Below are 57,671 nucleotides of genomic sequence, written 5' to 3'. Positions count from 1 at the left end.
TCCGGATATGAAAAGCGTATTGAGAAAAAGACAGTGCAATTGAACAGACCTGAATAATATATCCTTGAAATATGTTTACCAGTAAACAACAGCTTATCGGGGGAATGGGAGTTGATCCTGAAATCGCAGCGTTTTTTGTTGATCGTAATGTGCCAAAAGATAACCGTTACTGGAAAGGAAGATATCTCTACGTAGCAAGGGGAACCGGCTACCTCTTCATACCTCTTTTTTTCGATCTTCAGTTAAGAGCTGGAATTGCTAAAGATGATATCCTGGACTCCTCCTATGTCATTATTATGGAAAGAATACTGGATTATGCTGCCAAGTTTGAATTCGGTGAAATAAATTTTACGGACCAGATTGCTGCAATTCACTCTATGATTGAGCCTCTGGCTAAGCATAAGTGGCTACTGGATGACCTCAGGGAATATTTTAAAGGGGAACCTCTGAAAGCTACCGCTAATCTTGGTTTGGAAAACAGTTCATTGAACAGGGGAGATGCTTTACTTTATTTGCTCTGTGTTAATCCAGCTCCGGCAGAACTGATAAAAAAAGTTATAGAGTATTGGTACTTGTTAGTGCCATCTTTTCTGCTCCTGGATGATATTATGGATTTTAACGAGGACAGGCAGCACCAGGAGGAAAACGCATTATCTTATTATGGTTATGATGCTGCTGGTGTGTCCAAAGCTGTAGAAGCAGTGGAGAAAAATTTTAAAGCTCTTGAAGATATCAATCCATTATTAGGGGAATTCTTTCGGTCAACCCTCGAACAGAAAAAGAAGACTCCATATTTTCAGCATATACTAAACAACTAAATTATGGCCTTGGATAAATTCGGAATAGCCCGGCGGATTGCGCAAGAATTGAGGGATGGGATGTATGTAAATCTTGGGATCGGTATTCCAACCCTGGTAGCAAATTATATACCCGAAGGAATGCATATTATGTTGCAAAGCGAGAATGGTATGCTGGGTATGGGGCCATATCCAAAAGAGGAAGAAATAGATGCTGATCTTATTAATGCTGGAAAGGAAACGGTTACTATTTTACCGGGTGGAGCCTTTTTTGATAGCGCAGAAAGCTTTGGAATGATTCGGGCCGGCAAGGTTGATTTGACGGTATTGGGTGCAATGGAAGTGAGTGATTCAGGTGATATTGCCAATTGGAAGATCCCGGGAAAGATGGTGAAAGGTATGGGAGGCGCGATGGATCTCGTGGCCAGCGCAAGGAATATTATTGTTGCTATGATGCATACAAATCCGAAAGGAGAATCAAAGCTGCTTCCATCATGTTCTCTTCCTTTAACAGGAGTTGGTTGTGTTAAAAAAGTAGTAACTGAGCTTGCAGTGCTTGATATTACTCCAGATGGCTTTAAATTAATAGAAAGGGCTCCCGGCGTATCTGTTGAAGAGATAAAAGCTAAGACTGCAGGAAGGCTCATCATAGACGAGAACGTGCTGGAAATGGCACTCTAATCGATCAGGTTGTTCTTTACCGCGTAGAAGACTAGTCCTGCAGTATTTTTTGTCCCGAATTTTTCCATTAAACGGTCCTTGATTGCTTCTACTGTACGAGGACTAACTTCCATTTTCTGAGCAATTTCCTGCGCGGTAAACTCCATGCAGATATATTTGATTACATCTCTCTCTCTTTCTGTAAGGGTAATCTCACTACTAAGCGATGGAACTACCTTTTGTTTGGAATGCGATTTTTTAAGAAGTATGCGGTTTACGAAGTTGTTTAAATAATACCCTTTTTCAGCAACTTCCATGATAGCTCTCCTGATTTCTGACGGATCAGCACTTTTGAGCAAGTAACCATTTGCTCCAATTTCCATAAGGTGGCTTACGAAACGTTCATCTTCGAACATGGTTAGAACAACAATATGGATGTGGGGGAATTGTTTAGCAATATATTTTGTACTTTCAATACCATCTTTTTGAGGCATACGCAGATCCATTAAGATCACATCGGGTTCTGATTTTGCAAGTCCTTCAATAAGTTCCTGGCCATTTTCTGCTTCCTGAACGAATTTAATATTGGTAAAAGTGCGGAGTGAGAGTATTACACCTTTCCGGAAAATTTTGTGGTCATCAGCAATGGCTACTTTGATTACTCTCATAGGTATCGTGCAGTTCGGCTCCTAAAAGTACAGATTCCCGGTTAAGGCTGCAAGGAATTATCCTCCTTGTTGAGTTCAATAGTTACTTTGTAATAGGTTTGGGATGGATCCTTTTCAAAGAATATCCGACCCTGTAATACTTTTAACCTGCTTTGAATATTTTTAAGTCCAAGTCCGGCAGAACTATAATTCATACGTTCGAAATCAGCCTGGGTTATTCCTTTTCCATCATGATGCATGCGGATATAGAACTTGTTTCCATTCATATTCTGTGTCAAATGAATGAAGCTGGCGTTACTATGCTTGAGAATGTTATTAATTAGCTCCTGTATAACTCTGAATACAATCAGCTCGTTATCTGTTGCGAGGCGTTCCCGGTAATCATGGAAACGACAACTGGCATTGATAGATCCGGATCCGCTTATTTTTTGAAAGAGATCATTTACAGCCGATTCAAGTCCAAAGTTTTTAAGGGTAGGTGGCATCAGGCTATGAGAAATGTTCCTGATCAGTTGAATAGTGTCATCAATGATCTGTTTGGCATTATAAATACTTTGTAATTGGGTTGTTTTATCGAGATTGACGAGATTTTCATTGAGGTACAGCCTGGCAGTTGCCAGGAGTGGACCGGCATCGTCATGTAAATCGGCGGCAATTCTTTGTCTTTCTTCTTCCTGAAGCCTTATAGATGCATTTAAGAGCATTTTCTGCTGTTCATGCTCCATTTTTTGCAGGGTCATCTGGTACCTGATCACCTTCCTTTGGTGGAAAATGATAAAGACGATCAATCCGATCGTCAGTGCCAGCATCCCAATTGTGCCAAAAAACAGCACTATCGAAACATTGGCATTTTGGTTGCTTACCTGTAAAAAAAACATTTTATGGGCTAGGGTTTGGGTTATTTAGTCGAGTTCTCGTAATAATGAAATATCTAAATCTTGTTTTGAAATGGAACTTTGGGATTTATCGCTAGGTAAATAAAATGCTATTGCAAAAAGAATATTTTTGAGCAAAATGCAAAACCAATTAATAATCCAGAAACTTTCTTGTTCTTTATCAGTTAATTCAGAATACTGTAGAAATAGAAAGAATGTTCCGGAGAAGTAAATCATTATTCCAATGATAATCCAGAAGTTTGATCCAGCATATATGAATTCAATTTCGGGAGATTGAATTTTCTCAAAAAGATAAACGATACAGAAAATAATTAAAGTCAGCGCGCTTACTGTTACTGGTATTGTGTCAAATACTTCTATATTTTTTGCTCCTTTAATATTTGCAAATAGATTTAAAAATGCGGTTACACCAAATATTGACGATCCAATTAGAAGGGCTCGTTTGTTGGATTTTTTGGTTAATGTTATATACAAGAAAAAAGCAAGGAATAGGAATTCAAAAACAGTGAAAGACCAAACAAAAGCTGCTTCAATTGTTTCACTTCCTGGTGTCCTATTATCTCTAAGTAAATAAAGGACCACCTCGTTGAGAATTGAATATAGTACGTAAGCAAAAATTACCCTTGCGGATATATCTTTATTCTTTTTAAAATTGAATAAGAATACCAACAAGGGTATAAAAAAGGTAGCATATGTGAGATAGAAAAAATAATTCACAATTTTGGCATTACTAGATCAAATATAGTAATACCCAATTGTAAATTATAATCTCATGAAAAATAATCAATTAGGTCCACCAGTCTAAAATTGTATCACCAGTTTTTGTTCCGGGTCTTCCAACTCTATCTGCAACAATGCCAACATGTTTACCAATTACACCATCACTGTTAATTGTAGAATACTCACAAATGATGTTTTCATCTTCGTCTAATCCAACAATTACAAGTGTTTTCTGTCCAGTTTCGTCCAATGCGTTATAAAAACGGATACCGGCGCAGTTTGGTTGACTTAGTATATTATTAATAATATTCTTTCCAACATTGAACCATTGTGTTTCAGTTGGATATGCATCCTGGAAGTCCTTAACCATTTTGGCGCCCAGCTCTTGGCCAATATCTTCACCCACAGCTGCCAGGTTGGCGGTCAAAATTTCGTTTTGAGTCATAATAGTAAGTTTTAGTAAGAAGGGTTTGGTTTTCAGAATGTGAATAACCCGCAAAAAAAAACCAGTATCAATAGGGGTTATCATCGAGAAATTGTTATAAATTGACTAAAATTCAATACCGTAGTGCATTTACGAAGATTTATCTCGTAAACATACGAACTAAAATTTAGTAAAACTGCTATATAAATATAGTAAAAATACGGTCGATGAAATTGAATTTCAAGTTAGATTATTTTTTTTATTGTGGTTTCTGGGTATAAATGATGAGTTTTTGTAGCTCTAACTTCTTCTTTATTACGATTTTAGCAAGTTAGTTTTACGATAGTAATTTTCCCAGTCCACTCTTTTTGATTCTGTTTATTTGTTTTCCAGAAAAGTGAAATTTTCGCGTGGAAATACGAGATTGTCCCTATTTAGCGTTAAATGAACCAAAACAAGATCCTAAAAACTGCCTATACCTATGAGTACTGAGTTGAGTATCAAGATTAGTATTGCAGATGACCATAAAATTTTTAGGGACGGTATTCGTATGGCCCTTAAAGACAAAGATTATCTCAAAATATTATGGGAAGCAGAAGATGGGAAGGATCTGATGCACAAGATGCAGTTAAAAAAGCCTGATGTCTTATTAATGGATATTAGGATGCCAGAAATGGATGGTGTAAATGCGATTGGTTTATTACGTAAAGAGTATGATGATGTGAGAATTATTGTTCTTACGATGTATGATGACCAGGAAATGATCAGTAAGATGATGGAACTTGGCGCAAATGCATATTTGACAAAAACCACCGACCCCGAAGAGATATATCAAGCAATTTTAGCTTGTATGAATGAAGATTTCTATTTTAATGACTTAGTAAATAAAGCAGTATTATCAAAGCTTCAAACTAAAAAAGCAGTCAGACAATTTTATCCAAATCCCATAAAATTTACAGAGAAAGAGGTTCGGATTTTAAAACTTTTGGCGGAAGACAAAACGACTGAAGAGATATCAAAGGAAGTATTTTTAAGCCCTAGGACCATTGAAACAATTCGTCAGAATATGAAGTCCAAGGTAGGGGCCAAAACTATTGCAGGATTAATTATGTATGGAATGAGAAATAAGATTATTGATTAGTATTGGATAATGGAATTGTTACATCAATAGTTGTGCCTTCCCCAATTTTCGAATAAATATTGATCGATCCGTCAACAGACACAATTCTTCTTCTCATATTTTTCAATCCCTGATGTGTATACGGAAGCTCATGTATAGTTACTATATCGAATCCTTTTCCGTTATCAACTATTTTAAATTTTATTTGAGATTTGTCTGAGAACAATTCAATTTCGATGTTAGTTGCTTTTCCATGTACAATTGAATTACGTATCGCTTCTTGAAATAATCTATATAATGCTAATTCAATATTTGAATTTACAACACCAGAGTATTTTGCACATTCAATTATAATATTGATATTCCCTAGTTTATTTATTTTTTCACATTCAATTTCTAATATTCTCAAAAGACTAGTTTGATTAATAACATCTCCGTTAAGGCTTCTAGAGATTGTATTTAAATCGCAAATTGCATTAGTGATCAAATTTTCTGCATTTTCTAATGGTATTCTGTTCTCAATTGGAAGTATGCTCTTTAAATTGGAAAGGTTGATTTTTGATAATGTTAGGACCTGATTTATATTATCATGTATTTCTTGGGATATTTTTTGCATTGTTTCCTCTTGAGTATCAGACCGTGTTATAAGTATTTGTCTTTCTTTCTCAATAAGTGTCTGATCTAAATTTGATTTATGCTCTGCTAGTTTTTTGTTATGAAGCCTAATCAGATTATAAATAAAGTATTGAAATATTGCAAGAGTTATTAATGAAGATGCGATTGTCCAGAATAGGATTGTGCTAATTGTACTTTCCATAAAAATGCTTTAATAAAGAATAAGTGCATTATTACATTTAGGCATACAAAATAGATAAAAAATGCCCGGGATAAATGATGATACATATCCGCAAAACTTCGCTGCAAGAATAAATCACTTATCCAATATGGGATTGAAGTGGTGTAGCAGAGCATGATGCCTAGAACAATCCAATAATGTCTTGTCTCTTTCAACCGAACATCAGAATCTTTGTTAAATATCCATTTAATATATTTAAATGAGCATATAGTAATATAAATGCAGCTAGTAACCATTGGTAGTAAATGGTAATCTTCTAATAAAAGCTTCGAGATAATGGGGCTGAATAGACTTAATGATATTGGTATAAATAATTCTTTTTTTTCTCCAATAACATCATTTATATAATAAGAGATGAAAAATATTTCTACCCATGAAAATAATACAACAAGTATGGTTAGATTAAAATGAAACTTATAAAAATAATAGGTATATACAGTTATCCCAGTAACAACTAAATCAATTATACAAAAAGGAAGTATGTAGGTTTTTTCGGGTGATTTCCCTTCCCATAATAGTCGTAATCCAACTAAACAAGTTGCCAAGATCACAATGAATTGAACCACCTGGAATTTTTGGTATAGTTCCATGCCCTTGAATTTGACACAAATTAATACCTGCCAAATTCATTTAAAAGGGTGAAAACACCCATTTTCAGCCTTTAATGGTTAATCGAGTGAAGATATCTTTCAACTCCATCAAGGGAATCGGTAAAAACCGCCAATTTTCGAATAACTTCTTCTACAATAGCATCCGGACAAGAGGCCCCACTGGTAATTAATATCCTAACCGGGCGAACAGTTGGTAAATAATTGGTCGAAACTAATTCCGTTTTTGTATGAAAATCAAAATGTTGGATCTCGTTTGGAGAAATTAATTTATCCGGGTTATTTATAAAATAGGTCGGTAACTTCTTTTCGCATAGCTCAACCAGGTGGGTTGTATTGGATGAATTATATCCGCCCACAACTATGGCAAGATCAGCAGTCGTTTCAAGCATTCCTGAAACTGCTGTTTGATTGTCATTTGTTGCATAACATAGGGTGTCACGGGTGTCAGCAAATCTTTGATTAATGGTGGTAGAATCTAACTGATAATGTTCCATTACCAGCTTTTTTAAATATTCCGCAATTTCCTGGGTATCACTGGCAAGTTGCGTAGTCTGATTAACCACGCCAAATCTTCCAAGATCTTTCTTTACATCAAAGCCTTCAGTATAACGCCCCCTGAAAATTTCATAAAATGAATCAGTCGGTAATTCCCCCTTGATGAATCCTCCCAGGATTTCTGCGTCGTGTAAGTCATTTAATATAACCGCGGGCGCATTGGCAGCAGCATGTGAAAATGTCGCACGGGTTTCTTCATGCATGGGCTTTCCATGGATTATAATACTATATCCTTTTGAGGCGATCTGCTCACTTCGATTCCAAACCTTTTCAACGAAAGGACAGGTTGTATTGTATTTTTCAGTTTGTATGCCCTTGTCGCGAAGCATCTTTTCAATTGCCAGTGTGGTGCCAAATGCCGGAATCAGAACAATGTCATTTGCATTTATCTCATCGAATGGAATGATTTGTTTGCCATAAGTGTCCTGAAGAAATTGAACTCCATGCTTTTGTAAATCCGCATTTACCTGTGGATTGTGGATCATTTCACTTAACAGAAATATTCGCTTTCCGGGATTTTCATCTACCGTTCTGAAAGCAATCTCAATGGCATTTTCTACCCCATAACAAAAGCCGAAATGACGTGCAAGAAAAACCTTTAAATTTCCCAGGTCAAGTTCTGTTGGAGTGAAATCCTTTTTTAACCGGTCTTCCAACTTTCTTTTCTCCTTCACGGCAGTTATCAAAGGACTACGGTATTTAACAGGCACATCAAATTGCTTCATTACTTCTCGATTAGTGATCTTTTCAGTTAAACAATTGCAAAGTTAGTTGGTTTGATCATGCAGTGCCTTTGTGATTTTTTATCTTATTTTCACTCTACTCAACTTTCAAAAACCTATATAATGATGAGTAATGTTGTTTTCGAAGCACTCGATTGGGTCCGTTCTACAAATGTTTACGAGGTCAACCTCCGTCAATATACAAAGGAAGGCACCTTCGAAGCCTTTAGCCGGGAAATGCCCAGATTGAAAGATATGGGTGTTGAAGTTTTGTGGTTCATGCCCATAACTCCAATCGCAACTGAACAAAGAAAGGGAAGCCTCGGGAGTTACTATGCTTGTTGCGATTTTACCTCTACCAATCCAGAGTATGGTTCCATTGACGACTTCCGGAAAATGGTGGCGGTAGCCCATGAACTTGGATTAAAAGTTATTATTGATTGGGTCGCTAACCATACAGGTTGGGGGCATAGCTGGACGAAGACCAATCCGGATTTTTTCAAAATCAATGAACACGGCCATTTTTTTGACTCAAACGGATGGGATGACGTTATAGATCTTGATTTTAATAACCGGGATATGCGCCTGGCACTCATCGAAGCTATGCGGTTTTGGGTTAGGGAAACTGGTATTGATGGCTTTCGATGTGATATGGCAATGCTGGTTCCGCTGGATTTCTGGAAAGAAGCCCGCGCAGAATTAGACAAGGAGCGGAAGCTGTTTTGGCTAGCAGAGTGTGAAGAAGCTAATTATCATGAAGCATTTGATGCAACCTATACCTGGGAATGGATGCATAAAACGGCTGACTTTTGTAAGGGTAATACTGATATTAATGGGCTGGACCAACTTCTTCATAAGTATGAACAACATTTTGTTCCAGCTGCAGTTAGAATGTACTTCACAACAAACCATGATGAAAACAGCTGGAACGGAACTGAGTATGAAAAATATGGAGAGGCAGCATTGGCATTTGCTGTTTTCGGAGCTACCTGGAACGGAATTCCTATGATATACAGTGGACAGGAGTTGCCAAATAAAAAGAGACTAAAATTTTTCGATAAGGATACTATTGAATGGAACGGCTCTTACCAGTTACATGAATTTTATAAAGTGTTACTGAATTTACGTAAGACAAATCCGGCATTAAGAGCAGGTGATAAAGAAGCAATCACCCGAAGAATCTATACTGGTAGCAATGAAGGATTATTCTCCTTTATAAGAAAAAACGGGAACAGAGAAGTGCTGGTTATACTTAATTTGTCTGCTTCCGATACATCTGCTATTTCGTTTAATAGGGAAGATGTTAGTGGTGAATTCGCAAATGCATTTAGTGGACATCTCCATGACTTTAACGCTGAACCAACCATTAACCTCAAGGGGTGGCAATACCTGGTTTTTGTTAAATAATTCGGTTCAACAAAACTAAAAAGCTACCTGATTTTTCAGGTAGCTTTTTTTATTGGTTTTTCTATTGTTAATCTAACTTCATTGGGTATCTGAAAACACCCTCATATCCGGGATACATTCCATCCAGGGTAACAGATATTCCCGCCTTTTCCATTTCTAAACGAAAGTCATCTACAGTATTCACTTCTTTTCCATTCACTTTGAGGATCACAAAACCTTCTTCCATTCTTGTTTTGGAAAAGGCGCCATTCTCATCAATCGATTTCACGATCACCCCACCCTTGATCCCCATCTCTTTTGCAAGTTTTGCATCTATGGTTGCCATATCTGCGCCTAGCTTATCTAAAACACTTGTCTTGACTACATCCGTGGTTCCGCTGCTATTCCTTAAGATAACATCGCTTATCATTTCTTTTCCATCTCTGCGGAAGCCGATCTTTACCTTATCACCAGGCCTATAGGTAGCGATCTGCCCCACCATCTCTGCTCCCGATCTTACAGGCACATTATTAATGCGTGTAATAAAATCGCCTTTTTTTATTCCTGATGCTGCTGCGGCTCCATCTTTTGTAACATCCATCACAAAAACTCCTTCGCCAGATTTAATCCCCTCCTGGGTCTTCACTTCCTCACTTAAATTATCAGGAGCATAGTTAATACCAAGATAAGCACGCTGAACGGTTCCAAATTTCATAAGATCAGCTACGATCTTCTTAACCATATTAACCGGAATGGTAAAAGAATAGCCTGCATAAGATCCTGTTGGAGATGCAATGGCAGAATTTATTCCTATAAGTTGCCCGGCAGTATTAATGAGCGGTCCGCCACTATTACCGGGGTTTACTGCCGCATCTGTTTGTATGAATGACTCAATAGGAGTGCGGCTCTGCCTGCGGTTAATTTCAAGAGTCCGGCTTTTCGCACTTACGATACCAGCAGTAACAGTTGTTTCCAGATTCAGGGGATATCCTATTGCCAAAACCCACTGACCTACTCTCACTTCATCCGAATTGCCATACATCAGGAATGGCAGCCCCTTCGCGTCTATCTTGATCAATGCAAGATCACTACTGGGATCAGATGCCACAAGTTTGGCCTTGTAGGATTTCTTATCACTCATAGTTACCGTAATATCATCAGCTCCGTCTACCACATGGTTATTTGTTACGATGTAACCATCATCACTTATTATGGCGCCTGAACCGGAAGCCATTTGTGGTAATGAACGGGGCGCCATGCCTTCATCCCAGTCGAATCCGAAAAGATCGAATAAGGGACTACGTTTGGGAAGATTATTGCTGGCAGTACGAGTACTCTTTGTTTTAATGTGAACTGTTGCGGGTATAGCACTGGCTGCTGCATCACTAAAGTCTGTGGGACTACCATTAATGCCGTCAAAAAAACCTGCATAATTGACAGGAACACGATTGCTGTCTGAGCCTATATAGGTATATGCTTCTTTGCTTACATATTTATTGTAGGCATACATACTTCCTATTGATGTGGCTGCACTGATCAGGATAACCGGTAAAATTTGCTGCAATTTCATATGATGATCCTTAATTTTTTAACTTGATGGTCAAACAATATGCCTGACGCACTACAAAATAACGAAGGTGACAAGGTTTCAGTTGCATCGTAATCCAGTTTAACAATAGTTTTACTAAGACCTTCGTAGATGACACTCATAAAGTTACCAAAAATGCCATTGTGTTAACATCGTCGGCATAATCTTCCCATCCAGGGCATTGAGCAGTTCCAAAAGGGGTAAGCCTATGTCCTACCAGGCATTGGACAGAAGGGTTACTCTTTAAGTTTTCCAGAACCAGTTCTCTATTTTCATAATGCTCATAATGCAGTTGGCTGATAGGGGAGTATAAGGAACTTGCTTCAACAAGTAATATAGAACCATTGGTCATGTAGTATTTATTATTGAGCAATTGAATGGCCAGCTGGTAATCGTAATTATTCTTGTATTTATTGTGTTCAAAAAAATACAGATACTTATTCATGGCACCTAAGAGAGGGATGAAATCGTAATTATGTGGCAGGTAAAGTTTGGTAACATTTCGGCAGCCTAATCCAAAGTACATGTTAATATCATCTGAAAGGAGGTTGAGTTCCTCAATTGTCTCACTGCCATCCAGAATTGCTGCTGAAGTTCGATTACGGCGAATTATATGTGGGTATTTGGAAAAATAATAGTCAAAATACCTGGAAGTATTGTCGCTTCCGGTGGCCAGGTAAGCATCACATCCTTTGAGCAATTCACCAAAGATTGTATTCTGCTTAACTTTATCCTCCCACTCATAAAGTTTTTTTATAAGATGTTCCAAAAGGATATTGTCTTTTGAGCTTAACTTGATCATGGCGCTATGTCCACTCATGAAAACACATAACCAATCATGGAAACCCACCATAGGAATATTGCCTGCCATAACGATCCCAACTGTTTTGGGTGATTTCTGAAGATTAGGAAGCTCGTATTTAGAAGCAACCTCGTCCAGTTTGACCCGGGAGAGGAAATTATTTGCAATATTAGTAGCCGATATGTCAACAAATTCATTCGTAAACCACGCATTGGTCAGGGATGCTTTTTGCTTAATACCCTGCCATTCAGGCCCATCGGCCTTGATATATTTACCCAATTCTACCAATAAATCGATCCTGTGTTGTAAATTCAACATGTACCTCTTAATTTGCGTGCAAAGTTAACTTATACAACCCACTAAAAATTTCTACTCATGGCTATCAAAATAACAGAAGAATGTATCAACTGTGGTGCCTGTGAACCCGAATGTCCGAATAATGCTATTTATGAGGGTGGCGTTGAATGGGCGCTCAGCGATGGAACATCCGTAAAAGGCAGTTTTGCTTTAATGGATGGTACCGTTTTAGACGCAGATCAGCGCAATAACCCAATAAGTGTTGACACTTATTATATCGTGCCCAATAAATGCACAGAATGCCAGGGATTTCATGAGGAACCCCAGTGTGCTGCTGTTTGCCCGGTAGACTGTTGTGTTCCGGACGAAATGTATCGGGAAACAGTGGATGAACTCCTCGCTAAAAAAGAAAGGTTGCATCTTTAAATTTCAGATTTTCAACGGGAAAATGTATCTTACAGGAACACAGTTTAATTGTAGCGAAAGCTACTTCGTATAGGTGGGTGATATTTCCCATCGTGTAACGGGTGAAGGATAAGATCCTTCACCTTTTTGTTAAAAACCAATTGATAAATAAATGAGCGAGAGACCAGTCATCGCCTTCCTTACCGGTGGATATTCCGCTGAGGCAGAGATCTCCTACAAATCAGCTATTACCATCGAAAAGAATATTGATACGGACAGATTTGAAGTTTACAAGATTGATATCCGGAAAGATGGATGGTGGCATACCGCCGCTAATGGCGACGACATACAGGTTGATCGGAATGATTTCAGCTTAAATTTCCATAATCAAAAGGTGGTGTTTGATGGAGTATTTATTGGCATCCACGGAACCCCGGGAGAAGATGGGAAATTACAGGGCTATTTTGACATGATCGGTCTGCCTTATACTACATGTGATGCTGCAAGTTCCGCCCTTACTTTTAATAAAAGGTACACTGTTGCAGTTGCAGCTTTTGCAGGTATTCACGTTGCAAGGTCATTGCACCTGTTTAGTAACCGCCATGCCTCCGCCGTTTCGATTGCTGCCCAGTTGAACCTCCCGGTCTTTGTCAAACCTAACAATGGTGGTAGCAGTATTGGAATGAGTAAAGTTAATAAGGCAGAAGATCTTCCTGAAGCTCTTGAGAAAGCTTTTCTCGAAGACGACCAGGTGCTTGTGGAGGAGTTTATTGAAGGAAGGGAGTTTACAATTGGTGTTTTCCGGCATAAAGGGGATATAGTTACGCTGCCTTTTACAGAGGTAATTACCAAAAAGGAATTTTTTGATTTTGAAGCAAAGTATGAGGGATTAAGTGAAGAAATCACCCCTGCAGTTGTAAGCGATGATATTGCCGAGAAAGTACGTCAAACAGCAGCAAAAGTTTATCAGGTTTTTAATTGCAGCGGAGTAATACGCATTGATTTCATTTATAATGAAGCAATCGGGCAACCTTTCCTCCTGGAGATCAATACTGTTCCCGGACAAAGTGAAGCCAGCATCGTTCCTCAACAGGTTAATGCTATGGGCTGGACGTTGCGTGATTTTTACTCAGCGCTCCTGGATGAAGCCTTGACGGGTAAATAATTTTCATTTTCTTTGAAATCCATTTCTTATTTTAAAAAGTAGCCTGTGTTTGCATCACTCTCAAAAAAATCTATTTGGCTGAATCTGTTGATAGCCATATTAATCGTGGCAGGATTGATTCTCTTATTCTTTAACTCGCTTGATTTTTTCACCAGGCATGGAGAGGAGGTAAATGTACCATCTGTTACAGGTAAATCTTTTGAGGAAGCAAGGGAACAATTAGAATCTATAGGCTTTGAAGTGGTGATCCAGGATTCCGTTTACCGCGATACCATTCAGGCCAGGGCAGTAGTGAAACAGTTTCCTGAACCAGAGGCAAAAGTAAAAAAGAACAGAACTGTCTACTTAACGGTTAATAGAACAGTTCCACCTGATGTAGTGATGCCCAACCTGGTCGGGATGAGTGTGCGAAATGCAGCCATAGTTTTAAAGCAGTTTGGACTAAAAATGGGTGACACTACTTACAAGCCTGATTTTGCCAAGAACTCTGTTCTTACCCAATTAAAAAATAAAGAAGAGATAAAGCCAGGAACCCGCTTACCTATGGGTACTCCAATCAATCTTGTTCTGGGTAGCGGATTATCGAATATTGATATGGGTGTTCCTGACCTTTTTGGAATGACTTATGCAGATGCAAAAGAAATTTTGAATGCAAGTGGAATTAGTTTTGGGGCAAGGGTTCTGGATGATGATGTTAAGGATACTGTCAATGCATTTATTTACCGTCAAAGCCCCGAACGTAATACTCCCGACCGGAGAGTGAACAGGATCAGGCCTGGACAAATGATTGATGTCTGGTTAAGTACCCAAAAACCTCAGCGTGATACCACAACCCGGGTAGCACCTGCTGTTGATAACAACTATTAATCAAAACCCGTAAATTTCTGATTATGGACATTATTACTGTTGAGGAGCTAAAAAGCCGTATGGATGCAGGGGAGAAGCTGAACATCATTGATGTGCGTGAACCCGAAGAATATGCAGAGTTCAATATTGGAGCAAAGCTTATCCCTTTGGGAAAGATCCAGTCAATGCAAATTGATGAATTAGAAGACCTGAAGAACGAAGAACTCATAATCCATTGCAGAAGTGGTAAAAGAAGTATGACGGCCTGCCTCTTTCTGGAAACAATGGGTTTCACCAATACAAAAAATCTTGCTGGCGGGATGCTTGAATGGCAGGATAAGTTTTCCGGAAAGTAATTAGGTTAGAAATTATAAAACAAAAGCGTGAGAGATATGAATCCTCACGCTTTTTTTGTTACCTGCCGCCGGCAAATAAAAAGACCAGGTAAAAGATCAAAATAATAGCGACGTTCAGGGCGATGGTTTTTTTCATCAGGTACGGATTAAAGTATCTAACTATAATCCTAAATGATGCCAAAGATGATTTTTACATATAGGAGATATACCGGTAATTCTACTTCGTAATTGTTACAATCGAATATTTACTCCCGCCATCCAGTTTATTCCCGCCATTGGATAAACGTAGTTTTCCGTATATAAGGTTTTGTCGTAAATATAGCTGAAGGTATAACCGTTTGGTTCGTATAGTTTATTGAACACATTATTCACCTGCAGCACCAATCCCAGCTCATCCAGGATCTTTCCTTTTATAGTATACCGGAAACGTAAATCCTGTGTGTAAAATGCCGCCAGACTTCGATCTGCTGATGAAGTATTATCAAGAAATTGTTTGCCCACATATTTCCCGATTATTGCTAATTCTGCATTTTTAAACGGAGTAACTAAAGCAGTTGCTGTTCCTATGACTCCTGGAGAAAAAGATATATCTGTTTTATCATAAGAATTTACCTTTTGTATACCCTCATCATAATCATCAATATACTCAGTGAATCCGATCACTTTGTTTTCACTCAAAGTAAGATTGCCAATCAAATGGAGCCAGCTGGCGGGTCTTGTGGCGCCCTGTAGTTCAATTCCAACCCTATAGCTTCGATCAATATTGGATCTCGTGTAGGCACCCACATCATTTATTTTTCCGGTAAGTACCAATTGGTTCCTGTAAATCATATAATATAGATTAGCACCAAATGAATGATTGCCATTCTTTCGTTCAAGTCCAACTTCAATATCATGTAGTTGTTCTCTTTGAGGTTGTTGTTCTTCACCCGCTTCAAAGTCGTCACGGTTTGGCTCCTTGTTGCCAACAGAATAGGAGGCAAAAACATTCCACTTATTTCTGGAATAACTTATCCCGGCTTTCGGATTGAAGAAATTATATTTAGTGGCAGTGGTTATTCCCGGATTGTTGCGAAAACCGGTTATATCATAACTCACATTGCGGTATTGCAAATCCAGAAAGCTAAGCCAGTTTGTTCCAAGTTTTTGCTGCCATTTCCCAAAAAAATTAAAATCCTTTTTCAAGGCATCATTGTCATACCACCTATGATCTTTACTTATTGCATTAGTTGCCCAAATCACTTTGCCGAAATGGTTGCCATCGTACTTCGTATAAGCGCCGCCGAAAGTAAGTTGGGTTAATTTATGTTTGTACTGCAGAGAATAAGTTGCTCCATAGAAATGATTGTCGAGCCAAAGTTGACGTACCAGGTCTGTTGTTTCCAGTTCTATTCCGCCTACAACCGGATTCTCTAACCCATAATCATTGTATGATTCTTCCGCTTTATATTGTTCGTAGTATCCTCTCCCGCGCGTAAGAAAAGTTGCGAGGTTGAGGGATAACTTTTCTGAAAAAGCATGGTTAAAGAATAGTTGATAATGATCCTGTTGGTAATTGTCTGTTTCATTGTCATAAGGTTCTCCCGGCTTTTCAGTGCCTGCACTATTGAAGGTGCGGTTGGTTTTGGCCTCTGCCTGTGGAAGGCCATTCCAGGCCTGATAGGTTTTTTCTTTACCTGAAAACACATTGAAACGAATACTCGACTTGTCGTTAAGATAAGCTCCTGAAACATAAAAGGATGAAAGGTTGGAGCTTGCCCTGTCAATATAGCCATCACTTGTTATCCGTGAAAGGCGTGCGTCAATAGTGAAATGATCACTTATTAGTCCACTGCCCGCCTTAACAGTATTTTTCCACGTATTGAACGACCCATAACTATTATTAATTTCAGCATAGGCTTCTTCATTGAATTCATTGGTGCTTATATTTATACTGGCACCAAATGCCCCTGCTCCATTACTGGATGTTCCCACACCCCGCTGAATTTGAATGCTGCTCACTGAGGAAGCAAAATCAGGCAGGTTCACCAGAAACAACCCCTGGCTTTCGGCATCGTTATAAGGAATACCATTGAGTGTCATATTGATCCTGGTGGCATCGCTCCCCCTGATCCTGATCCCCGTATAACCCACGCCATTTCCTGCATCTGAACTTACCACCACAGATGGGGTTTGGTTTAGTAAGAAGGGGAGGTCCTGACCCAGGTTCTGCTTTGAAAGTTCTCTCCCTGAAATGTTGGTGTGGGCAAATGGACTCCTGTCTCCGGCCCTCACCGCCCTTACCTCAACAGGCTGTAAGAATAGATTGTGCCTTTCCATTAAAACAGTATCAACATCTTTATCAATGGTAATTTTAGTAGTACGGAAACCAATACTACTAAGCACTGTGAAAGTTGAATTTGTGGGAATTATTGCATTACCATCAACATCCGTCATCACGGTATTGCCGTTCGGTAATTCAATTGTTACCCCTGTAAGAGGTTGTTTACTCTGTGCATCAATAACTGTAAGCCGGCGTTGTTGGGCCAGCAAGGGGAGAACTGACAATAAAGCGCAAATCCCCAAAAGCAATTTTTTCATTTGAAATAATTAGTTTGAAAAAATGATTTGAGAGAAATGCTGCGAAAGCAAAAGGAGGAATGAATAGATTTGAACCACCTTCCCTGCGCAGGCATTACCCTGTCCAGGTTCTACGGGTATTATCTCAGCATCCGGCAAGTATTACTCAGCCGGGAGCACCCCGAGGAATCTGTTGATTACGATTGTAACCGAAGCGAAATTAAGGTCATTTTTTTTAAATGAGCTGTAACTTTTTGGAATTGTGGTCCGTCTCACTCAAAATACCTTTTTATGAAGAAGATAATATTGATGGCTTTCATGGTTATGGCTGCAGCAGGTGCGTGGGCGCAAACAACTACTGTTAAGGATAGTAATGCCCGCACAAGAAATGTGAGTGGTTTTAAGGGAGTTAAGGTGTCAGCAGGCATCGAATTATTATTGCAACAGGGTGATAAAGATGCAGTTGCGGTGAGTAGCAGTAATCCCGATTATACCGATCGGATTACCACCGTGGTTGAAAATGGCGTGCTTAAAATAGGGATAGATAATAAGGGGCTGGACTGGAAATGGCGCAGGAATGTAAAATTCAAGGCCTATGTTTCTCTCCGTGAATTAGAAAGTTTGAGCGCATCATCCGGCTCAATGGTCAAAACGGGAAGTGCCATTACAGTTGATAAGCTCGAGCTTGATGCCAGTTCGGGAGCAATAATCAATGCAGAATTTAAGGCAAAAAGTATTAGTTCAGATAACAGCAGCGGTGCAATAACTGAATTAAAGGGTACTGTTGACCAACTCAGTGTTGAAGCCAGTAGCGGTGCAATTTTTAAGGGATATGATATTTCCAGCTTGAATTGTTCAGCTGATGCCAGCAGTGGTGCACTTATTCATGTAAATGTATCTAAAGAACTCAGTGCCGAGGCTAGTAGTGGCGGATTGGTAAACTACAAAGGAACTGGAACTATCAGGAAAGTGAGTACTTCAAGTGGTGGAAGTGTAAAATCTAAAAGTTAATTAAGCCTAAAACACTATCATGAAAACATTATTTCTTTCGCTGCTTGTAACATTTGCCTCATTGGCGGTGAAAGCACAGAAATTCATCATAAATGATCCTAATGCCCAGATTCGTACAGTAAGTAGCTTCAAGGGCATAAAAGCGGATACTAATTTTGATGTATATATTACCCAGGGAGATGAAGATGCCGTTGCCGTAAGTGCTTCCAGCGCAAATCAACGAGATCGGATAATCACTAAGGTGGAAAATGGTATTCTGAAGATTGGATTTAATGGTAATGGATGGAAATGGACTGGGAACCAGAAACTAAAAGCATATGTTTCTGTTCGGCAACTGGAAATGATAAATGCTGACGGGGCCTGTGACGTAGAGTTGATGGGAGTAATTAAAGGTGAGAAAATGAGCATTAAAATGGACGGGGCAAGCGATATCAACGGAGAACTGAATGTTAGCGAATTAGAAATGGTACTTGATGGCGCAAGTGATAGCAGGCTAAAAGGTAGGGCAGGCTCATTGTCAGTAAAACTCGATGGAGCAAGTAAGTTCAATTCTTATGGACTCATTACTGATTTTTGCGAAGTAGATGCAGATGGTGCTTCAAAAATGGAGATCACTGTTAATAAAGAACTCACCGTGAGTGCGGGTGGAGTGAGCAAGATCGATTTTAAAGGTACAGGCGTTATCCGCGATATGAGATCAAGCGGAAACGCAAAAGTTACAAAGAAGGACTAACATAGACCGAGACCGGCAAATACATAATTGAATTTCTTAAGCTTTCACAAAAAATATATTTCAATATTATTTGGCGGGAAAACTATTGCGCTGTACATTTGCAATCCAAATCGCGAAGTAGAGCAGCGGTAGCTCGTCGGGCTCATAACCCGAAGGTCGGAGGTTCGATCCCTCCCTTCGCAACAAAGAAAAAGCAGCTTTAAATCAGCTGCTTTTTTTATGCCCCCTCCCAAACCAGGGGTAGTACTACCATAAAATTCTTTTGCCCTTCAATTACCTGGAAACCATCGTGCCGAAGCAATTTATACTTAGATCGAATGTTCTGAAGACCAATTTTCGTAGAAGTTTCCATTTTTAGCTTACGCTGGAGGTTATTGTTGATCACCAATTGTTTTGCTGAGGTTGTAAAAATCTCCAAAACCAAAGGTTGTTCCTTACTGATAATATTATGCTTCACAGCATTCTCAACCACCAGCTGTAAACTATTTGCAGGTAAAGTATAGGGATAATACTTCCTGTCGATCTCAAAGTTGATCTGGAGACCGTCCCCATGCCGTGTTTTCAATAACTGGCAATAACTCTCAATGAAAGCCAACTCTGATTCAAGCGTGGATGCATTTTCATTATTTCTTAATAAATAGCGATACACCTTGCTCAATTCATTTAGAAACTGCTCGGCCTTTTTTTTGTCTTCAGATATTAAACCCGAAAGCGTATTAAAACAATTAAAAAGAAAATGGGGATTAACCTGGCTCTTCAGATTCTCGAATTCCTGCCCCAAACTCATTTGCTCAAGTAATTCCTGTTCTGCCAGACTTTCCTTGTATTTATCTATGGTATAGATAACTTCCCATAAAGTCTCGAATATTATATTGATGCATAAACCAACAAGCAAAAAACCTTTTAAATCCTGTGGATCGTATCTGTATCCGAGGATCTCAAATAGATGGAAGATCACCAGTATCAAAAGGATCGATGGAGTCATTACCAGCAGGTTGGTGAGTAATTTATACATCACTCTTGATTTTGTCTGGTTGAGTTCCGGATATCTTGATCTGATGAAATGGTCATACTGGTAATGCAAATACCATGAACCCATACCAAGTAAGAAAATCAAAGGTGGTGCAATAAACCAGGTACGCGGATCCTTATAAAATCTTTCATCATATAGTACCATTGATAAAATCACGCAAATCACCGGCATCGATAAAAGGAAGCCATACCATTGAACGGAAGGAGGGCGATAGAATTTCATAATATTATCTCCTTTTCTTTAATCAATGGCAGAGAAATTATTCTCTGATGCTCATTTTCTGATATAATCACCTTGTTCTCCTCCAGTAACCGGTATTTATTGAGGAGATTATCCAGCCCTTCTTCATAATCAATGATGTCCTTTCTTATTCTTGGATGTACAGAGTTAGTAATGGTTAGATAATTTTCATCAGTCGTGAGTATATCAATTTTCAGTGGAGCTTCGTTGCTGGCAGAATTAGAATATATAATGTTTTCAAGTATAACATGAAGGCTTAAAGGGGGCAGATGATACTTGCGCCTGGATGCGGGTATTTCAATGTTCGCTGAAATGGCATTCCCAAATCTGGCTTTTATAAGGTATAGGTAGGATAATGCAAACTTTAATTCTTCCTCAAGAGTTACCAGTAGTTCTTCATCGCTTCTTAACATATAACGATGCACCTTGGTCATCTCATTCAGGAATTTTTCTGCAGCATCTTCATTTTCACTTATAAGACTTGAAAGTGAATTGAAGCAATTGAAAAGAAAATGTGGATTCACCTGGCCTTTTAACCCGAGTAATTTTGTTTTCTTATATGCATTTTTCAATTGTTCGGTTTCTGTGATGGATCTTTTCCAACTATTCCAGTTCACCACTGCTTCGTTCAATAGTGTTATTACCGTACTTGAAATTGTTGCAAACAGAAATGCCCACCAAACATTAGAAACGATCAACGTGCAGCTCACAACGGGAAAAATATTATGTAAAGCATACAATCCCGTGATCATAAGTATATTCATAAACATGAAAACCGGAAGCATAACAGCAATACGTCTGAATAGATCTCCATTTGAAGGAAACCGGTCTCTAATTAGAAAAGCAACTCCCCTGAAACATAAGTAGGAGAAGAAGAGAAAGCAGGCAGAAAGAGCAAAACTGCTGAAGAATATCCGGAAACTGGTAAATACACATCTTCCAAATATGATTGCATTTATGCCAATCACAAATGGTAGCATCAGCCAAAGGAATATCAGGGGCTCAGCTTTACTATATTTTCTTAGAGCCATTTTTTTCTATTCTTACTTTTAGTGTGATCGTGGATCCGCTATTGTCATCTTTTATTGTTAACAAAGCACTGATAGTTCGTGCTCTTGCTTCCATTTCTCCGATATTTTTATTGAGTACATGATCTTTTCGTTCCATGTTTGTGCCGGGCGCATTTAACGATAAAAGGAGAAGGCCTTTCTCGAAATCCAGATTTATTCTGGTCAGTTTTGCATGGGAAAGCTCCACCAGGCTTACGATCGCAAGCTTATAGATAATAATGAACTCATGACGGAACTTCATATTGAAATTGAGTTCAGAAACATTTTTTTCAATATTCACCAGAACCGTTGCACCATGCCTGCTTCGCATAGCGTGTGCAACTTCATGTATCCTTTCTATTGTTTTAGGCATGCTGTCATTAGCAGGATCAATGCTCCATAGAACGTCATTCATAGCTATTACCATATTCCTGCTTTTTTGCTGGATATCGTAAATGAATTCCTTGGATTTTTCAGGATCCGTACTGGCTTTCATACCCGCAATTTCACTTAGCACATTGATATTTTGGAGCGTGCTGTTTACATCCTCATGCAGGTTGCCAGCTATTGCACTTCTCATCTGCCACTCACTTTTGACCCTCACCTGCCTCTGCTTGTCGAGCCAGTATAATCCACCTGCAAGTGATAGTGCCAGCAGAGAATAAAACCATGTTGAACGCCAGAATGGCGCTTTTACCACTATTGGTAAACTAGTGATTTGTCCGGGTTTCCCCTCAAGATCATAAGTGGCAATCTTGAGTTCATAATTGCCTGCCGGTAAGTAACTATATACTGCCTGTTTAACAACCCCCGTCTCATTCCATTCATCTTCCAGTCCTTCCAGTTTATAATAAATGCCGTAAAGATTTTGATATGTCAGCGTTGTAAATTCTACCAGTATAGAATTCTGATCATGTCTTAGTGTAAGTACTTTTTCTTTCTCTATGGAATCTGTTGGAAGATATTTATTCATTACAGATATCCCACTGATCTCAACTTTTGGCGGAATGTAATTATCAAATCTCACCTCGGCGGGATCAAATACGATTACATCATGGGAGGTTCCTATTGCAATCCGACCATCATAAAATGAGGTTACTGAAGCCGTGCTAAAGCTATTTGTATGCACGCCATCGGTAGCATTGTATGAACTGACCTTTGATTTTTTGGGTTGGTGGTTAAGGATACCCAGACCTGACGATATCCATATAAACCCCTTTTTATCTTTAGCCAGGTTGCCAATATCATTGGTGGGTAATCCATTCTCAAAACTGAAATGCCTGATATCGCCTGAATGCAGGTTCACAAAATTTAATCCATTTGCTGCTATTACCATGGTGCTATCATCATACTGCAATATGTCAGAACTCGAGTTTGACCTTAATGCCTTTCCCGGCTCGTCGTCACCAGTGTATCGTTTTACCACCTTACCATTTTTAGAATTGATATGGAATACTCCATTGGATGAAGTAGATGCCCAAATATTTCCAAGGCTATCAACCAGCAAACGTGCTATAGTGCTTTGGAGCTTCTGAACCAGGGTCCAGGAATCGGTGTCCGGATCCCACTTCACAATGTTTCCTCTTTGTGTTCCAAACCAAAGTTTTCCAGTTTTGTCCTCAACAACCTGCCTGACAGTACTATTTTCAAAAACAGGAGGACGGATTTTTTCTGTAGTATTGCTGGCTGCCCGGTAAATGAAAATATAGCCGTCCTGGTTACCTCTTACAACATCACCGTTTTCACGCTCATGTATACACCAGGTTAATCCTTCCCCTGCTTTTTCTCCCTGGCTTGAAATGGCCGTTTTGATGGGATTCAGGTTGCTGTCATAAGAAAATACCCCCGCCCCCCAGGTGCTTACAAGTATATTTCCATTTCTTGTCTGCAGCACGTCGGTTACATCAGGTGTGTAAATGGAATCATTACCTGGTCTTCTGTTTCTTAATACTTTGAATTTTTGGGCTGCAGGATTGAACCGGAATAAACCCTTATCTGAGGATATCCAGATATTACTTTCCCTGTCCTCAAATATCATGGAGATATTATCATACCGTATACTGAATTCTCCTGGTATATCATTCCGTATTATCTCAATATTTTTGGTTGCAGGCATTACCTTTCCGAATAAGTTATGACCCCATATCCAGATATTACCATCACGGGTGGCATGCAGTCCTCTGGGTGCATAATATTTATTGGAGAGGGCTTTTCCAATAATCTGATCCCAGTCGTTTTTCCTGTTGGTTGCCGGCTCATAGCTGCGAATAGTAAGTTTGGATGCCGGCCAGGATATACCCCAGAAAGTATTTAAAGGATCACGGTAGGCAAACACCACCTGGCGCAGGTCTGCAAAAGCTTCGATCACACTGTCGCCATCTGCATTGTTGTTTCTGAATGATATGCTCCTGTTGCGTGGATTATATTTTACTAGTCCGGAGTCAGTGCCAATCCAATAATTTCTTTGACCATCCTGCCATAAATAGTAAGGCTTCCAATTTCCGGGAAGTGCTATGTTATTCTTCGAGGAAGAAAATGTTGCCCTTGATTCGTCATATTTGAAAAGTGCATTAGCTGTCAGAACTAATAATACATCCCCATCCGCATCTACATACAGCCCGCCACCGGCTTTTTCACGCTTTTCTTTGGGATAATCAATGGTGATATTATGAAACGAGAAGTCGAATGTGTTGAGGTATCCCACCTTCATTCCATCCATTATCATCCATAACCGATCATTTTTATCCAGTAATAGGTTATGTATCATGCCTTCGGGGAGCGGGACGCCATTTGACCCTCGCCGGATACCGATGAATCGCTGACCGTCATACCTTTGGAGCCCGTTAAAAGTGGAGATCCAGATAAAACCTTTACGGTCTTGTTGAACCGACAGCACATGTTCTGAAGCAAGGCCATTATTTGGTCCAATGTGGGAAAAAAGATATTGCTGCAGTTGGGCGTTGGCAACCGATACCGGTGCCAAAATTATCAATAAGCAGACTAGCAGATGGTACAAATGAGGATGATTTACCTATTCAAATATATTAAACAGGCCCGGAAATTTCATTCGTTTGGCATTTAACCTGCATTTGACTACCTTTGCAACCTTTATTCCCTTGCGGCAATAGTAGCCACGCAGCGAATCTGATTACCTCCTCTGTATTCTTTAGCGTTTATTCTATTGCCCGAAATAGCTAAAGATGAAAGTAGGATTCGTAAATATCTTCGGTAAGCCAAATGCAGGAAAGAGCACATTGCTCAATGCCTTTATGGGCGAAAAACTCGCTATTGTTTCCCCTAAAGTACAGACAACACGTCACCGTATTAAAGGAATACTATCTGAGCCTGGTTACCAGGTTATCTTTTCTGATACCCCAGGTATCATAGAGCCCAAATATAAACTCCATCAGAAAATGATGCATGCTGTGAAGAGTGCATTGGAGGATGCAGATCTGGCTTTGCTGATGGTAGACATATATGACGACTGGGCCGAAAGTGATGCCATATTCTCGGCATTGAGATTAAGGGTGCCGGCATTACTGGTGCTGAACAAGATAGAAGGGTTATCGCCGGCAAGGGTAGAAGAAGCACGTCAATTCTTTTCCGGAAAACCTTATGTAAAAGAAATAGTTACCGTTTCAGCCCTGCATAAAACAGGGGTTGAAGAGTTGCTTCAGAAAATTCTTTCTTTTCTTCCCGAGGGCGAACCTTTTTTTGATGAAGAAAATCTTACAGACCTGCCTACCCGATTTTTTGTTGGCGAGTTAATTCGGGAACAGATTTACCAACTTTATCAGGATGAAATTCCTTACCATACCGCTGTGCTGGTACAGGAATTTAAAGAGAAATCTACCCTTATTAAAATTCAGGCCGATATCATCGTACAACGTGATACCCAGAAAGGGATCATTTTAGGCGAAAAAGGAAAGGGTATTAAGGATCTGGGTACCAGGGCAAGGCAGGAGATTGAAAAATTTCTTGGTCAAAAGGTCTTCCTCGAACTCTTTGTAAAAGTACGTCCTAAGTGGAGGGATAATGAATTATACCTTAGGGAGTACGGATACAATTAGAAGAGAGAATAAAATTCAAATGAGGCATCAAACAAAAAAATATTGATATGGCTGGATATACAGTTGCAATTGTGGGAAGACCAAACGTTGGGAAAAGTACTTTTTTTAATCGTTTGCTGGAACAAAGAAAGGCCATTGTGGATGATGTAAGCGGAGTAACACGCGATCGTCAGTATGGCATTGCGGAATGGAATGGTAAGACATTTAACGTAATTGATACCGGTGGCTTCGTACCCCGTAGCCAGGATGTTTTTGAGCGGGAGATAAAGAAGCAGGTACTTATAGCACTTGATGAAGCTGATGCGCTGATCTTTGTTACAGATGTTGCTACAGGAATCACTGACCTCGACGAATCAATGGCGGATGTTCTAAGAAGAACTACCAAACCTGTATACCTTGCTGTGAATAAAGTTGATAACCCGCAAAGGCAGCTTGAAGCCACAGAGTTTTATAGTATGGGCTTTGAGGATATTTTCTTTATTTCAGCAATAAGCGGTAGTGGATCCGGTGAAATCCTGGATGCGATAACCGAACGGATCCCCGAAGACCGTTATGCGGAAAGCGAAGGAGATGGGGTTCCTAAATTTGCTATTATTGGACAACCTAACGTGGGAAAGAGCAGCCTCCTGAATGCTTTGGTGGGTCAGGAAAGAACCATTGTTAGTGAGATCGCTGGTACTACCCGTGATACTATTCACACGCATTATAATCTATTCCAGAAAGAGTTTATTCTTATAGACACTGCCGGAATACGAAAGAAGCAAAAGGTACATGAAGACCTGGAATTCTATTCTGTTATACGCGCTATCAAAGCCCTTGATGAAGCAGATGTATGCATGCTAGTACTGGATGCTGAAAAAGGAATTTCCGCACAGGACCTTAGTATTTTCAGCCTCGCTGCAAGGAAAGGAAAAGGAATCGTTTTGCTTGTGAACAAATGGGACCTTGTGGCAAAAGAAACGAACACAGCCCGTGATTATGAAAAGCAACTCAAAGAAAGACTCGCTCCCTTTACAGATGTGCCGGTGCTTTTTATTTCAGCTAAAGAGAAAACAAGAATTTTTAAAGCTATTGAAATTGCCCTCGATGTAGTGGAGAACCGTAAACGGAAAGTTCCTACATCACAGTTAAATGATGTTATGCTTAAAGCCGTGGCAGCTTATCATGCTCCTGTGGTAAGAGGTAACCCGGTTAGTATTAAGTACGCTACCCAGCTTCCAACGGTGGTTCCATCGTTTGCTTTTTTCTGTAATTACCCCGATGACATTAAGGCTCCTTATCGTAACTACCTGGAAAACAAGCTTCGGGAAAGTTTCAATTTTACCGGTGTGCCAGTCAGAATATTTTTCAGGAAAAAATAAAAAAAATGGCCTGAAACTTGTAAGTGTGGAGGAAACAGGTAATTTTGCGCCTGTTTTATAAAACACAAAAACGTCAAAGAAAATGAAAAAGGTATTTGCTGTTCTGGCTATCGCCGCTGCTTTCACTGCTTGTAATGATGCTGCTGAAACAACTGAAGTTACTATCACTGATTCTTCTGCAATCAATGCAACTCTCGATTCTGCTGCTGCTACTGTAAATTCAGCTTCTGCTGCAATTGATTCTACTGTTAGTGCTGCAGTTGATACTATCAATGCAAAAGTTGATAGCCTGAAGAAATAATTCTTCCGGAATAGAATTGAATGGGGCCGTTTTTAGTTTTTATAAAACTGGAAACGGCCTCAACTTTTCCCCCCAATAGAGCTAAAAATAGGGACCAGATAGGGACCAGATAGAGACCCGGAGTAAGGTTCTACCTACCCTGCGCACCCTATCAGCATCGTGACGGCACCGTATCGGCACCGTAGACCAAATACCGTTTTTTAACCCTAACTGTTTGTTACTATTGCAAGCTTTACCGTTTCCATCTATTTTGCACCCAAGCAAAATGGTGTGTTATGAGAGGAAGTGTTTGGGTTTTGCTATTACTGCTTTCGGTGGAAGCAGTGGCACAAATCAGGTGGTCAGGTATTGCAGGTAATGGTAACTGGGTTGACCCAATCAATTGGGAATCAGGCCTGGTGCCTTCTGCAACGGATGATGTGGTGCTGGATAATAGTCTCATTCCCGGTTCATATACTATCCAGCTTCCTGACCACGCAATGTCTATCCGCTCCTTACAAATAATTGCTGATGCGGGCAATAGCATCACAGTTGTTTTACCTCCAACCAATATTCTCACAAGCAGTTCAGGAAGTCTGGATCCGCGGGCTTTTACAACTACCGGGAATGGCTATACATTATTAATTGGATCAGGGGGAAGTTTTATAAATGCAAGTAATAGCAGCAGCGGATATTCAATTAGAATAAATGATTCTATCAGAATTGATAATGGTGGGAGATATGTTCACCGAACCAGAACAGGGCATGCAGACATTGTTCAGCAGCTTAGCAGGGGCACCGGAACCGAACTGGGAATTTTCAGATTTGAGAATACGGATGCCGCTTCCACTATATCATTGAGCAACAGAGTCTATGGTACATTACAATTATCAGCAGCAGCAGCACCTAATGATACTACATCATATTCTTCTTCTGGAACAAATCCCTTAAGAATAAGAGGCAACCTGGAAATTGAACCCGGGGTATCTTTTGCGATAAATTTTTCAGATACAATTAGCGTTGCAGGAGATCTGCTCATTGACCATGCCGGCTTTAATATGGCCACCAGTACCCGATCTTGCGTACTGGCGCTTAAAGGAAATTGGCGACAGCAAAATGCTATCATTTTTGAATCAAATCTTTCCGGAAGCACCGGCACTATATTATTGAATGGGGTGTTTCCACAGCAGGTAAAGGCTGTTGGTACAATAAAGGACAGTATTCGACTGGCATTCATGACTAACAATTCAATTTTTATAGATGCTTTACCTGCACTGCCTTTCGAAGTTCACCTTATAAATGGCATAATTCAAATTGATGCTTCCGCGCAACTGATCCTGGAACGTACAGGGTATTTTCGGTCAGACAGCCTGAACATTAGATCATACATTGATGGGTCTATCCTTAAAAGAAGCCTTGAAGCACAGGATTTCCGTTTTCCTACAGGTTCAAATGGCCAGCAAAGATGGATTATTATAAAAGGAGGAAACGGTGATTTTCTGGTTCGGTATTTCCGTGCAGACCCCTACACGATATCATCACTAATGGGAGATGGCCTGGATCATATTTCACAGGTGGAATACTGGGAAGTCAGCGGTGGTTCCGGATCAACGGCCTCGGTAGAACTTTCTTTTGATGAAGTATATAGCGGTGGAGTGTCAGATCTCGAAAGCCTTCGTGTTGCAGGTTCCGATGGAGGTAACTGGTTTAGTTTAGGTAATACTGCTACATCTGGCCTTGCATTTTTATCTGGTTCTGTAACAAGTGAAGTTTTTGATAAAGGGAATGTTCAATTCCTGACCCTTGCCAGCTTTTTACCTGGAATGAACACATTGCCTATTAAAATAAACAGGCAATGGATGGAACAAATTAATTCAAAGTGGATCTGCAGATGGGAGACCGGAATATCCACTGATAATTCATTGTTTGAAGTCGAATTGTCTCATGATGGTAATCTTTTCCAAAGCGTAGGCAATATACCGTCAGATAAGGACCAGAATAATTATAAACTGTATTTGCCGATAGAGTGGGAGAGTGGCTACTGCAGGATAAAATCAGTAGATAATAATGGCCAGTTTAGCTATGGTAAAACCATGCATTTTGGTACAGGTTACGCAAACAACCAGGTGGTTGCTTTATCTTATAATCCTTCGCTCAATTGTTTGCTATTTCATAGCCGGGGTCAACAATCATTAACGCTCGAATTTTTCAATATAAGCGGGCAGCCTGTGTTGAGGGAATGGATAAAGCTTCCTGGGGGTAACCATAACCATCACCTAACGCGGAAACTACCTGCGGGAATTTATATAATTCGGGTAATTAGAAACGGAACTGTCCTTCTTGTAAATCATTTATTTCTTCAATAAATTGTTTACAGTTTTCCTGTATGAATTCAGATGAAGTCTGTCTTCAAGTATGAAACTATTGTCTTCCAGTTTTCCAATTACAGCATCCAATTCCTCTTTATTGTCATATACCATTTGGCGAAAGGGGTTATTATAATCCTTTGCTCTGGTGGCATGAATCTTATCAGAAATTTCTTTGCGGAATAGTATGCTATGCTGTAGTAGTGCTCTTACCTCATTTGGGTCCGAATTCAATTCAACTCCATGCATTTGTTTGTAGAGGGAAATGGCGTGTGCAAGTTTTTTCGCTGGATAATTAACGCCTTCCTGTTTGTAGAAATCATGAAGGCTTTCCCAACTATTAATAGCTCCCTTCCTGATTTGCTGCAGGCATTGGTTTACGATTTCTACAGGAATGAGTTGTCCCCCAATATTTTCCCATTCATTTATTTTCCCGGCTGCAGGAAGTTTTGCAACCATCCTGTTGAAGGTGCTTAATGGCTTTGCTTCAAACGCACCTATAATTTCTCTTGCTGCATAAAAATCAAGGAATGCTTTATACCACTGATAAGCCATTGCTGCCTTCTTTACAATAACCTGCCTATTGCTATTTTCAGCATTAGGAAGAATGATCTCAAGATCATCCAGTTCCTCAGATCTTTCTGTAAGGAGTGCTTTCCCTTTTTTTCGTATGGAAGATTCCGAACCTGTTTTGCCATTTTTGTGGAACCAGGCAAGGCCGGTAATAGTTTCTAATATGCCTAATGCCTTCCAGATATCATTTGCGCTATCAGGTGCCAGAAAATCATATTCAATTTCTTGCGTTTTGTCGGTACGCTGGTCGCGGGCTACATATTTCCAGCTGTTCCGGGCAAGTGCATATAGATTGTATTGAAACCAATAACCCGGAATAACCAATAGCCTGTCGTTTGAAACATCATTGCTTACAAGGGAGAATGGAAGTTCAATATTGAGTTCGGCGGGAAAGTCTCCTTTCGCAATAATTGTAAATGCAGCAAATTTTGAATTGTGCTTAAGACTCACACAGAGGCCTGGCCAGAAACCGCGCCCTGCTATAAGTTCTCCATCAGCAGCCCTGGAATTGTGATTGGATCCGATTGTAGCCCCGGCAGCCATATTGCTTTGTCCCATTATTAACGCAGCACATAAAAATGAGTTATTATGGTGCTGTTCATGCGCCGGAAATATAAGAGAATTCAAAACTTCGCAACAAGATATGGTGGCATTATTTCCCAGGTATGAGTTGATTAGTCTTGCACCATATTTTAACTGGGAATGGCTCGCCATTACAAATCGAACCGCTTTTACTCCGTAGAATATCCTGCACCCTACCCCAATTATGCCATTCACCAATTCACAACCCTCACCAACCTGGGTGCGGGCCTCGGGGGTAGAATTGAGCGTGATATTTTTTATTTTATTTGCTCCCTTTATGTATGCATCCGTCCCAATCATTGTGTCTTTGATGATCCGGCTATTCTTTATCACAGTGCGGTCACCAACCATCCCGTAATATCCTCTGAGTGAATCGTATCGCTTTGATGTAAAAGCAACAAATTGTTTCTGCAGAACTTCATCCTGCCTGTGCCGGCTCCATAGATAGGCATCACCAGGTAGCATTCCATCAAATGGAAGAATACTTCTACCCCCATTTTCATTACAAACTTCCAGCCATATTCTTGTTTTTTCATCCTCCCCATCCTTTAATATACCATTCCCGAATTTTGCATGGCTTGTTGTGGCAAGCTCATTGATGTTAACAAGCATTACCTCATTTCCAATGATGTAATGAGATAGGTAATTCACATTATCCACAACCACGTTATCACCAAAATCACTGCTGGTAATAGTACTATTGTACAAACCAACAGGCATGCGGAGATTTTTAAATTCAAGGCAATAGGGTTCCAGTTTACCAATTCTTACAAGGCCGAAAAATTTACAATTTTTAACGAGCTCCGGGTTGAATGCATCAGAAACAAGTATTTTGTTCCAGTCGTCACTCTGGTTACGGTTCCTTACAAGTACTTCAATTTCGTAGGCATTGAGTTGGCGGTAACTTATTCCGCTGTTATTCTGCCTGTTTCGCAGGTAATATTCATCCTTTCCTGGTGGTTGGAATTGTGGCTCAATAAAGCCATAACCTAGGGTCTGTATGGGGCTTTTTCTGATGATGTTCATAAAAAGATGTTTGATAGATGGACCTTATTCCACGGTTACGCTTTTAGCCAGGTTCCGCGGTTTGTCTACATCAAATCCTTTTGCGACACCAATATAATATGCCAGTAATTGCATAGGAATAACATTGATCATTGGCGCGATTAGCTCATCCGCATAAGGCACAATAATTGTGTCATCGGCCAAAGCATCAGCAGCATCATCTCCTTCACTTACTACGGCAATCACCTTACCCTTGCGTGCCTTGATCTCCTGCATATTACTCAATACTTTTTCATGGAAACTATCCTTTGTGGCTACAAAAACAACCGGCAGGTTTTCATCAACAAGGGCAATTGGGCCATGCTTCATTTCTGCGGCAGGATATCCTTCCGCATGGATGTAAGAGATCTCTTTGAGCTTTAAAGCACCCTCCAGGGCGATCGGGAAGTTATAACCCCTGCCTAAATACAATGCATCTTTAGCATCCTGGTATTTAAGTGCGATCTCCCGGATCTTTTCATGCTGCAATAATGCTGCGGAAACCTTTTCGGGAACATCATTTAGCTCATTCAGCAAATGAATAAATCGTTTCTCACTAAGTGTTCCTTTCATCAAGCCGATCTTCAGCGCCATCATGGTTAACACCGCAAGTTGCCCTGTGAAGGCCTTAGTACTTGCTACCCCAATTTCCGGGCCGGCATGCGTATATGCGCCACCATGAGATGTGCGGGCAATTGAGGATCCCACCACATTCACTACACCAAGAATGATAGCTCCATTCGACTTAGCGCTTTCAATTGCAACCAGGGTGTCTGCTGTTTCACCACTTTGAGAAATCGCTATGATTACATCACCTTTGTTTACAATTGGATTCCGGTATCGAAACTCTGAAGCATATTCTACTTCAACTGGTATGCGGGTCACCTCTTCAAATATATATTCAGCTACCAATCCGGCATGCCAGCTTGTTCCACAGGCAATGATAATTATCCGGTTTGCATTCACCAACTGGTCTGCATATTGTTGGATACCACTCATGGTTATGGTTCCATTATGGGCATCCAGGCGTCCTCGCAAACAATCAAATATGGTACTTGGTTGCTCAAATATCTCCTTCAACATGAAATGGTCATAGCCTCCTTTCTCAATGGCTGCCAGTTCAAGATCGAGTTTGGTGATAAATGGAGTTATCTTTTCATTACCCAGATTCTTGAGTATGAGTTCGTCTTTTTTGATGATGGCAACTTCATAATCGTTTACATACACAACTTCTTTGGTGTATTCAATTATGGGTGATGCATCAGATGCAAGGAAATGTTCTCCTTTGCCGATTCCAATGACGAGAGGTGATCCTTTGCGCGCCGCTATCAAAGTATCCGGATTATCAGCATCAAGTAACACTATCACATAGGCACCAACTACTCTTTTCAGGGCAATTCGAACAGCCTCTTCAAGGCTGCCCTCATTATTCAGATGGATATCTTCTATGAATTTGAGCAATACTTCCGTATCAGTATCACTGACGAATTCATATCCTTTACTTACGAGTTCTTTTTTGATCTGGGCATAGTTCTCAATGATCCCATTATGGATCATAGATAATTTACCATTACCCGACAAATGCGGATGCGCATTTCTGTCGCAAGGTTCACCATGCGTGGCCCAGCGGGTATGGCCAATACCAATATTAGAGTGAAGATCTTTTCCAACCAGGGTTTCTTCCAGATCAGCTACTTTGCCCTGTTTCTTGTATACTTTAAGACCACCATTTAATAATGCTACTCCCGCACTGTCATAACCACGGTATTCCAGTCTTTTCAAGCCTTTCAAAATAACCGGATAAGCCTCGCGATGTCCGATATATGCAACAATTCCACACATAAATTCAATATTTCTTTAGTAATTGAAGGGTACTTAAATAATTGGCAAACTTAGGCAAAATAATTTAAGCAATCGATTGCGTAAGCCTTTAAGAGGGCTCTGGTGATATACTCCAGACTTATAGCATAAGCCCCCGGAGAAAGAAGTATGCCACGGAGAAATAAATTATCAATCCCGTTACATCTACCAATGTTGCCACGAATGGCGCTGAGGATACAGCAGGGTCCGCCCCCGCTCGCTTAAGAAATATTGGTAGCATCGACCCACTTAATGTTCCCCAGAGGATTACACCCATCAGCGAAACACCAACAGCAGCACCAAGCATTAAATAATGCGGACCATAAACATCAGGGAAAAATTGCGACCATAACACTACCCTGAAAAATCCAATGATTCCCAATACTGATCCTAATAGTATACCAGAAATTATTTCCCGTCTTAAAACTCTCCACCAGTCACTAATAGTAATTTCTCCCACAGCCATTGCCTGAATAATAAGTGTAGAAGCCTGTGAACCGCTATTACCACCACTTGATATTATTAGTGGTACAAAAAGCGCCAACACCACTGCCTTTGCAATTTCATCTTCAAAATAGCCCATTGCCGTTGCTGTAAGCATCTCCCCAATAAACAGCACCACCATCCATACAACTCTTTTCTTGAAGAGTTTTAATATCGGCATTTCAAGATAAGGCTCATCCAATGCTTCCGTACCACCAATACGTTGTATGTCTTCACTGAATTCTTCATTTGCTACCCATAATACATCATCAATGGTCACAATACCCAACAAAATATTCTGATCATCCACAACCGGTAAGGCCACCCTGTTATTCATCCTGAATATCTGATTGGCAACTTCCTGGTCGTCATTAACATTCAACGCAATGAAGCGATAGTCTATCACTTCACTAACAACTTTTTCAGGATTTGTCAGAATTACTTCCCTGATCCGCATGTCATCCACAAACTCTCCCTTATCATTTACAACATAGATAACATCAATTGTTTCGGAATCACGACCTACATCACGGATATGCTCCAGCACATCAGCCATTGTCCAGTCACTGTTCACTGCTATGTAATCAGGAGTCATCAGCCTTCCCACACTTCCTTCAGGATATCCAAGCAAGGATAGTGTTATCCTGCGCTCTTCCGGATCAAGGGTTTTGATCAGCTCTTTTACTACTTCGCTTGGTAACTCTTCCAGAAAGGCGGTTCTGTCATCGGCCGGGAGTTCATTTAAAAGCTCTGCAGACTTTAAAGGGGGTAGTTCCTGGATTACATCCTTCTGAACCGAAAAATCAAGGATCTTAAATACACTGGCAGCACGATGCGTACTCATGTTGCCAATGATCTGACTGGCAAACTCATCATATTCATCAACCAGTTCAGCAACATCACTGATATTCTGGTTGTTCAGGAATTCCCGGATGCGCAATTTGTCCTCAAGATGTATGAGGCTTTCAAATTGCTCATAGAGCGATGGTGGAGTTTCCAATTCTTCGGTCATGCATCAAATTTACAGTTTAAATTGCATCATGATTTTGCCTTCCTTATTTGTTGCTCCTACTTCTTCGATGGGCCGGGGTGTGTTTTCCTCCGAAAACATTGCAGCTGGTACCGTGGTGGAACAAAGTCCGGTTATCGTAATGTCAGCTGCAGACAGGGCCTTGCTCGACCAGACCATATTGCACGATTATATTTTTGAATGGGGGCCCGATCTTAATCAGTGCTGTATGGCATTGGGATATATTCCGCTTTATAACCACTCCTTCAACAGTAATTGTGAATATGAAATGGATTATGAATACAATCTTATCAAAGTCACAACTGTTCGTGACATTGTTGCTGGCCAGGAATTGTTTATAAATTATAACGGTAATTGGAATGATCCAACCCCGCTTTGGTTTCCCGTTTCATGATCAACGCCCGGGTAAATTGCTGATCAAAAGATTTACATTTCCGGTGACAATGGCCTGTACCTGAACATTGTCGCGGTTTATAATAAGGCCATTTAGCTTAAGTTCACTTGTGTTTCCTTTCAGTCTTATACCCGTGGTGATATCTCTGTTGAATTGATCGTCTATTTTCTGTTTGTTTTTTAGGTATAGCTCCCTCACATTGATTTTTGCCTGCTTCCTTAAATTTTCAAGGATCTGACGGTTGAAAAAGGTCTTACCAATAACAAGTACAATACTCGAAGAATTAAGGTCATATTCCAGATCGGGTACGGATAATTGCTGGGTATTCACATCTAGATCTGGTGTGCCCTTTAGAAAGAGTGTTCCTCTTTTTGTTCCGGTGAACGTTATTTTAAATTCCACCATATAACCTTCCAGACCCTTTACCTGAACTTTCTCAATCCGAATTTTTTCTCCCTTAACATCAAATGATCTGTCTTTTAATGTTCGCGTCAATAAACTGTCAATAGTTTTATAATCATAGATGGCATTAGAACTGAGTGCAAAACCATCACCTGTTGTATTGTTGGTTAATGGTGGCAGATGTTTGGTAACACTATGATTTATACTGTCTGAGCTAATTTCAGGAAAACAAGATATGCCTGCAGTGAATCTTAAAGTGTCTGCAGAAAAATTTATTGGACCCATCCTTACGGAACTGGCATTTAGTTTCATAAAACCATATGTTCCAAGCGGAATTTTCTTGCCGGCTTTTTCTCCAATAGGTGCCAGATAGTTGCTGAAATTCATCTCCTTTACAACCTTGTCAATATTGGTGCCAAACAGATTTACAGAAGCGGCAATACTATCCATGACCTCCGTTGTAACATCATTATTGAATATGGTGACAAGACATTTATCAATAGGTACAACCTTCTCTGTTCGGGTGGTGCTCTGAAGACGGTAATCTGGCGTGAACCGGAGATCAGATATGAGATTAATATTGACTTTGCGCATGGGCTCATTACCAAATCCACAACTACCATTTATCCATGGTGAAACTGATTGGCCCATCACACAAACCGTTTTACTTCCCGCGATCTGGTAATTGCCATTCATGGCAACCGATATCCTGTTGTTGATACAGCTAAATTGAAAGGTTGAGCGTACAAACCTGTATTTATACCTGAAATCGCAACTACTCAGCATGTATTCCGGCCAGCCATCTGATCTGATCTCTTTAGGGGCAATACTTTCTGCCTGTTTAAGGAATGGAGTGATCACTACCTTAACCGGAATGTTCAATACAGATTCCATCAGGGGAGGCAATGATCTGGATGTGGGGATGGGGTTAGGGTTAACAGTAGATTTTTTCGTACTGGTACAGCCCGGCACCAGGGAGAAAACAAAACCTGAAATTAAGTAACACCCGATAGCCTTTAAGTAATTCATAGACTAGGAAAAGATTTCATTTACGTGCAGCTTAATATTCTGTGACAGCTTTTCAGTAGGAACATCGTTGGCATCACCTCCAAACGGATCTTCTATTTCTTCTGCGATCAACTCCAGACTTGCCAGTACATAAAAGACGAATACTACAACCGGAATTACAAGATAACCCAGATTGAACACGAATCCAATTGGTAAAGTGATAACATAAATGAAAATAAATTTTTTAATGAATACACTATATGAGTAGGGTATTGGCGTATTTTTTATTCTTTCACATGCTCCGCAAATATCTGTAAATGAAGTAAGTTCATTATTGAGCGTTATAAGTTGATCGCCACTGATCTTTTTATTTCTAAATAGATCATGTGTTCGTTTCAGCATGAGCGATGCAACCTGGTTGGGCAGGTGTCGGGTTTGATCAATTTCAAGTTCCGGATGATCTATCTCGTCAAGTGCGAGCCTTGTTTTCTCTGAACGGAGATGATCGCGCAGCATACTTGCATATAGAGGGATGGACTTCCGAAAAAAGTTGCGATTAATATTGTCTTCTACCTCCAGTATTGCATTCAGCTTGACGGCTAGATTTCGTGAATTGTTGGTTAGTGAACCCCAAAGCTTCCGCCCCTCCCACCAGCGGTCATAGGCTGTATTCGTTCGAAATACCAATAACATTGAAATTGCAAAGCCCAACAGGTTGTGCATGATAGATACGTTCTTGACCGTGCTGTTCTGTGAGAGCTTTAATATTTCCACTTCAATATAGGCCACCCCCCATGAATAGAGGCTGATGACGATCATCATCGGAAATAACTTCCTGAAAGTATCTGCTTTATGAAAATTAAAAAGGACTGAAAGCCAGTCTTTGGTATTGTAACTGATCATATTGAATTATACATTGTCTGCGAATCGGTATCCTCTTAAAAAATCATCTATTGGTAATCGTTTTTTTCCCTGCATCTGGATATCGGTCAGGTGCAGGTAACCATCCGTGCCGGCGAATTTAAGGTAGCTTTTCCTGTCCGTTTCAATACTCCCCGGAAGCCCGAGCGGATGAGTAAATTCTTTTGTTGCGGCAAAAATTTTAAGGGTCTTTCCTTCCATTTCTGTGAAGGCTCCCGGATAAGGTGAAAGCCCACGTATGAGATTATGACAATATTCAATTGATTGTTTCCAGTTGATCCTGCAGGTTTCGGTAAAGATCCTGGGTGCATGATGTAAGGATATGTTCTCCCCGGTCTGGTCTGGCTGCGGTTTTTCTTCCAGCTCACCACCTGCAAGTCCGATAACTGTTTCCACCAACAACTGCGCTCCCAGTTCTTTCATCCGATCATGAACAGTTCCTGCATTATCGTCCTCATTGATCGCTAATTTTTCCTGGAGGAGTATATTACCCGTATCTATTTCATGCTGGAGTTTAAAGGTGGTAATACCAGTCATCTTTTCTCCATTAATTATAGCCCAGTTAATAGGAGCGGCACCACGATATTGTGGTAATAATGAGCCGTGCACATTTACTGTTCCCATAGGAGGCATATTCCAGACTACTTCAGGAAGCATGCGGAAAGCCACCACAATCTGGAGGTCAGCTTTTAATTGGCGGAGATTATCAATGAATTCGGGTGACCGTAGTTTTTCTGGCTGCAATACAGGAATATCTTTCGATTTCGCATATTTCTTCACTGCCGATTCCTGCAGCTGCATTCCCCTGCCAGCAGGCTTATCAGGGGCTGTTACTACTGCCACCACATTACATCCCGCCAGTACCAATGCGCTCAGGGATGCTACAGCAAATTCAGGTGTACCCATGAAAATGATACGAAGATCATGATAGTCCTTTTTTTGTGTTGTCTGATTACTCTTCATAAAGCAGGTACTTTTTCCTGATATTTTTAAATTCCTTCAGCCCAGGTTCCCACGAACGCCTTATCTCAGCCATTGTTAACTGTTGTTTTACCTGCTCCATCAATTTTGCATTGCCTGATAATTTATTAAAGAAGTACTCAGTGGGTTTGGCGCCATCCTTACCAATAAAAAACTTATTCTTCTCCGGAAAAAGTTTGTATGCCTCAAGTAAATATTCAAGATGGATCTGATTATTTATGGTTTCCAGAATTTTTTCCGGGGGTCCCGAAATATTCCACCCAAAACATAATTTATCCTTATGCTTTGGATCTTTAGCTCCCTCACGGGATACAGGCGTAAAACTATAAAGGTTTTTTGGAAGGTCGGGATGACCGAAAACCTGGAATGGTTTATCTGTACCCCTTCCTTCACTGAGTACCGTCCCTTCAAACAAACAGGTTGAGGGATACCAGTAAATACTTGCCATATCCGGTAAATTTGGGGAAGGCTTAACCGGTAATTTATATCTGCTACTGTGCGTATAGTTGATACAGGGTATAACCGTAAGCCTGAGCTTACTGGCAGGGAATTCACTATCGATCCAGTTTTCGCCTGCCAGCATTTTCGCATATTCTCCAATCGTCATCCCATACACGATTGGAATCGCCTGCATACCAACAAATGAACGGAATGGTTTTTCAAGAACCGGACCATCTATATAAAATCCATTCGGATTTGGCCTGTCTAATACAATTAATGGTTTGTTGAACTGAACTGCAGTTTCCATGAATTCTTCAAGGGATGAAATATAGGTGTAAAACCGAACCCCTATATCCTGTATATCAAATAAAAGAAGGTCAACATCCTGCAAGTCTTCTTTACTTGCCTTCCTCTTTTTACCATACAGGGAGATGACCTTAATGCCTGTCTTCTTATCGATCGTATTGTCAACCTTTTCCCCTGCATCTGCTGTGCCCCGGAATCCATGTTCAGGAGCAAATATTTTAACAATATTAACCCCTCTTTTACGCAGTTCATCTACCAGGTGTATACTGTCATTAACAACCGTGGTCTGGTTGGCAAATAGGGCAACCTTTTTCCCGGAAAGCAATGGGAGATAGGCTTCAAAGTTTTCTGCACCAGGTTTAATCCGCTTATTTTTCTTTATCAAAGTATCATGCTTTGCTATGGTATTATTGACTGATGCGGATTTCTGGGCACAAGCAGAAGTCAACATAATGATTGCGGAAAGGCAGCATAACAAGCTCTGTTTCATGTTCCAAATATAAGCCATCAGCACTGAGTCGCTATCTGACAGTTTTCCCTTAACTTGCTGCCTGATTTGAACAATTTAAAAAAATCTTTTATGCAACAAGTACAATCCGGCGATACCGTTAAGGTTCATTACCATGGTCGCCTGACTGATGGAACTACTTTTGATAGTTCGGAGGGTCGTGATCCGTTGGAGTTTCAGGTGGGTAGTGGCCAGGTGATTGCCGGCTTCGACAACGGGGTGATGGGTATGGTTATTGGAGAGAAGAAAACAGTGCAGATTCCTGTTGATGATGCATATGGGCCGAAAAATCCGGAAATGCTGATTGAGTTCCCCCGCGAACAGGTTCCTGAAGATATGCCCCTTGAAGCAGGTATGCGCCTTAACCTAAATAATAGCCAGGGACAGGTTGTTCCGGTAGTGATTACTGAAATCAGGGAAGAAGTGATTTTGCTAGACGCAAATCATCCACTTGCCGGAGAAGACCTCACTTTCGATATTGAACTGGTTGAAATTATTGGTGCTCCTTCAAAAATAATTATGCCTTGATTTTATGATCAGGTATAAATTTCAATAAAGCAGAAACCCCGGAATTTTTCGGGGTTTCTGCTTTATTGACTTATTGTAGAGATATTTCTTCCGCCCTTTTCCAGGCTAGTTTTTTGCCAACGCCCAGGCTGCTGTCGGTCATTTTAATTGTTTCGATTCTAACAGTAAAAACCTGGCCTGGCATTAATAGCCCTACGGGGTATTTATTATGGTAAGATGAACTCGCTGTTAAAGCGGAACTCTCATCTGCTGATATTACAGTTCCCGTAAATTGTATTCCCTTTGTTATTAGTTTGTTCAATTTATCTGGCAGTATTGTTCCTGACACAAAGGGATTATTCTGTATTGAAATTCCATGATAGGTATCAGCGGAAGATTTAAAATACAGGTATACATCGTCCGCGTTTATTGCATAATAACAACTAAAACAATACGGTTTTCCATGCTGATCTATGCAACAGATACTTGTGCAGGTTTGGTTTTCCATAAAATCAATGATTCCCTTTTTCATAATCGTCTTTTTGCTTTTGCAGATTTTCGGATGATCGCTTCTTCATAATCTTTCTTTTGCTGGGCGGTTACCGGCCTCACGGGAAGAACCGGCGTTGGATTACCCATAGTATCCAGCGCAACAAAAGTGAAATATGCCTCGCTAATAAGCGTTTTTTTGGTATCAGTAACTTTTCTTGCGAATGCATCTACCAGCACCTCCATTGAACTGCCAAACGCCCTTGTAATTCTTGCATTAATAATGAGAATGTCGCCAATCCTGGCAGGATGGCGAAACGCTACTTCATCAATTGATGCGGTAACACATATCTTACCTGCATGTGTTTGAGCACACACTGCAGCAGCTATATCCATCCATTCAACTAGTCTGCCTCCCTGAAGTATACCCATGGGATTGGTGTCATTGGGACAAACTACTTCAGTCTTTATGGTCTCAGACTGTGAGGGTGTTCTGGACTGTAGTTTCTTCATCAAAATATTTTTCTTTAATTATCTCCAGGAGCTCGCGTGCTTCAGCATAATCAAAATCTTCATGCTGATTCTTACGGATGCCAAAATCACTTAAGTCAAGATGCAGATCGGCGCTAATGTTGTGATTGGCAAGGCATGCCTTTGCACAGGCAAGCGGACAACCATCTATAGCAATAATATTTCTTCCTGATGCCGCCAGGCGTACAAGTTTTTTCACATTACCCCCAACTCCTGCAATGCATGACATTTCTGCAAGTTGCTGGCGGTCTAATTGTAAGGCTAACCAGTTGCTCATTTGTGCTGCACTGGAACATCCACTGCAGGAATAAACCAGGGGTGAGAGATTCTTCTTTAATAGGCTCATAGACAGAATTATTCTGTAAAAATAATAATAAAGGATAAAAGTATCCTTAAATATTTACTATTTTCTGTCACTATTGCATACATTTGGAAAAAACAGGTCAATGTTTTCAAAGACCACTGAATATGCCCTAAGGGCTACCATATACATTGCACAAAAGAGTACTGTGGATAAAAAGCTTGGCATAGCCGAAATTGCTAAAGCTATTGATTCACCTCAATCATTTACGGCCAAAATTATACAACAACTTACCCGGGGAAACACCCTGGTCAGTTCTGTTCGTGGCCCCAACGGGGGCTTTTATATGACTGAAAAGGCCAAGCGTTTACCTGTTCGTGTAATCCTTGACCTTATGGGAGAGGATAGTAAATTCCAGACCTGTATTCTTGGCTTGAAGCAATGCTCCGAAATTAAGCCTTGTCCCATGCATTTTGAGTACAAACCTATTAAAGAACAATTGATCAGTTTATTTGCCGACCGCTCCATTGAGAGCCTTGCAGAAGATATCAATAATGAGCATGCCTTTATAAACAGCCGGAATAAACGTGGCTAAAAAAAACTATTTATTGCTTGGTTTTTGAAAATGGTAAACCGTTCCAAGCGTCACAAGAGCAATACTGCTTAATAGAGTATTGATCAAAGATCCCTCAAATCCAAAGTTACCGCCTGTTAGCAATTGATTTGCTGAACTGGTATGTATCAACATTGAATTCAATTCCAGTCCGCTTACTTCATATCCGAGAATAGGGCCCTGCAGGAAATTCCATGCAAAATGAAAAGCAATCCCAAACCAAAGATTTCTTGTATAAATGAAATTCAGGCCCAGTAAAATACCTGACAGGAATATGTTTAGCGTCGTTAACCAATTGGATCCGGGATTTCCTGAATGAAATATGGCAAAAACAATTGCAGAAACCAGAAGGCTTAAGAAGGGTTTCATGTTTTCAAGAAGATTGGTAAGAATATACCCTCTGAATACCAATTCCTCTGAAATGGCCACCATCACCATTAGGCCTATTGCAAGTGCAAGATCAATCCCATTAAATTGATAGTCCATCCATTCAATTTCACCCAGGGCCGCTAATATAAGTGTACCGCCACCAAGCATAGCAATGGCCAAAGCAACACCTGTGTAAAAATGTCTTTCATTCCCTTTCCAATGCCAGCCAAGACTTGTGAAAGTTCGCCGGTCAACCAACCCACGGAATACTATGACCAGTATAATGGTGGCAATGAAAATTGCAGTGAACCTGGTGTATAACGATAAATCGAGTAAGCTTACAGCAAGCAAAGCAGAAAGGTAAAGAACCAAAAAAAATGTAACCCGTAGAATTGGATGCGGCACCAATGGTGATCTGGTATCGGGCTTTGCCATCAAAAATGTAATTTGCCCGAAATTAGCATTAATGAGCAATTCCTATAAATATACTGTAACGGAACGCTTTTTGAATTATGTAACCATAGATACCCAGAGTGATCCGCATAGCACGACTTTTCCCAGTACAGAAAAGCAAAAGGATCTAGGTCGTATACTGGTCAAAGAATTGCTGGAAATAGGAATTAGCGATGCGCATTTGGATGAACACGGATATGTTTATGCGACAATTCCGGCAAATACGGATAAGTTGGTTCCCGTATTATGCTTTTGTGCCCATATGGATACTGCTCCTGATTGCAGTGGAACCGGAGTGAAACCAATCCTGCATAAAAACTATAATGGTGCTGACATTATTTTGCCCGACGATGAAACCCAGGTGATCAGGATTAGTGATCATCCATATCTGAAAGAAAAGATAGGAGATGATATCATAACAGCCTCAGGTACTACTTTACTGGGTGCCGATGATAAGGCAGGTGTAGCGGTAATCATGGATCTTACAAACTATCTTATAACAAACCCACATGTAAAGCATGGAGCTATACGAATATTGTTCACCCCCGATGAAGAAGTAGGAAGAGGAGTGGAGCATGTGGATATGGAAAAGCTTGGGGCTTCAGTTGGTTATACCCTTGACGCAGGCGAAGCGGGTAGCCTCGAGGATGAGAATTTTTCGGCTGATGCTATGACCATTCATTTTCACGGTATCAGTGCACATCCGGGAACAGCAAAGGGGAAGATGGTGAATGCATTGAAGCTGGCAGCCACTTTCCTGGCAAACTTACCGAAAGAAAAGCTGGCGCCGGAGGTAACTGAAGGCAGGGAAGGCTTTGTTCATCCCGTCCATATTAGCGGTAATGCCGAAAAGTCAAGTGTACAGTTTATTATCCGTGATTTTGAAACTTCACGTTTGGGCGAATATGAATATATGTTACAACATATGGCCGATGAAGTGGTGAAAATGCATCCAGGTGCAAGTAGCACTTATGAAGTGCGGGAACAATATCGGAATATGAAGGAAGTTTTGCAGCATCATCCACAGGTTGTTGCTTATGCTGAAGAGGCAATCATACGTAGCGGCCTTCAACCAATTAAATTACCTATCAGGGGCGGTACCGACGGCTCCAGACTTTCATTTATGGGATTGCCATGCCCCAATCTTTTTACAGGGGAAATGGCGCTTCACAGCAAACACGAATTTGTAAGCGTGAGAGACATGGAACGCAGTGTTGATACACTTGTTCATTTGGTGGAGTTGTGGGAACAACGGAGCTAAGCAATTCTTGACTATCTTGTAACCCAAAAACCGTAATAATGCTGGATTTAATTTTGTCCAATTGGTGGATCATTTTACTGGTATTGATCATATTCATGGGATTGAAAACGGTCAACCAGGGAACAGTGGGAGTAGTTACTATGTTTGGAAAATACAGGAGAGTACTCCATCCAGGTCTTAGCCTGATAATCCCTTTCCTGGAAGTGATTTCCAAACGTATTTCCATCCAGAACAGATCTATTGAACTTGAATTCCAGGCAGTAACTGCCGATCAGGCCAATGTTTATTTCAAGAGCATGCTTCTTTTTGCTGTGCAGAATGAGCAGGATGAAACTATAAAAAAGGTAGCCTTTAAGTTTATTAGTGAACGTGAACTAATGCAGGCTCTTAGTCGTACCATTGAAGGAACGATCCGTTCTTTTGTAGCCACCAAAAGGCAGGCTGAGATCCTCAGCCTTAGAAAGGAAATTGTTGAATACGTAAAAGATCAGATCGATCAGTTGCTGGAAGAATGGGGATACCACTTGCTTGATCTCCAGATTAATGATATAACATTTGACCAGGCTATCATGGATTCTATGAGCAAAGTAGTGGCTTCCAGTAACCTTAAAGCAGCGGCAGAAAATGAAGGCCAGGCAATGTTAATCACTAAAACCAAGAATGCTGAGGCAGAAGGTAATGCTATAAAGATAGCGGCTGAAGCTGAGCGTGAGGCTGCCAGATTACGTGGACAGGGTGTTGCATTATTCCGGGAAGAAGTGGCCAAGGGTATGAGTGAAGCTGCCGACAGGATGCGCCAGGCTAACCTCGATACCAATGTGATCCTCTTCAGTATGTGGACAGAGGCAGTTAAGAACTTTGCTGAATATGGAAAAGGCAACGTTATTTTCCTTGACGGAAGTGCGGAAGGCATGGAAAAAACTATGAAACAGATCCAGGCCATGATGGTGAAGCAGGTGGGGGCCTGATGTGGAAAAGTGTATAATCTTTAGAAATCCTTAGCAAATAATAGCCTTATTTTCACGTTTGACAAATCCGAAAACAACCATAGATGAATTTGTTCCTATTACAGATCACCGACACCGCAAGAAGATTAGCCGATAGTACAAGTGCAGCTGCCGCCGCTGGAACACCAGGGCAGGAATTAAACCTGATCAATCTCCTTTTCCAGGGGGGAGTGCTGATGATTCCATTATTCCTTTTATTGGTTTTGGCCATTTATTTTTTCTTTGAGCGTTATATAGCCATCAATAAGGCAAGTAAGATCGATGAGAATTTTATGAGTATCATTAAGGATCACATCCTGAGCGGAAATGTAGCTGCCGCTCGTTCGCTGGCAAAAAACACCTCCAATCCCGTTGCCCGAATTATTGATAAGGGTATTCAACGTATTGGGAAGCCCATCGACGCCATTGAAAAAAGTATGGAAAATGTTGGACGGCTGGAAATGTATAAAATGGAACGTAATCTTTCCGTCCTTTCTCTGATTTCTGGTATTGCGCCAATGTTCGGATTTCTTGGAACAATTGTAGGGATGGTTCAATTATTTTATGGCATATCTTCCACCGGAGAGTATACATTAAGTACAATTGCAAGCGGTATATATGTAAAGATGATTACATCTGCTACCGGGCTCATAATCGGATTACTCGCTTATGTTGGCCATAGTTTCCTTAATGCGCAGGTTGACAAAACGGTTAATAAAATGGAAGTTGCCAGCGCCGATTTCATTGATACCCTGCAGGAACCAACCAGGTAGTTAGGTTCATTAATATTACCTAAGAAATGAATATAAAAAGACGACTTAGAGGCCATGCTGAAGTGCATACAGGGGCGCTGAATGATATCTTATTCATATTGTTACTTTTTTTCCTGATTGTTTCTACACTTGCAAACCCCAATGTGATTAAACTTTCGCAGCCCAAAGCTAAAAGCGATACAAAGTCCAAACAAACCGTGGTAGTATCCATTGATGCTAATAACCAGTTTTTTGTTGGTACCACAAAGGTTAGTGTTGAGGAACTCAAAGCCAGTCTCCAGCCTATTCTCGCTAAAGAATCTGACCAACCCTCAGTTGTTATAAATGCTGATAAAAATGTGCCTATTGAAAATGTAGTGGCAGTTATGCGCGTAGCTCGTGAACTTGGCGCCCGTTCAGTACTCGCCGTCGATAAAAGCGGCGCCCAGTAATTCCACTATATAAAAAACCCTCCTTCTATGGCCCACCATATTGTAAAGGTTTTACAGGCCAATTACATCAACCATGATGTGAAACGATTCATTGTTGAGAAGCCTGCAGGCTATTTTTTTCAACCGGGTCAGGGTTGTTATGTAGCTATAAATCAACCCGATTGGAAAGATAAATTCCGTCCATTCACTTTTACCTCTCTGGGCGATTGGCCCTATCTTGAATTTACCATAAAAATTTACGATGAACATAAAGGAGTTACCAATGAGTTAGGTAAGATCAATGCCGATGCTGAATTGATTCTCCAGGATGCATTCGGGGTATTGCAGTATAAAGGTCCGGGTGTTTTCATTGCAGGTGGTACAGGAATAACTCCATTTATTTCCATTTTCCGTGCATTAAGAACAATGAACCTCATGACCAATAATATGCTTGTGTGGTCAAACAAAACGTCTGATGATCTTTTCCTTGAGAAAGAATTGGAAGAAATGTTAGGCGATGATTTTGTACGGATATTCACACGAGAAGGCGTTATTGGTTTTATGGAACGACGCATTGATAAAAAAATGCTTATCGATATAATTCAGGATTTTGGCCGTCATTTTTATGTATGCGGACCCAAGGATTTTGTTAGCCAGATCAGCGCACACCTGGTTACCCTGGGAGCAAGGGCAGATTATATAGTTATAGACCAGAAATAGCTCTTATCATCCTTTCTTTACCCTGCATATCCTTCCGCGTTTCAATATTCCTTAAACCAGATCGCAGGAAACATTCCCTGACATTTTCAGCTAAGTCCTCGTGGATTTCCACATATATCCGGGCGCCCTGGCTGGAATGTAATCGGGCAAATCGTGCAATTGCCTCATAAAATACCATCATATCCTCATCTGGTACAAAAAGGGCCATTGATGGTTCGTAATCAACTACGTGGATGGCCATCTCTGCCTTGCCACTTTGTGGTATATAAGGCGGATTGCTGACCAGTACGTCTGCCTTTGGCAATTTTTTCCACTCCGCTTCCTGAAGGAAATCAATATGGTGCCAATTCACTTTTAAACCAAGATCTGACGCATTTTTCCTGGCCACTTCAAGGGCGCTTATACTAATATCACAACTATGAATAACCGCATTAGGTATTTTTTTTGCGATGCTCAATGGAATACAACCGCTCCCACTTCCAATATCTAATATAGTAGGGGAAAGGCCCGATTTTTCTTCCCTTACCACCCATTCTACCAGTTCTTCCGTTTCAGGCCGGGGTATCAAGACCCGCTCATCTACATAAAATCGCATATTTTGAAACCATGCTTCCCCCAGTACATACTGAATTGGTCGGTGTTCCAGTAATTGGGAAAGCATCGCATTCAATGCTATTTGTTTATCCCCCCACAGGTCCGAAGCATTCAGATTCAATAAAGCCGTTTTAGGTAAGCCCACGATTTTTTCAAGTAGCATATCCGCTATTAATAAGGCTTCCCGGTTACCATATAACGGTGTAAGCTGTTCTATAATATTTTGTCGGACCTGCAGAATGCTCATTGCCAAAATTAATGTTCCCTACTTTAGTTATGGCTATAGATATTAATATTCTTAATTTCAATATATCCCATAGCCTTAATATTCTAAAATGAACCCGAAAATAAACTTTATAACATTGGCGGTCGCGGATCTTCAAAAGTCATTCGATTTCTATAAAGAGGGTCTCGGATTTCCTGTTTCAGGCTATAAGGAAGGAAATGATCATGTTCTGTTTGATATGGAAGATAGCATCGGGCTAGTCCTATATAAAAGAGAAAAGTTCCTCGGCCTCACTAATAACCCCCAGGAACAAGTGCGTTCGGCAGGTTTTATTCTGAGTCATTTCACAGGTAATCAGGAAGATGTCGATATTTTACTTGCATCAGCTTTAAAAGCAGGCGCAATTCTTGTAAAAGAAGCAAGAGAGGAAAGTTGGGGATATACTGCCAGCTTTTCTGATCCGGATGGTCATTTATGGGAGATATGTTTTAATCCTAATATTCTTCCTGATGGCGATACATTTTTTTAAAATGAATGATTAAACGTATCAAAGATCAAGCAATGAAAAATTTCCTGCCCGCCTTTCTTTTAATATTACTCATTGCCTGCCAGAATAATGCGCCGGACCAAAAAGAGAACAAGATTGTAATTGATTCTGCAATTTCAAATCTCCCCTTATCTTCCGCTTATTGTTATCAGAAAGCATCCAATCGGGATACAGTAAGATTAGAATATACAATGAATGGTGATTCTGTTAATGGATTTCTTTCTTATAACTTTTATGGGAAAGATAAAAGTAAGGGAACCATTAGTGGCAGAATGTTGGGCGATACCCTGCTGGCAATGTATACATTTTTTTCAGAAGGGATGACCTCCATTCGTGAGGTGATCTTTTTGAAAAAAGGAAACCAGATGGTGGAAGGTTATGGGGAGATGAAAGAGTTGGAAGGAAAAATGTATTTCACCGATCGCCGGACAAACGAATTCGGAAAGTTTAATGTTCTTGATATTTGTGCCACAAAAGAGGATAAAATAGTTTCTTCGGGAAGTGAATCGCTTTATCAGTTCCATTGGCATCTTTTAGAACTGAATGGTAAAATGGTTGATACAAGTGTTGTGAAAGGGGCCTACCTCGCTTTTATTCCTGGTACAGTTGGTACTGTTAATGGAAATACGGGTTGCAATAGTTTGCGGGGCAGTTTTGAGTTGGATGCTGACCAAAGTATTAAATTTTCACCCCTAATAATGACACGAAAGGCATGTATTGGAGTGAATATTGAAAATGATTTCCTTGAAGCACTTTCTAAAGTGACAAGATGGAAGATTATGGAGAACAAGCTTTTATTCTATTCCCGGGATACACTCACCATAAGGTTTAATGCAGTTGCTCTGTCAGGTTCCTAGATCAGGCATCTTTGTCAAATGGGTATTCTATGCTGGTTTTATCACGGATATCGTCTAATACCTGCATTAATTGAAGACTATCATCCATTGAATGCAATAGAGACTCTTCCTTATTGAAAATGTAATTAGTAAATGCTTCAATTTCGTATTGAAATCCACGCCCTTCCCAATCCAGCGTAACTGTCTCAGGTTCCCCCTCATTATAATCTATAACTATAGCTGGTGGTTTTTCATTCCATTGTTCCTCTATGGTAATTCGACCTTTAGTTCCTGTGATCACAGCCGTATTTGGTGTTTTAGTAATAATGGAAGATTCGCAATAGGCAAACTTATTATCAGGAAAACGCAGAATAGCCTGGCAGTATTCATCAATATTATCATCTGTAAGTTTGGCAAATGCGTGTAAGAATTCTGGTCTTCCAAATAATAATGTTGCCAGATACACTGGATATATTCCCAGGTCCATTAATGAACCGCCGCCAAGATTTTCATTATAAAACCGGTTATCCTTATCCTTAGGCGCAACATAACTCATTGATGCATTAAGATGTATTGCATCACCAATTTTACCGGAATTATACAGATCAAGCATTTTATTGATTGATGGTAAGTAGCGTATCCACATCCCTTCCATAACCCTGGTTTCATTGTTTCGCGATGCTTCAATTATTTCCTTCACCTGGACAGCATTCATGGCCAGTGGTTTTTCACATAATACCGGAATTTTATGCTCTAAACATATTATTGTCTCCTTATGATGAAATGGGTGGGGACTTGCAATATAAACTCCATCAATACCTCCTTCCTTTACCATTTCGTGTATGCTTTCATAAGCCCTCTCAGCCTGATGTTCTTTAGCAAAATTTCCTGCCGATTCCATAGAGGTACCCATCACGGCCACCACTTTATGATTCCTGCCATTCACAAGTTTCATATCGGCAACAAATGCCTTTGCGATTTCTCCTGTTCCTACTATACCCCATTTAAAATCATCCATAATAAAGATATTTCTTCCCTCAAATGCAAAATATCTGCCAGCACATAAACAATATCATTAAGATGCGGATAAGCACTTGCATTATTGGTGGATTATGCTAATTTGGAGCCATAAACGAATATCATGGCAATATTTAAATCTGGCAACCCAACCCTTTCAGAGAAAAGATTCGATATGTCACTTACGGGTGATCTTTCTGATACGATGACCGAGAAAGGAACAATGAATAAATTTCTCTTCCTGTTCTTTATGGTGATGGCTTCTGCCGTCTTTACCTGGAATGCATTCAACCAGGGTGTTAATGTATTCCCATGGATGATAGGTGCAGCCATAGGAGGATTGATTCTTGCCCTCGTTATTTCTTTCAAACCAAAACTAGGACCATATCTGGCCCCACCATATGGACTTCTTCAAGGTGTTTTTGTTGGCGGATTAAGTGCAACTTTTAGCAATGCATTTGCCACAACAGCACCAGGTATTGTGATGCAGGCGGTCGCCCTCACATTCGGTACGGTACTGGCAATGTTCATTCTCTACCGTACGGGAATAATTAAGGCCACCCAGAAATTCAAATCCATCGTCTTTACAGCCACAGCCGGCATAGCAATATTTTACCTGATCGCTTTTGTGCTTCGTTTATTTAATATAAATATCGCCTTCCTCCATGAAGGAAGTTTAATGGGTATAGGTTTTTCCTTATTTGTTGTAGCCATCGCCGCCCTAAACCTTATTCTCGATTTCGATATGATAGAAAACGGAGTTGCCAAAGGCGCTCCCAAATACATGGAATGGTTTGCTGCTTTCGGATTACTTGTCACCATAGTGTGGCTTTATATTGAGATGTTGCGTTTATTGGGAAAATTGAATAGCCGCGACTAACCATGAATTGGCTTATACTTATTATTGCCGGACTTTTTGAAGTTGGGTTTGCCGCATGCCTCGGTAAAGCGAGAGAAGCTAGTGGCAATGAGGCTGCCTTTTGGTACGGTGGCTTTGTTCTCTGCCTGGCAATCAGTATGATTTTATTGGTCAAAGTTACTGCCGTGTTACCGATCGGAACAGCCTATGCGGTGTGGACGGGAATAGGGGCGGTTGGTACCGTAATTGTCGGAATTATCTTTTTTAAAGAACCTGCCGATTTTTGGCGCATTTTCTTCATTGTTACATTAATTGCCTCTATCGTTGGCCTGAAAGCTGTATCTCACTGAGATACACATGGCACAGTTTTTTGATTAGACTATAGAAATTCGTAAATTATTAGTCCTCAAACAATTGTGTTATGAAAGCGATCTGGACAGGGTCCTTAGGCTTTGGCCTGGTTAATATACCGGTCAAAATGTACAGCGCCGTCGAAGAAAGCAATCTTGATTTTGATATGCTCGACAAAAAGGATCATGCCAATATCAGGTTTAAACGGGTCAATGAAAAAACCGGAAAGGAAGTTGTATGGGAGAATATCGTTCGGGGATTCATGCTCAATGATAAATATGTTGTACTTGATAAGGAAGATTTCGAAAAAGCCAGTCCGGAGAAGACAAAGCATATAGGCATCTCACAATTTGTGAAACTGGCAGAGATCGATCCCAATTATTTCGAGATGCCTTATTTCCTTGAACCAGATAAAACAGGTGTTCGTGCATATGCCTTACTAAGAGATGCACTTAAGAAATCGGGTAAGGCGGCAATAGGTAGTTTCGTCATGCATAACCGTGAACATCTTTGTGTGATAAAAGCTCAGGATAATGCCCTCGTACTTAATCGCATCCGGTTTGAACAGGAGTTGCGGTCTCCAAAAGAGTTAAAGATTCCGGCAACAAAAGCTACCCCCGCTGAACTTAAGATGGCACTCAGCCTTGTAGATCAACTCACCAAAAAGTTTGATATAAGCTCCTTCAAAGATGAATACAGTGATAAACTGATGAAACTCATCAGGGCCAAATCAAAAGGAAAAGCAGTGGAAGTTCCGCAAATGAAGGTTGTACACTCCAACTCAAAAGATCTGATGGAACAATTAAAAGCTAGTTTATCTACATCCAAACGTAAAGTTTCATGAGTCTCGCAACGTACAAGAAAAAGAGAGATTTTTCTCAAACCTCAGAACCAGCAGGTAAGAAACTGGGGGAAAGCTCTTTTCGTTTCGTAGTTCAAAAGCACCAGGCTACACGACTTCACTATGATTTCAGACTAGAACTTGGAGGTGTATTGAAAAGCTGGGCTGTGCCAAAAGGTCCCTCACTTGATCCCGCTGATAAAAGACTGGCCGTTCAAACGGAGGATCATCCCGTCGACTATATTGACTTCAAAGGAATTATTCCCAAAGGCAATTACGGCGCTGGTAAAGTGGAGATATGGGATAATGGAAAGTTTGTGCCGGTAGATGGAAAGCATCAACCAATTTCTGAACGGGCAGCACTACTCGCTCTGAAAAAAGGTGAACTGAAAGTATTGTTGAAAGGAAAAAAATTAAAGGGTGAATTTGTATTAGTCAGGATGAAGGATGAAAAGAACTGGCTTCTGATAAAGCATAAGGATGCAGATAGCACTGCCACAAAAGAAGAAGCCCCGATAGCCAGCATCCGTCATGGTAAAGGTATAAAGTTAGAAGAACCGGTGAAGCCAATGCTGGCATCAATAGAGAAGATGCCTTTTGATGATAAGGAATGGATTTTTGAAATAAAATGGGATGGTTACAGGGCAATAGCAGAAATTAATAGTAAGAGCAATCGGCTTTATTCAAGAAACGGGATTGACCTTCAGAAACGTTTCCCACCAATACAGCAACACCTTCAAAAGATCAAGCATGATTGTATACTTGATGGGGAGATCGTTTTATTGAACGAACATAATTTGCCCGACTTTCAGAAATTACAGAACTATGAATCAAATACCTCCTTACCGCTGATCTTCTATGTTTTTGATATTCTGTCATTGTCAGGAAAGAATATGGAAGAACTGCCATTAATTGATCGGAAGAAAATCCTGAAAAAATTATTACCCAAAGATCCTGTAATAAAATACTGTGATCATGTTGAAGAAAGGGGAATTGAATTTTTTGAACTGGCCCGGGAAAAAGGGCTCGAAGGCGTTATCGCAAAAAAATCAGATAGCAGTTATAGTCGTGGTTACAGAAGTAAACAGTGGTTAAAGATCAAGAACGTACAGAGTAGTGAGGCAGTTATTGTGGGGTTTACTGAACCAAAAGGAAGTCGTGAGCATTTTGGTTCTCTGATACTCGCTGGTAAAAAAGGTAAAGCATGGCAATACCGTGGACATGTTGGAACTGGATTTAATACAAGTCTCTTAAAATCTATAAAAGACAAGCTTGCTAAATTACATACTGACGTTTCACCCTTTAAAGAAAAAGTTCCTTTGAATGGGGTTGTTACCTGGGTGAAACCAAAATTGGTTGCGGATATAGGCTATACAGAATTAACCTCTGAAAACATTTTCCGTCATCCTGTTTTTCTTCGCCTGAGAAACGATAAACCTTTAAAGGATCTTAATGAAGAAATTCCCCATGAAAAGCCGGTAGCAAAAGCGCATGGAGTTGCCCTCACAAATCAACAAAAGATATTCTGGCCCGATGAAGGGTATACAAAGGGTGATCTTATAAATTATTATGCAGCAGTTGCTGAATTTATTCTCCCCCATCTCAAAGACAGGCCTATGTCATTAAAGCGAAATCCTAATGGAATAAAGGATGAGGGATTTTATCATAAGGACGCAGGTGAGAATGCACCATCTTTTGTAAAAGTGTTTCCGGTAAAGAGTGAAAGCAGTAATAAGGTGATCGACTATATAGTCTGCAATAATCAAAAGACCCTGCTCTATCTTGCTAACCTCGGATGTATTGAAATGAATCCATGGAACAGTAGAACCCAGAAACCAGATAATCCTACCTGGCTATCCATTGATATTGATCCCTCTGATAAAAACACGTTTAAAGAAGTAGTTGATGTTGCATTGGTTGTAAAGGAAATATGTGATAAGGCAAAGCTTTCAGCATACTGCAAAACTTCAGGCGCATCTGGTTTGCATGTTTATATACCACTTAAGAACAAATACGATTATGATACTGTCCGGAATTTCGCAAAACTGATTGCAAGCATGGTGCATGAAAAATTACCCGATACAACCAGTATAGTTCGTTCTTTGAAAAAAAGAGGCAATAAAATATATATCGATTTTCTGCAAAACCGCTCTGGTCAAACATTAGCATCGGTTTATAGCTTGCGCCCCGTTAAAGGAGCACAAGTTTCAGCTGCGCTGGAATGGAAAGAAGTGAATCCTGATTTGTCGCCTGCCGCATTTACCATACGCAGCATGCCTGCCCGGCTTGCTAAGAAAGGGGATCTTTTCGCCGGTGTATTGATCGATTCAAATGATTTATCAAAAGCACTTCGTTTGCTTGAAAAATGATTACCTTATAACATAATTATTTAATCATGTTCAGGAAGTTCTTTTTTGTTCTCTTGTCTGTTTTATTACTTGGATTATCAGGCTATGCCCAAACAGATGAAAAAGCATACCAGAAGCAGCGGTCAAAGATTGAGCGCGCCGAAAGAAAAGCTAAAAAGGCTGAAAGAAAAGTAAAGCGCGAAAATCGCAAGGTTCGAAAAGTGGAGAAAGAAATACGTAAACAAAAACGACAGGAGCAACGTGACCTTAGAAAGGAAGAAAAATTAAAAGAGCAGGCTGCCAAAGCAGTGCCTTCTACAAACTAAGCAAACCGGCTTTATAAAGTGAGTTCATTGGTTTATTATCCCAGAATAGTTCAAAATCAGGTAACCCGGCCGCTTCGTAATGTTCACGGATTTCTTGTCTGGTCATGGTAGTTGACTCGGAGATTGCAAGCTTCGGTAATAATTCCGATAACCAAATGCCTTCATCCTTTCCAATTCTTATGGTTTGGGTACCCTTACGGCTATGAAAGGTCAATTCTGCATTTTCCCACGACTGTCCCTTTTTTGTTTTAGTAACTATATGTAACTGGGGTTGATGTCCAATGAATATTATTTTAGCAGTAGGTTTATTTGATATTAATTCTTCCTGCTCCAGGGCCTTGACTATATGGTCAGGTGCCACAGAAGGTTTTGGGGTCTTGAAATCAAACCAGCGATGTAATGGGTAGTCGATGCACGCACCATGCATGTAATTCAATAAAGATTTTTTTAATCCATAGGCGAAACTGGAATGATCAGCGCCGGTTGGATCCAGATGTTCAACATCATTATCCGCAAAACTTATTTCAGCCGCCTTCAGCGCCTTCACTTTAAATTTTTCCGGTTCTAATCCCACCGGACTATGGGCCGTCATAGTGAACTGGTGCCAGAACGCACTTTGTAAAATTCCTGCCTCAAAAAACTGCCTGACCATTTCCAGCGAATCGATCGTTTCCTGTGCCGTTTGGGTAGGAAAGCCATACATAAGGTAAGCATGTACCATAATTCCGGCATCCGTGAAATGCTTGTTGACCCTTGCTACCTGGCCTACAGTGATTCCCTTACGAATAAGTTGGAGTAACCTGTCGGAAGCTACTTCCAGCCCCCCTGACACGCCGATGCAACCGGATGCTTTGAGTAAATAACAAAGGTCGCGCGTAAAGCTTTTTTCAAACCTGATATTGGTCCACCAGCTAACGATAAGTTTCCTACGTAGTATTTCAAGTGCTAATGCCCTCATAAGTGCAGGGGGAGCAGCTTCATCAACAAAATGGAATCCGTTTGTACCCGTCTGTGCAATCATCTCTTCTATGCGGTCACAAATTAGTGAGGCAGTCAAAGGTTCATAAAGCTTGATATAATCCAGCGAGATGTCGCAGAATGTGCATTTACCCCAATAACAACCATGAGCCATAGTGAGTTTGTTCCACCTGCCATCACTCCAGAGGCTATGCATTGGATTGATAATCTCAATAGCATTGATATAACTGTTCAGCAGGAAATCGCTGTAATCAGGCGTGCCTACCTGGCCTTGTTTGTAATCCGAACAACTTCCATTATTTATGTATGTTACCACACCGTCTTGTAAGAGAAATGTCCGTTTTAGTGATTCAACAGGGGTGTTATTCTCTATATTTTTTATCAACTGCTCAATTGGTGCCTCACCGTCATCGAGTGTTATATAATCAACGAATTCAAACACCCTTGCATCCGAAAGTGAACGGAGTTCCGTATTGGGAAAACCACCACCCATGCATACCTTGATCCCGGGATAATTTTTTTTGATCCATTGACCACATCTTAATGCAGCATAAAGGTTTCCAGGAAAGGGTACTGATATCGCCACAAGCTTGGGGGCTAACTCCTTTACCTTCTCTTCAAGGCAGGAAATCAGCAATTGATCTATATAACTGAGGTTTTTTTGTAAAGCGCTATATAGCTCATCAAATTTGTTGGCTGAACGTGCCAGCTTCTCTGCATACCGGCTAAAGCCAAAATGTTCATCCACCGTCTCCCTGATAAGATCAGATAGATCTTCCAGGTACATGGTGGCCAGATGTTTTGCCTTATCCTGGGTGCCCATGCTTCCAAAGGCCCAAACCAGGTCCTCAAGCTGCTCGAACCTGCTTGCTTCAGGGAGGAAATCACGCTTGCTGATTAAATGCGCCAGCGTCGGATTCTTGCCCTGCAAAAATGTTATTACATTATCTATTGTTTGTATATAATCCTCCTTCAGGGCTAATATTCGGATTACATTTTCTGACAGATCCGGTTTCTCAGGATCGATCATATCAAATAGCTGCCTCAGCCCCTTTGAAGAAAATATCGCAAGCGTTACCTCAATCCCAAGGTCAGACTGAAATGAACTGATACCTTTTGTATTTAAAAAACCTTTCAGGTATGCAGTTGCCGGGTAAGGAGTATTAAGCTGTGTGAATGGGGGAGTAATAAGGTAAACAGAAACAGGCAAATGAAGTGCTTTAGCT

Annotated in this window: 55 protein-coding genes, 1 tRNA gene and 1 riboswitch (2 of these 57 cut by a window edge); of the genes, 31 read left to right on the top strand and 25 right to left on the bottom strand. The window is 40.4% G+C overall.

Going from position 1 to position 57,671, the window contains the following annotated elements; translation table 11 throughout:
- The 3 genes in view from V6M43_RS14610 to V6M43_RS14600 are tightly spaced (at most 14 nt apart) and all read left to right on the top strand, a layout consistent with a single transcriptional unit that may run on beyond the window.
- Window positions 1–57: the 3' portion of a CoA transferase subunit A gene (locus V6M43_RS14610; RefSeq protein ID WP_332736495.1), read on the top strand. It extends 648 nt beyond the left edge of the window; only the last 57 of its 705 coding nucleotides appear in the window; its start codon lies off the left edge, out of view; the stop codon is at window positions 55–57.
- A gap of 14 nt (window positions 58–71) precedes the next feature.
- The gene (locus tag V6M43_RS14605) at window positions 72–818 is read left to right on the top strand and encodes a hypothetical protein (protein WP_332736493.1); all 747 of its coding nucleotides are present in this window, start codon (window positions 72–74) and stop codon (window positions 816–818) included.
- Window positions 819–821: 3 nt separating this feature from the next.
- The gene (locus V6M43_RS14600; protein ID WP_332736491.1) at window positions 822–1,478 is read left to right on the top strand and encodes a CoA transferase subunit B; all 657 of its coding nucleotides are present in this window, start codon (window positions 822–824) and stop codon (window positions 1,476–1,478) included.
- Here the strand turns inward: V6M43_RS14600 and V6M43_RS14595 are convergent.
- The 4 genes from V6M43_RS14595 to V6M43_RS14580 form a co-directional block, all read right to left on the bottom strand.
- The gene (locus V6M43_RS14595; RefSeq protein ID WP_332736489.1) at window positions 1,475–2,125 is read right to left on the bottom strand and encodes a response regulator transcription factor; all 651 of its coding nucleotides are present in this window, start codon (window positions 2,123–2,125) and stop codon (window positions 1,475–1,477) included. The two genes, V6M43_RS14600 and V6M43_RS14595, sit on opposite strands and share 4 nt — an antisense overlap.
- Window positions 2,126–2,166: 41 nt before the next feature.
- Entirely contained in the window at window positions 2,167–3,003 is an 837-nt protein-coding gene (locus tag V6M43_RS14590) for a sensor histidine kinase (RefSeq protein ID WP_039134770.1), read from the bottom strand.
- Between the two features lie 24 nt (window positions 3,004–3,027).
- On the bottom strand, window positions 3,028–3,603 hold the full coding sequence (locus V6M43_RS14585) for a hypothetical protein (protein WP_332736487.1): 576 nt from the start codon (window positions 3,601–3,603) through the stop codon (window positions 3,028–3,030).
- 205 nt (window positions 3,604–3,808) lie between these two features.
- A complete protein-coding gene (locus V6M43_RS14580; protein ID WP_332736485.1) occupies window positions 3,809–4,186 on the bottom strand; it encodes a hypothetical protein in 378 nt (125 codons plus the stop codon).
- Window positions 4,187–4,646: 460 nt separating this feature from the next.
- On the opposite strand from V6M43_RS14580, the gene V6M43_RS14575 reads away from it, so the two are divergent.
- Window positions 4,647–5,306: a response regulator transcription factor gene (locus V6M43_RS14575; RefSeq protein ID WP_332736483.1), complete on the top strand. Its 660-nt coding sequence runs from the start codon at window positions 4,647–4,649 to the stop codon at window positions 5,304–5,306.
- On the opposite strand, the gene V6M43_RS14570 is transcribed toward V6M43_RS14575, so the two are convergent.
- Entirely contained in the window at window positions 5,296–6,102 is an 807-nt protein-coding gene (locus V6M43_RS14570; RefSeq protein WP_332736481.1) for a sensor histidine kinase, read from the bottom strand. The genes V6M43_RS14575 and V6M43_RS14570 overlap by 11 nt on opposite strands.
- 700 nt (window positions 6,103–6,802) lie before the next feature.
- Window positions 6,803–8,032: a 4-hydroxy-3-methylbut-2-enyl diphosphate reductase gene (locus V6M43_RS14565; protein ID WP_332736479.1), complete on the bottom strand. Its 1,230-nt coding sequence runs from the start codon at window positions 8,030–8,032 to the stop codon at window positions 6,803–6,805.
- Window positions 8,033–8,152: 120 nt separating this feature from the next.
- Here V6M43_RS14565 and V6M43_RS14560 point away from each other — a divergent pair, with 120 nt between their 5' ends.
- Complete coding sequence (locus V6M43_RS14560; protein ID WP_332736477.1) at window positions 8,153–9,436, top strand: alpha-amylase family glycosyl hydrolase; 1,284 nt, start codon at window positions 8,153–8,155, stop codon at window positions 9,434–9,436.
- 67 nt (window positions 9,437–9,503) lie between these two features.
- Here the strand turns inward: V6M43_RS14560 and V6M43_RS14555 are convergent, their stop codons facing one another.
- Window positions 9,504–10,985 (bottom strand): trypsin-like peptidase domain-containing protein, encoded by a 1,482-nt coding sequence (locus V6M43_RS14555; protein WP_332736475.1) that lies wholly within the window; start codon window positions 10,983–10,985, stop codon window positions 9,504–9,506.
- A 136-nt stretch (window positions 10,986–11,121) separates the two neighbouring features.
- Window positions 11,122–12,123 (bottom strand): acyl-CoA reductase, encoded by a 1,002-nt coding sequence (locus V6M43_RS14550; RefSeq protein ID WP_332736473.1) that lies wholly within the window; start codon window positions 12,121–12,123, stop codon window positions 11,122–11,124.
- A gap of 57 nt (window positions 12,124–12,180) precedes the next feature.
- On the opposite strand from V6M43_RS14550, the gene V6M43_RS14545 reads away from it, so the two are divergent.
- From V6M43_RS14545 to V6M43_RS14530, 4 genes are all read left to right on the top strand, one after another.
- On the top strand, window positions 12,181–12,528 hold the full coding sequence (locus V6M43_RS14545; protein ID WP_332736471.1) for a 4Fe-4S dicluster domain-containing protein: 348 nt from the start codon (window positions 12,181–12,183) through the stop codon (window positions 12,526–12,528).
- A 151-nt stretch (window positions 12,529–12,679) separates the two neighbouring features.
- Entirely contained in the window at window positions 12,680–13,672 is a 993-nt protein-coding gene (locus V6M43_RS14540) for a D-alanine--D-alanine ligase (RefSeq protein ID WP_332736469.1), read from the top strand.
- A gap of 45 nt (window positions 13,673–13,717) precedes the next feature.
- Window positions 13,718–14,539, top strand: coding sequence for a PASTA domain-containing protein (locus tag V6M43_RS14535; protein WP_332736467.1), 822 nt, complete (start codon window positions 13,718–13,720; stop codon window positions 14,537–14,539).
- 23 nt (window positions 14,540–14,562) lie between these two features.
- Complete coding sequence (locus V6M43_RS14530; protein WP_332736465.1) at window positions 14,563–14,874, top strand: rhodanese-like domain-containing protein; 312 nt, start codon at window positions 14,563–14,565, stop codon at window positions 14,872–14,874.
- A gap of 231 nt (window positions 14,875–15,105) precedes the next feature.
- Here V6M43_RS14530 and V6M43_RS14525 read toward each other — a convergent pair whose 3' ends face one another.
- Window positions 15,106–17,454: a TonB-dependent receptor gene (locus V6M43_RS14525; protein WP_332736463.1), complete on the bottom strand. Its 2,349-nt coding sequence runs from the start codon at window positions 17,452–17,454 to the stop codon at window positions 15,106–15,108.
- A gap of 63 nt (window positions 17,455–17,517) precedes the next feature.
- A riboswitch (TPP riboswitch) is annotated at window positions 17,518–17,627 on the bottom strand.
- Between the two features lie 97 nt (window positions 17,628–17,724).
- Here V6M43_RS14525 and V6M43_RS14520 point away from each other — a divergent pair.
- From V6M43_RS14520 to V6M43_RS14510, 3 genes are all read left to right on the top strand, one after another.
- On the top strand, window positions 17,725–18,444 hold the full coding sequence (locus V6M43_RS14520; protein WP_332736461.1) for a head GIN domain-containing protein: 720 nt from the start codon (window positions 17,725–17,727) through the stop codon (window positions 18,442–18,444).
- A gap of 19 nt (window positions 18,445–18,463) precedes the next feature.
- Window positions 18,464–19,177: a head GIN domain-containing protein gene (locus V6M43_RS14515; protein ID WP_332736459.1), complete on the top strand. Its 714-nt coding sequence runs from the start codon at window positions 18,464–18,466 to the stop codon at window positions 19,175–19,177.
- 111 nt (window positions 19,178–19,288) lie between these two features.
- Window positions 19,289–19,360: transfer RNA gene (locus V6M43_RS14510), tRNA-Met, on the top strand.
- Between the two features lie 34 nt (window positions 19,361–19,394).
- Here V6M43_RS14510 and V6M43_RS14505 read toward each other — a convergent pair.
- From V6M43_RS14505 to V6M43_RS14495, 3 genes are read right to left on the bottom strand one after another with little or no spacing between them, the layout of a single operon-like run.
- Window positions 19,395–20,432, bottom strand: a complete 1,038-nt coding sequence (locus V6M43_RS14505) for a sensor histidine kinase (protein ID WP_332736457.1) — start codon at window positions 20,430–20,432, stop codon at window positions 19,395–19,397.
- On the bottom strand, window positions 20,429–21,481 hold the full coding sequence (locus V6M43_RS14500; protein WP_332736455.1) for a sensor histidine kinase: 1,053 nt from the start codon (window positions 21,479–21,481) through the stop codon (window positions 20,429–20,431). Before V6M43_RS14500 ends, V6M43_RS14505 begins: the two co-directional genes overlap by 4 nt.
- Window positions 21,462–24,515: a ligand-binding sensor domain-containing protein gene (locus V6M43_RS14495; protein ID WP_332736453.1), complete on the bottom strand. Its 3,054-nt coding sequence runs from the start codon at window positions 24,513–24,515 to the stop codon at window positions 21,462–21,464. Before V6M43_RS14495 ends, V6M43_RS14500 begins: the two co-directional genes overlap by 20 nt.
- Window positions 24,516–24,699: 184 nt before the next feature.
- Between V6M43_RS14495 and era the strand changes: the two genes are divergently transcribed.
- The 4 genes from era to V6M43_RS14475 all read left to right on the top strand — a co-directional run bounded on the left by era (window position 24,700) and on the right by V6M43_RS14475 (window position 29,576).
- Window positions 24,700–25,569 carry a GTPase Era gene (gene era, locus V6M43_RS14490; RefSeq protein WP_332736451.1) on the top strand — a complete coding sequence of 290 codons (870 nt, stop codon included), beginning with the start codon at window positions 24,700–24,702 and terminating at the stop codon, window positions 25,567–25,569.
- A gap of 47 nt (window positions 25,570–25,616) precedes the next feature.
- Window positions 25,617–26,930 carry a ribosome biogenesis GTPase Der gene (gene der, locus V6M43_RS14485; RefSeq protein WP_442902320.1) on the top strand — a complete coding sequence of 438 codons (1,314 nt, stop codon included), beginning with the start codon at window positions 25,617–25,619 and terminating at the stop codon, window positions 26,928–26,930.
- Between the two features lie 82 nt (window positions 26,931–27,012).
- Window positions 27,013–27,231, top strand: coding sequence for a hypothetical protein (locus V6M43_RS14480; RefSeq protein WP_332736449.1), 219 nt, complete (start codon window positions 27,013–27,015; stop codon window positions 27,229–27,231).
- Between the two features lie 275 nt (window positions 27,232–27,506).
- On the top strand, window positions 27,507–29,576 hold the full coding sequence (locus V6M43_RS14475; protein WP_332736447.1) for a hypothetical protein: 2,070 nt from the start codon (window positions 27,507–27,509) through the stop codon (window positions 29,574–29,576).
- On the opposite strand, the gene V6M43_RS14470 is transcribed toward V6M43_RS14475, so the two are convergent.
- From V6M43_RS14470 to mgtE, 3 genes are all read right to left on the bottom strand, one after another.
- The gene (locus V6M43_RS14470; RefSeq protein WP_332736445.1) at window positions 29,562–31,757 is read right to left on the bottom strand and encodes a DUF4954 family protein; all 2,196 of its coding nucleotides are present in this window, start codon (window positions 31,755–31,757) and stop codon (window positions 29,562–29,564) included. The genes V6M43_RS14475 and V6M43_RS14470 overlap by 15 nt on opposite strands.
- Before the next feature lie 24 nt (window positions 31,758–31,781).
- Entirely contained in the window at window positions 31,782–33,617 is a 1,836-nt protein-coding gene (gene glmS / locus V6M43_RS14465; protein WP_332736443.1) for a glutamine--fructose-6-phosphate transaminase (isomerizing), read from the bottom strand.
- Window positions 33,618–33,735: 118 nt separating this feature from the next.
- Window positions 33,736–35,130, bottom strand: coding sequence for a magnesium transporter (mgtE, locus tag V6M43_RS14460; protein WP_332736441.1), 1,395 nt, complete (start codon window positions 35,128–35,130; stop codon window positions 33,736–33,738).
- Here mgtE and V6M43_RS14455 point away from each other — a divergent pair.
- On the top strand, window positions 35,129–35,542 hold the full coding sequence (locus V6M43_RS14455; RefSeq protein ID WP_332736439.1) for an SET domain-containing protein: 414 nt from the start codon (window positions 35,129–35,131) through the stop codon (window positions 35,540–35,542). The genes mgtE and V6M43_RS14455 overlap by 2 nt on opposite strands.
- On the opposite strand, the gene V6M43_RS14450 is transcribed toward V6M43_RS14455, so the two are convergent.
- Genes V6M43_RS14450 through V6M43_RS14435 form a run of 4 tightly spaced genes read right to left on the bottom strand, consistent with a single transcriptional unit; the run spans window position 35,543 to window position 40,091 of the window.
- Window positions 35,543–36,973, bottom strand: a complete 1,431-nt coding sequence (locus V6M43_RS14450; protein WP_332736437.1) for a DUF4403 family protein — start codon at window positions 36,971–36,973, stop codon at window positions 35,543–35,545.
- 3 nt (window positions 36,974–36,976) lie between these two features.
- Window positions 36,977–37,855, bottom strand: coding sequence for a bestrophin family protein (locus V6M43_RS14445; RefSeq protein ID WP_332736435.1), 879 nt, complete (start codon window positions 37,853–37,855; stop codon window positions 36,977–36,979).
- Window positions 37,856–37,861: 6 nt separating this feature from the next.
- Entirely contained in the window at window positions 37,862–38,836 is a 975-nt protein-coding gene (fmt, locus tag V6M43_RS14440; RefSeq protein WP_332736433.1) for a methionyl-tRNA formyltransferase, read from the bottom strand.
- Window positions 38,826–40,091: an exo-beta-N-acetylmuramidase NamZ family protein gene (locus V6M43_RS14435; protein ID WP_332736431.1), complete on the bottom strand. Its 1,266-nt coding sequence runs from the start codon at window positions 40,089–40,091 to the stop codon at window positions 38,826–38,828. Before V6M43_RS14435 ends, fmt begins: the two co-directional genes overlap by 11 nt.
- Before the next feature lie 90 nt (window positions 40,092–40,181).
- Here V6M43_RS14435 and V6M43_RS14430 point away from each other — a divergent pair, with 90 nt between their 5' ends.
- Window positions 40,182–40,637 carry an FKBP-type peptidyl-prolyl cis-trans isomerase gene (locus V6M43_RS14430; RefSeq protein WP_332736430.1) on the top strand — a complete coding sequence of 152 codons (456 nt, stop codon included), beginning with the start codon at window positions 40,182–40,184 and terminating at the stop codon, window positions 40,635–40,637.
- A gap of 507 nt (window positions 40,638–41,144) precedes the next feature.
- Here the strand turns inward: V6M43_RS14430 and V6M43_RS14425 are convergent.
- Both V6M43_RS14425 and V6M43_RS14420 read right to left on the bottom strand, forming a co-directional pair.
- Complete coding sequence (locus V6M43_RS14425) at window positions 41,145–41,618, bottom strand: acyl-CoA thioesterase (protein WP_332736428.1); 474 nt, start codon at window positions 41,616–41,618, stop codon at window positions 41,145–41,147.
- Window positions 41,581–41,982 carry a putative zinc-binding protein gene (locus V6M43_RS14420; protein ID WP_332736426.1) on the bottom strand — a complete coding sequence of 134 codons (402 nt, stop codon included), beginning with the start codon at window positions 41,980–41,982 and terminating at the stop codon, window positions 41,581–41,583. The genes V6M43_RS14425 and V6M43_RS14420 overlap by 38 nt, the downstream gene beginning before the upstream one ends.
- Before the next feature lie 100 nt (window positions 41,983–42,082).
- Here V6M43_RS14420 and V6M43_RS14415 point away from each other — a divergent pair, with 100 nt between their 5' ends.
- Window positions 42,083–42,532 (top strand): RrF2 family transcriptional regulator, encoded by a 450-nt coding sequence (locus V6M43_RS14415; RefSeq protein WP_332736424.1) that lies wholly within the window; start codon window positions 42,083–42,085, stop codon window positions 42,530–42,532.
- A 6-nt stretch (window positions 42,533–42,538) separates the two neighbouring features.
- Here the strand turns inward: V6M43_RS14415 and V6M43_RS14410 are convergent, their stop codons facing one another.
- Window positions 42,539–43,354, bottom strand: a complete 816-nt coding sequence (locus tag V6M43_RS14410; protein ID WP_332736422.1) for a CPBP family intramembrane glutamic endopeptidase — start codon at window positions 43,352–43,354, stop codon at window positions 42,539–42,541.
- Between the two features lie 31 nt (window positions 43,355–43,385).
- Here V6M43_RS14410 and pepT point away from each other — a divergent pair, with 31 nt between their 5' ends.
- The 5 genes from pepT to V6M43_RS14385 all read left to right on the top strand — a co-directional run bounded on the left by pepT (window position 43,386) and on the right by V6M43_RS14385 (window position 47,522).
- A complete protein-coding gene (gene pepT / locus V6M43_RS14405) occupies window positions 43,386–44,633 on the top strand; it encodes a peptidase T (RefSeq protein WP_332736420.1) in 1,248 nt (415 codons plus the stop codon).
- A gap of 38 nt (window positions 44,634–44,671) precedes the next feature.
- Window positions 44,672–45,601 carry an SPFH domain-containing protein gene (locus tag V6M43_RS14400; RefSeq protein WP_332736418.1) on the top strand — a complete coding sequence of 310 codons (930 nt, stop codon included), beginning with the start codon at window positions 44,672–44,674 and terminating at the stop codon, window positions 45,599–45,601.
- A gap of 83 nt (window positions 45,602–45,684) precedes the next feature.
- A complete protein-coding gene (locus V6M43_RS14395) occupies window positions 45,685–46,392 on the top strand; it encodes a MotA/TolQ/ExbB proton channel family protein (protein ID WP_039134688.1) in 708 nt (235 codons plus the stop codon).
- Window positions 46,393–46,418: 26 nt separating this feature from the next.
- Complete coding sequence (locus V6M43_RS14390; protein ID WP_332736415.1) at window positions 46,419–46,823, top strand: ExbD/TolR family protein; 405 nt, start codon at window positions 46,419–46,421, stop codon at window positions 46,821–46,823.
- Window positions 46,824–46,850: 27 nt separating this feature from the next.
- Window positions 46,851–47,522, top strand: a complete 672-nt coding sequence (locus V6M43_RS14385) for a flavodoxin reductase (RefSeq protein WP_332736413.1) — start codon at window positions 46,851–46,853, stop codon at window positions 47,520–47,522.
- Here V6M43_RS14385 and prmC read toward each other — a convergent pair.
- Entirely contained in the window at window positions 47,506–48,363 is an 858-nt protein-coding gene (gene prmC, locus V6M43_RS14380) for a peptide chain release factor N(5)-glutamine methyltransferase (protein ID WP_332736411.1), read from the bottom strand. The two genes, V6M43_RS14385 and prmC, sit on opposite strands and share 17 nt — an antisense overlap.
- Window positions 48,364–48,451: 88 nt before the next feature.
- On the opposite strand from prmC, the gene V6M43_RS14375 reads away from it, so the two are divergent.
- The gene (locus tag V6M43_RS14375) at window positions 48,452–48,871 is read left to right on the top strand and encodes a VOC family protein (RefSeq protein WP_332736409.1); all 420 of its coding nucleotides are present in this window, start codon (window positions 48,452–48,454) and stop codon (window positions 48,869–48,871) included.
- Window positions 48,872–48,903: 32 nt separating this feature from the next.
- Entirely contained in the window at window positions 48,904–49,746 is an 843-nt protein-coding gene (locus tag V6M43_RS14370; protein ID WP_332736407.1) for an META domain-containing protein, read from the top strand.
- A gap of 1 nt (window position 49,747) precedes the next feature.
- On the opposite strand, the gene V6M43_RS14365 is transcribed toward V6M43_RS14370, so the two are convergent.
- The gene (locus tag V6M43_RS14365) at window positions 49,748–50,743 is read right to left on the bottom strand and encodes a Gfo/Idh/MocA family protein (protein ID WP_332736405.1); all 996 of its coding nucleotides are present in this window, start codon (window positions 50,741–50,743) and stop codon (window positions 49,748–49,750) included.
- Between the two features lie 123 nt (window positions 50,744–50,866).
- Here V6M43_RS14365 and V6M43_RS14360 point away from each other — a divergent pair, with 123 nt between their 5' ends.
- From V6M43_RS14360 to V6M43_RS14340, 5 genes are all read left to right on the top strand, one after another.
- On the top strand, window positions 50,867–51,622 hold the full coding sequence (locus V6M43_RS14360) for a Bax inhibitor-1/YccA family protein (protein ID WP_332736404.1): 756 nt from the start codon (window positions 50,867–50,869) through the stop codon (window positions 51,620–51,622).
- Between the two features lie 2 nt (window positions 51,623–51,624).
- On the top strand, window positions 51,625–51,951 hold the full coding sequence (locus tag V6M43_RS14355; protein ID WP_039134667.1) for a DMT family transporter: 327 nt from the start codon (window positions 51,625–51,627) through the stop codon (window positions 51,949–51,951).
- Between the two features lie 71 nt (window positions 51,952–52,022).
- Entirely contained in the window at window positions 52,023–52,796 is a 774-nt protein-coding gene (ku, locus tag V6M43_RS14350; RefSeq protein ID WP_332736400.1) for a non-homologous end joining protein Ku, read from the top strand.
- The gene (gene ligD / locus V6M43_RS14345) at window positions 52,793–55,162 is read left to right on the top strand and encodes a DNA ligase D (RefSeq protein WP_332736399.1); all 2,370 of its coding nucleotides are present in this window, start codon (window positions 52,793–52,795) and stop codon (window positions 55,160–55,162) included. Before ku ends, ligD begins: the two co-directional genes overlap by 4 nt.
- A gap of 26 nt (window positions 55,163–55,188) precedes the next feature.
- A complete protein-coding gene (locus V6M43_RS14340; protein ID WP_332736398.1) occupies window positions 55,189–55,467 on the top strand; it encodes a hypothetical protein in 279 nt (92 codons plus the stop codon).
- On the opposite strand, the gene V6M43_RS14335 is transcribed toward V6M43_RS14340, so the two are convergent.
- Window positions 55,457–57,671: the 3' portion of a B12-binding domain-containing radical SAM protein gene (locus V6M43_RS14335; protein ID WP_332736397.1), read on the bottom strand. The gene runs 53 nt beyond the window's last position; only the last 2,215 of its 2,268 coding nucleotides appear in the window; its start codon lies off the right edge, out of view; its stop codon occupies window positions 55,457–55,459. The two genes, V6M43_RS14340 and V6M43_RS14335, sit on opposite strands and share 11 nt — an antisense overlap.

The organism is Flavihumibacter sp. (assembly GCF_036676075.1).
Lineage (GTDB): Bacteria > Bacteroidota > Bacteroidia > Chitinophagales > Chitinophagaceae > Flavihumibacter.
The sequence above is the reverse complement of the archived record's forward strand: the minus strand, read 5'-3'. Positions and strand labels throughout refer to the sequence as shown.

Coding starts and splice junctions, on each gene's coding strand:
- V6M43_RS14570 (WP_332736481.1), bottom strand. CDS start 6,102: ATGGAAAGTACAATTAGCACAATCCTATTCTGGACAATCGCATCTTCA.
- der (WP_442902320.1), top strand. CDS start 25,617: ATGGCTGGATATACAGTTGCAATTGTGGGAAGACCAAACGTTGGGAAA.
- V6M43_RS14420 (WP_332736426.1), bottom strand. CDS start 41,982: ATGAGCCTATTAAAGAAGAATCTCTCACCCCTGGTTTATTCCTGCAGT.
- V6M43_RS14480 (WP_332736449.1), top strand. CDS start 27,013: ATGAAAAAGGTATTTGCTGTTCTGGCTATCGCCGCTGCTTTCACTGCT.
- V6M43_RS14360 (WP_332736404.1), top strand. CDS start 50,867: ATGGCAATATTTAAATCTGGCAACCCAACCCTTTCAGAGAAAAGATTC.
- V6M43_RS14355 (WP_039134667.1), top strand. CDS start 51,625: ATGAATTGGCTTATACTTATTATTGCCGGACTTTTTGAAGTTGGGTTT.
- V6M43_RS14560 (WP_332736477.1), top strand. CDS start 8,153: ATGATGAGTAATGTTGTTTTCGAAGCACTCGATTGGGTCCGTTCTACA.
- V6M43_RS14455 (WP_332736439.1), top strand. CDS start 35,129: ATGCATCAAATTTACAGTTTAAATTGCATCATGATTTTGCCTTCCTTA.
- V6M43_RS14590 (WP_039134770.1), bottom strand. CDS start 3,003: ATGTTTTTTTTACAGGTAAGCAACCAAAATGCCAATGTTTCGATAGTG.
- pepT (WP_332736420.1), top strand. CDS start 43,386: ATGAGCAATTCCTATAAATATACTGTAACGGAACGCTTTTTGAATTAT.
- ku (WP_332736400.1), top strand. CDS start 52,023: ATGAAAGCGATCTGGACAGGGTCCTTAGGCTTTGGCCTGGTTAATATA.
- V6M43_RS14365 (WP_332736405.1), bottom strand. CDS start 50,743: ATGGATGATTTTAAATGGGGTATAGTAGGAACAGGAGAAATCGCAAAG.
- fmt (WP_332736433.1), bottom strand. CDS start 38,836: ATGAAGAGTAATCAGACAACACAAAAAAAGGACTATCATGATCTTCGT.
- V6M43_RS14415 (WP_332736424.1), top strand. CDS start 42,083: ATGTTTTCAAAGACCACTGAATATGCCCTAAGGGCTACCATATACATT.
- V6M43_RS14400 (WP_332736418.1), top strand. CDS start 44,672: ATGCTGGATTTAATTTTGTCCAATTGGTGGATCATTTTACTGGTATTG.
- V6M43_RS14530 (WP_332736465.1), top strand. CDS start 14,563: ATGGACATTATTACTGTTGAGGAGCTAAAAAGCCGTATGGATGCAGGG.
- V6M43_RS14595 (WP_332736489.1), bottom strand. CDS start 2,125: ATGAGAGTAATCAAAGTAGCCATTGCTGATGACCACAAAATTTTCCGG.
- V6M43_RS14390 (WP_332736415.1), top strand. CDS start 46,419: ATGAATATAAAAAGACGACTTAGAGGCCATGCTGAAGTGCATACAGGG.
- prmC (WP_332736411.1), bottom strand. CDS start 48,363: ATGAGCATTCTGCAGGTCCGACAAAATATTATAGAACAGCTTACACCG.
- V6M43_RS14565 (WP_332736479.1), bottom strand. CDS start 8,032: ATGAAGCAATTTGATGTGCCTGTTAAATACCGTAGTCCTTTGATAACT.
- V6M43_RS14505 (WP_332736457.1), bottom strand. CDS start 20,432: ATGAAATTCTATCGCCCTCCTTCCGTTCAATGGTATGGCTTCCTTTTA.
- V6M43_RS14555 (WP_332736475.1), bottom strand. CDS start 10,985: ATGAAATTGCAGCAAATTTTACCGGTTATCCTGATCAGTGCAGCCACA.
- V6M43_RS14340 (WP_332736398.1), top strand. CDS start 55,189: ATGTTCAGGAAGTTCTTTTTTGTTCTCTTGTCTGTTTTATTACTTGGA.
- V6M43_RS14520 (WP_332736461.1), top strand. CDS start 17,725: ATGAAGAAGATAATATTGATGGCTTTCATGGTTATGGCTGCAGCAGGT.
- era (WP_332736451.1), top strand. CDS start 24,700: ATGAAAGTAGGATTCGTAAATATCTTCGGTAAGCCAAATGCAGGAAAG.
- V6M43_RS14525 (WP_332736463.1), bottom strand. CDS start 17,454: ATGAAAAAATTGCTTTTGGGGATTTGCGCTTTATTGTCAGTTCTCCCC.
- V6M43_RS14375 (WP_332736409.1), top strand. CDS start 48,452: ATGAACCCGAAAATAAACTTTATAACATTGGCGGTCGCGGATCTTCAA.
- V6M43_RS14445 (WP_332736435.1), bottom strand. CDS start 37,855: ATGATCAGTTACAATACCAAAGACTGGCTTTCAGTCCTTTTTAATTTT.
- V6M43_RS14500 (WP_332736455.1), bottom strand. CDS start 21,481: ATGGCTCTAAGAAAATATAGTAAAGCTGAGCCCCTGATATTCCTTTGG.
- V6M43_RS14575 (WP_332736483.1), top strand. CDS start 4,647: ATGAGTACTGAGTTGAGTATCAAGATTAGTATTGCAGATGACCATAAA.
- V6M43_RS14425 (WP_332736428.1), bottom strand. CDS start 41,618: ATGAAGAAACTACAGTCCAGAACACCCTCACAGTCTGAGACCATAAAG.
- V6M43_RS14410 (WP_332736422.1), bottom strand. CDS start 43,354: ATGGCAAAGCCCGATACCAGATCACCATTGGTGCCGCATCCAATTCTA.
- V6M43_RS14580 (WP_332736485.1), bottom strand. CDS start 4,186: ATGACTCAAAACGAAATTTTGACCGCCAACCTGGCAGCTGTGGGTGAA.
- V6M43_RS14475 (WP_332736447.1), top strand. CDS start 27,507: ATGAGAGGAAGTGTTTGGGTTTTGCTATTACTGCTTTCGGTGGAAGCA.
- V6M43_RS14545 (WP_332736471.1), top strand. CDS start 12,181: ATGGCTATCAAAATAACAGAAGAATGTATCAACTGTGGTGCCTGTGAA.
- V6M43_RS14450 (WP_332736437.1), bottom strand. CDS start 36,973: ATGAATTACTTAAAGGCTATCGGGTGTTACTTAATTTCAGGTTTTGTT.
- V6M43_RS14435 (WP_332736431.1), bottom strand. CDS start 40,091: ATGAAACAGAGCTTGTTATGCTGCCTTTCCGCAATCATTATGTTGACT.
- V6M43_RS14395 (WP_039134688.1), top strand. CDS start 45,685: ATGAATTTGTTCCTATTACAGATCACCGACACCGCAAGAAGATTAGCC.
- V6M43_RS14515 (WP_332736459.1), top strand. CDS start 18,464: ATGAAAACATTATTTCTTTCGCTGCTTGTAACATTTGCCTCATTGGCG.
- mgtE (WP_332736441.1), bottom strand. CDS start 35,130: ATGACCGAAGAATTGGAAACTCCACCATCGCTCTATGAGCAATTTGAA.
- V6M43_RS14605 (WP_332736493.1), top strand. CDS start 72: ATGTTTACCAGTAAACAACAGCTTATCGGGGGAATGGGAGTTGATCCT.
- V6M43_RS14550 (WP_332736473.1), bottom strand. CDS start 12,123: ATGTTGAATTTACAACACAGGATCGATTTATTGGTAGAATTGGGTAAA.
- V6M43_RS14430 (WP_332736430.1), top strand. CDS start 40,182: ATGCAACAAGTACAATCCGGCGATACCGTTAAGGTTCATTACCATGGT.
- V6M43_RS14470 (WP_332736445.1), bottom strand. CDS start 31,757: ATGAACATCATCAGAAAAAGCCCCATACAGACCCTAGGTTATGGCTTT.
- V6M43_RS14385 (WP_332736413.1), top strand. CDS start 46,851: ATGGCCCACCATATTGTAAAGGTTTTACAGGCCAATTACATCAACCAT.
- glmS (WP_332736443.1), bottom strand. CDS start 33,617: ATGTGTGGAATTGTTGCATATATCGGACATCGCGAGGCTTATCCGGTT.
- V6M43_RS14540 (WP_332736469.1), top strand. CDS start 12,680: ATGAGCGAGAGACCAGTCATCGCCTTCCTTACCGGTGGATATTCCGCT.
- V6M43_RS14370 (WP_332736407.1), top strand. CDS start 48,904: ATGAAAAATTTCCTGCCCGCCTTTCTTTTAATATTACTCATTGCCTGC.
- ligD (WP_332736399.1), top strand. CDS start 52,793: ATGAGTCTCGCAACGTACAAGAAAAAGAGAGATTTTTCTCAAACCTCA.
- V6M43_RS14600 (WP_332736491.1), top strand. CDS start 822: ATGGCCTTGGATAAATTCGGAATAGCCCGGCGGATTGCGCAAGAATTG.